This window comes from Moritella sp., assembly GCF_013215705.1.
Classification (GTDB): Bacteria; Pseudomonadota; Gammaproteobacteria; order Enterobacterales; family Moritellaceae; genus Moritella.
Genome location: NZ_JABSQR010000018.1, coordinates 1 through 56,035, shown reverse-complemented (window position 1 = coordinate 56,035; position 56,035 = coordinate 1). Strand labels below are relative to the sequence as shown.

Below are 56,035 nucleotides of genomic sequence, written 5' to 3'. Positions count from 1 at the left end.
TACCACGTTCTTCCGTGGCTTTATCAACACGTTTAGCAACAGTGCTTTGGATCTTCTGCATCTTTTGTTGGTGTTTATCTTGGCTATTTTCTTCCGTCATTGTGCATTCCTTTCATGCCTTGAACTGTTAACTTCAGTGTAAGGCTTTTATCATTAAATGGAAGTAGATAAGTTAAAAATCACCTTGAATTAGTTTTTGATAAATCTGGTCTTTTAAGGCGACACGGCGACTTTTTAATTCGCTAAAGTGACTGTCTGTGGTGGGTATATCACTGGCTTCGAGGCCGTAAATATGATGATCGAGTTTATGATATTCTTTGGCGAGGGCGGCAAATACGGGGTCATCGCTTTTTAATTGAGTGATGTCGATGGCGTGTTCTGGAAATTCATGGGTTAAAGGGTGTTTTTCATTCTGCATTATAATGACCATGTAGTGATGAACGGATCCTTTTAGTTTAGTCGAACCCGTTCATTGCGGTATTTAATGTTGAGTTTGCGCAACTTCTTGATAAACTTTTAAGTCGGTGTGTAATTCATCTTTAAGTGGACGCAGTTTACGCGTACGGATCTTATGGAATTGATACACAAATACCCCGATGTTAAATAAAATACTGAGGGTGCTAACAAGCCACATAGCATCAGTATTATGAGATGATTTAACCGCAAACATTGTGGTATCAACAAATGCAGGAAAGGTCATCACAAACATCATCCAGAAACCTAATGTGTGCGCACGATGTTGTAACCAGGCGCCTTTTTTGATGAAAAAGGCTGGAATGGTACAAGATAGTAGCAGGCATAACCCAGCATAGAATGCATGATCGGGTACACAGTTATACACATAAGCAAAATTCCATAAGTCATAAGCTATGATCCAGAACCAAAGCATATCTGGCCAAACCATATCCTTGTATTTGTCTTTGCTAATGTAGATACCAGCCCAACCACAGATCGTCACAATATTCAGGATCCCGGCGATGCCATTGAGGATATTCCACTCACCGCCAATAATCATCATTCCATCATGCATCCCTTCAAAAGAGAATGTTTGGAATTCACGTATGACAGCTTCAAAAATATTAAAACCTAAGATAAAAGCGGGAAAAAATAGTAGGTATTTATTGTTTACTGCGCCTTTAATGTAACGTAACGCCATGAAGCCAAGGCAACCAGCTAATGCTGAGTAGGCTTTAACCCAGGCAAACCAGCTACCTACAGTTGTACCTTCTGCGGCTGTTGTTGGCCAAACAAAAATCGTTAATAGTATGGGTAAGATCAAAAAGCAAAATCCTGCTGCCAGTTTACTGCGTCTAGATATCTCGTTTAGTAGGATTAATGCCAGTGTGACTGTAACCCCAGCTACTGCGCTGTACCAAGGGATTGATTCAAATAAAAACATATTTTTCTTCCTTTAAAAACATAAAATAATGAATTTGTTTCATATTCATTATTTTCGTTTTTACTATATTAAGTCAAAACATAAATATGATTCATGTTTACGTTTGTGTCTGGCGTCACGAAATGATGGTGGAAATATTATGTGTTACAATCTTGCAAGCATATCCCCATTTACTTTAATAAGAGTTCAGTTTGATGGATTTAAAACAAGCCACTAACCGTCGCAATCCACGCCAACATCGCAGTAAAGAACGTGTTGCGATTATTCTTGAGGCTGTAAAAGCTTTGATTGAAGAGAATGGCATCGCTAATCTTAAAATTAATGATATCGCCAAGCGTGCGAATACCTCGCCGAGCTCTATTTACCAATATTTTTCAGATAAAGAGACGATTATCCTGTCTTTGGCCGAGCATTTCATGGCAAAGATCCATGTTATTATTGATAAGCACATTCAGGAACTCCACTCTATCCAGGACCTCGCTCAGGTCTTAAATGATAATTTTGATGATATTTATTTATTACATAAAAATGAATCGGCATTACGCCAACTTTGGTTTGATGCGATTAATATAGAGCTGATCAACCTTGCTACGCTCGATAGTTATATTAAGGCAGATAAGATTTATCAACGTGTAGTGGAAGTGGCTACACCGATAAATTCGCAGGAGTTGAAACAATTTATCTTACTGATGAGTATTCAATTTAGCGCTGTTATGCGTTTATGCTTTGCTAATGATGCTGGAGGAACACCTGAACAGTTTAAAAAAATATACGTTGATACTGTGACTCTCGGGATCGCGAACTATCTTGAATAAAATTAAATAATTTTTATACTTGGTGAGCGCTGTATTCGTATGCGCAGAGAGATGAACGGATTCTTCAGTGTAGTCGAACCCATTCATTGCGGCATTTAATGCGTTGTTTGTTCTTGATGCCAATGATCGAGACGCGGGGTCAACATTATCGCCAGTAATACCAAGGATAAACCTCCCATCAATACGATCACCGCGTAAGGGGCTGTAAGATCAGTTTGTTGGATTAATCCGGCAAGCAATGCTGCACCGCTCATTTGGATGCAACCTAGCATTGCTGCAGCCGTACCCGCGCGTTCGCCAAATGCGGCCAATGCCATGCTTGTGGCTGGCCCTAGCAATAAAGCAAAACCAATACAAAGCAACATCATAGGTAACATAAAGCTAAAAGCCGCAGCCATTCCCGCTGTTGGTCCCCATTGTTGTACCGCCAATTGCAATGCTGCCGATGATAACAAGGCCAGCAGGGCTATGATCACCGTTGGGCGATTGCCAAAGCGTTTAATGACTAAAGGTGCAGCAAAACACGCGACAATATTAACGATGGCATTTAGGCCAAATAAAGCACTGAACTCTAATTCTGCGATGCCTAAGTGACGGATCAGCCAATCGGGTGCATAGGATACATAGGTCAAGATAGCAGCCATACCGACCATGCAAGCAATGGCGTAAAACATAAAGTGCGCATCGTGTAACACCGGTTTAAAGCGAGACCAGTGATACAGTGGCCCGGAAGTATCAGTATTCTCTGGTCGTGTTTCTGGCAGTTTGTTGATGATTAGCGCTAATATTATTAAGCCGTATAGCATCATAAAAATAAAAGTAGAGCGCCAACCAAATTGCAGCGCCAATAAGCCGCCTAGGGTAGGGGCAAGTGCTGGGACCACACAAATAACACCGTTTAGATAACTGTAATAATGCGCGCCTTTTTTAGAGTCAAAGCTGTCACGTACGGCACTAAATACCACGATAGATGTCGCACACGCGGCTATACCTTGAAGAACTCGGGCTATTTGTAACCAGTGAAATTCAATCGCGCCAGCGGCAAGGACACTACTCAAGCAATACAGCATCACACCGCCAATCGCGACAGGGCGACGGCCAAAACGGTCTGCCAGTGGTCCAATGAATATCTGACCAATACCCATGGCAAATAAGAACAATACTAATGTTGATTGCATTTCACTTGAGGACACCTGAAACTCGGTTGCCATGGTTGGCATTGAGGGCAGGTAGATATCGATGGCGAGGGGGCTTAACACCACCATGGCCATTAAAATAGGTAATATATTTCGGCGCATTGTTATTCTCAAATAAAAGCATGGATTAATGTGCGCCAGTTTACGTAATGCATGATATGAATGGAAGTGGTATAATTTCAATACTGAATTTCCTTTAAGGAATATCTTATGAATCTAGATAACCTTGCCAAAATAGATCTTAATTTATTGGTGATATTACAAATATTACTCGAAGAAGAAAGCGTTACCCGTGCCGCGAATCGCTTGCATTTGAGTCAATCGGCGTTAAGTAAAAGCCTTAATCGTTTACGGGATACCTTGGGTGATCCGTTATTCTTGCGTACCGCTCATGGCCTGAAACCTACGGCCCATGCGTTGCAATTAAAAGCCCAACTACCAACCCTATTACAGGGCTTATATCAGATAAGTCTACCGCCGAGTTTTACCCCCGCGACCAGCCATCGGCAGTTTTCGTTTGCGATGTTAGAAAGTGCGTACGAGACTTCGTTACCTTATTATATCGGGCCGATCTTATCGCAAGCACCTCAGCTTAATTTAGAAATTTACGGTTGGAATGAGAAATCATTATTAGACTTACAACAAGGGCAAATTGATTTTGGTATTACCGCCAGAGAATTACATCCAACGGCGGATTTTCGTTTAAATAATTTGCCTGATGGCATAGCCCATCAACGCTTATTTACTGATAACCAGGTGTGTCTAGTGCGTCGTGATCATCCCGTGTTCGCGACGCTGAATGTGGATAAGAGTACGGATGATAATGTTGAACCTTGGGATTTAGAGACTTATTTAGCGATGTCACATGTGCAAGTCCGGTGTGAAGGCAATGATTGGTGGTTGCTGGATTATCAATTAGCCGAATCAGGACAGCATCGTCATATCTGCGCGACGTTACCAGACTTTTACGGTGCAGCTAGTGTTTGCGCGAACAGTGATCTGGTATTGACCTTACCGTCGAGTTTTGTGCCCCAAGCGCAGAAATTATATGACTTGGTGCAGTTACCTTTGCCGATAGACTTTTCTTCACTGGTGTATGTGCTGTTATGGCATGAACGTAATAATGATGAACCCGGACATAAATGGGTAAGGGAAACCATATGTGAAAGTATTGAGAAGGCGAGGGTGATGTTATAATGTCGTGGCGATTTACCAGCTGGATATTTTGTAAAAAGACACAATAAAACAATTTGTTAGCATAATACTTTGTTTTATTGTTAAGCGTTTATTTACGGTTGCAGAATACGTGATTTCGCTTAGACTCCCTTATGTGATTTAACATTTATCTCACATCGTTTTTTGGATTAATTAGTTAACTGGAGGTACACATGAAACACTTAAATTTTGTTCAACTTGTTTGTGTATCTTTTGATCATACCTGTCCCATGATGGCCGTTCATCGCGCCTTCCTGACCAGTTCCGATCGAAAACCTAGCACCAATAACTAACTAATCCGTACCCCTTAAAGGCTGCGGAAAAATGGCAGCTTGATAGGGTTATAACCTCATTAATATCTCTCGATAGCCGAATCGTTTCACGCCATTTTTCCCAGTGTTTTTTATATACCAAAACTATATACTGGAGAATTATTATGCGTCATTCACTTTATTTACACCTTGCTGTTTTCTTTGTTCGTGCCGATATCCGTCGTGAAGAACGGGTGTGGGTAGCAAAAGTTCGTCGTGCTACCAGCGAGATCCCATTGGGTAATGCGTATCTGTTAAAAGATATTGGACTTAATGCCGATGGTCGTCCACTTTGTAGCTCAGAACCACGTGCTGTAACCGCTAAACGTCGAGTGCGTCATCTACGCCGCGCTTGCCGATTGAAAATAGCAACGTAATGATAGGGGCGAAGCAATATGGACTGCTTCGCCCCCGTTCTACTTCCTTATTTATCTTTTTCATCGCGGTTGTTTGCATTCTGGTATTAAAAATAATTATGCTTGTGATTACAACTAGCTAACGCAGCTGGACTGACACAAGGGAAATTAGCAACTAAACTATTAGCAACTAGGGTATAAACAAAATCTATACTCGATCACCATTTTAGTGTTCCTGAGACGTGTTCATGTGCGAGGCTTAAATTAATCCGTCTTGCTGTACGGCACATTTGGGAGGAGGATCCGTATGAGAGATAATTCTGCCATCGAAGCATACCGTAAAGACCATGGATTGGAACAACTCACTTACCACACGGTTGAAGAGATTCAATCTGGCCATTTTGATTTAGACAAGGCGCAAGCTTTTCTGGCCTTTCAAGCGCGTATCAATAACGAATTACTTAATCATAAGGTGATCACGGCTAATCCCTATACCCAGTGGTTTTGCGATGCGTCACTCAATGATGCACAGATTAAACAGTTGATCGTGCAATTCTCGGTTTTTTCCAATCAATTCCTCGTCGCGCAGCTGGAAAAAATGCTGAATGCCGAAACCCTTGAAGAGATGCGTGCCTCGAAAGAAATTTTAGCCAATGAAATTGGGGTTGTGTACAAAAATCCGAAGCGCAACCGTGCTACGCAATTGACCCCGGAGGAACGTGATTTTGGTGATATAGAAGGCAGTATTGATGGTGGCGCGTTCCATTTTAAAGCCGCGCATTTTGAACTGTTAAGTCAGTTAGCTGATTATTTTGGGATCGGCTTTAATCAGATTGGACGACGCCAGTTTGGTTCTGCCAAGACCTTGTTCTTTTGTGATGAATTAGTGCGGCTTTATGGCTCGGCAAGTTATGCCACGTCAACGGCAGCCTCTTATGCCGTTGAGAACTGGGCGGCGGCAGGGTTCTGGGATGAACTGGTCGCAGGATTTAATAATTATCGCCAAACGCGTGATTTGAAAGGATTACCGCTGACCTTTTTTACTTGGCATGCCAAACTCGAAGCTAATCATGCCAACCATACTCAGGAAGAACTCGAGGCTTATTATTTTAATAATGAGGTAGATGAAGAACACTTTATTGTCAGTGGTAACGAAATGCTTGATGGTGTCTATGCGTTTTGGCAAGGGCTTGATGAAGAAAGAAAACGTATTCATTAATATACGTAATTTAGTCATTTACATAAGTAGTTTAGTGATGACTCTGCGTCAGCCTACTTGTCTACATCCGGTTGCAGTTCTGGCGCTGCGTCGCTAAATGCAGGCAATTGAATACAGTGTTGATAGATACGGTTGATTGCAGGATAGGGGGTCATATCAAGTTTAAACCGCAGCGCGTTATAAACTTGGGGTATCAAATAGGCATCTGCGATGGTCAGTTGGTCGTCGTAACAATAGTGGGTACTGCCTTTGCTGGTGAGTTGTGCTTCAATGGCTGCAAAACCGCTGGTCAGCCAATGGTGATACCAGGTCATTTTTTCGGGTCCATCGCAGTCGAAAGACTCTTCGATATAATGTAATACCCGTAAGTTATTCAGTGGATGCATATCGCAGGCAATGATTTGCGTTAATGTACGTATATAAGCGCGCTGGGTTAAATTAATGGGCAATAAGGCCGGTTGCGGGAAAGCTTCTTCTAGATATTCAATAATCGCGCCTGACTGCGTGATTATTTGCGGTTTAGACTCTGGATCTACAACATCAAAGTTCGGTGCTGTGATATCAAGGCTTGGTACCAGACCTTGTGGATTAACATTAAGATATTCTACCGAGTGTTGCTCTCCGCCATTACGTATTAAATGTACGGGCACAATGGTATAACTGATCTGCTTTAAATTTAATACGATCCTAACGCGGTAAGCGGCAGTTGAACGGAAATAGCTATAAAGTTTCATCTTGCACTGCCACCATTTGTTCTATCGCGCCGAAAATGGATTGTCCGGTCTTATCCAGCATTTCAATTTTTATTTTGTCCCCATCTTGCAGAAAGGGCGTGCTGATCTCACCTGTGGCAATTTTTTCTAACATTCTTTTTTCTGCGATACAGGATGAACCAACCGTGCGATCACAATTAGACACAGTGCCGGAACCAATAATGGTGCCCGCTGTTAAGGTGCGGGTTTTGGCTGCGTGCGCAATTAAGCGTGGGAAATCAAATGTCATATCCGTGCCTGCGTCAGGTTTGCCAAATAAGGCGTCATTGAGATAACTGTATAGCGGTAAATGCAATTTAGCACCGTCCCAGGCATCGCCGAGTTCATCTGGGGTAACGGCAACCGGAGAGAAGGCGGTGGAGGGTTTACTGTGAAAGAAGCCAAAACCCTTGGCTAATTCATTGGGGATCAAATTACGTAATGATACGTCGTTGACTAAGGTCATTAATAAGATGGCCTGACTGGCCACGGCAGTAGTTACGCCCCGTTTTACATCACTGGTGATCACGGCTACCTCAGCCTCAAAATCCAGCCCCCAATCTGGGTCTAGCAGGGGGATATTGTCTTGGGGGCCTAAAAAACTGTCACCACCACCTTGGTACATTAATGGATCTGACCAAAACGACTCTGGCATTTTAGCGCCTCTGGCTTTACGTACTAACTCGACATGATTAACGTAAGCACTGCCGTCAGCCCATTGGTATGCTCTGGGCAGTGGCGACTCCAGTGGGCAATTTGAAAACTGAATGATATCGTCTAATGCCTGGTTATTTAATTGCGTATAATAAGCTTGTAACTGGGGTTCGACAGTCGGCCAATTTTCTAACGCCCATTGTAAGTTTTCCGCTATCGAGGCAACACACACTGCTGCTTGTAAGTCTTTACTGACGAGATATAAGCTGCCATCTCTAGCACCATTTCGTAATGTCGCTAATTTCATCTCAACCTCTTGCCACTGTGTTCGTTAAATGTTTTATCTGTTGTAGGTGTATTTTTAATCACGTCATTCTTTCCAGCTTTCGACATAACCGTGCCATTCCACATCTTGCATCAGGGAGCCAATATCCAGGCCATCGCGAGTATCAATCATCACTGCTACTTCATCTGTTGCTTTGCGCTGCGACTTACAACCGGCGCGATAGGCTTTAGGATGAGGGCCATGCGTAAAACCACAAGGGTGGAAGGTCAACATGCCGGGGTCAATATTGTCGCGACTAAAGAACTCGCCTTGGTGATAAAAGATAACCTCATCAAAGTCATCATTGTTGTGGTAAAAGGGCACTTTCAATGCGCCCGGATCGGTTTCCATTGGTCTGGGCACGAAAGTACACACCACAAATCGGCTGGTGACAAAAGTGGAATGCGCAGACGGTGGCAGGTGACAACGGTGGCTCATTAACGGGCGAATATCTTGCCAATTGATCCGGACTACCGACACATCGCCATGCCAGCCCACCACATCAAGCGGGTTGAAAGGGTACTCAATAATCGATAGTTCATTAAAACGTTTAAGCACCACTTGCCAGGGCTGTTCGTCTTGTTGTTGCAGGTAGGCGGTGTCTATTTCTGGGGTATCCAGTACCGCTTGATCAAATATGGCATGCTGGCCGACAATGGTTTTATCCGGTAAACCATAATAATCATTGGTGGCTTCGATCATCAATAATGTGATGGGTTCGGCAGGTTCTAAGCGCCATAAACAAGAACGTGGAATTAATACGTAATCGCCTTGTTTAACACTCAAATGACCGTAATCACAAAACAATTCGCCGTGACCTTGATGGATAAATAACAGATCATCCCCGTCAGCATTTCTGACCAAGGTTTGCATGTTTTCGTTACATCGCCAGAAGCGGATCTGACAATGGGCATTTTGTAACAGCAGTGGCGCATCCCAAGGCGATATTTGCGAGTAGGACAGTTTTAATAGGTTATATGCCCTTGGTCTGTGATTACCTGACCATGCACTCCAGCCTGTCGGTGGATGTTTATGATGCAGGTGTGTTGCGGGCCCATAGAAACCTTCCCGACTGACTTCTCGCTCAAATATACCTTGTTCAGGCAGATCTGCATGCGCCTGCCGAGAATAGGTGCCTTTGCGTAGTGGAAAGCTGATTCTACGGATCATAGTTATTCCTGTTAGCCACTGTGTTTATTTATATTTTGTCGAAAGTACACCGCGCGCAAGCTGGTCTCTTTCAATTGATTCGAATAAAGCTTGAAAATTACCTTCGCCAAATCCTTCATCGCCTTTACGTTGGATAATTTCGAAGAAAATAGGGCCGATTAAGGTCTTGGTGAAGATTTGCAGTAATAGGACTAATTTGCCCGATTCGATATGACCATCAATGAGAATACGATTTTTTCTAAGTTGCTCAATCGCTTCATGATGACCGGGCAAACGCTCTGTGATCATGTCGTAATAGGTGTCGGGTATATCCAAAAACTCGATACCGTTAGCCCTTAACGTCGAAACAGTTTGATAAATATCATCTGTGCCTAAGGCGATATGTTGGATCCCTTCGCCGTGGTACTCCTGCAAGAACTCTTCAATTTGTGATTTATTATCGCTGCTTTCATTTATGGGAATGCGCAGATTTCCGCACGGGCTGGTCATGGCGCGGCTGCGCAACCCGGTCATGGTGCCTTTAATATCAAAATAACGGATTTCTCGAAAGTTAAAGATGCGCTCATAAAATTCAGCCCACGGATCCATATGGCCACATTGCACATTGTGAGTCAGGTGGTCGATATAAGTGAGTCCTGCCGATTTAGATGCATCTTCAGTTTCGCCAGTTAATTGAAATTGTTCCTGATAAAGCCGTTTCCTCACATCATCATCGACTAAATACAGCAGGCTTTCGCCAATACCGTAAATAGCCGGTACACCGAACTCAAGAATTTTACGCTTACACGGTTTGGCTTCACGGTTTAACGCATGTTGATAGGCTTTATTCGCATCGGTGACTTTAAAACCCATGGCACAGGCAGAAGGACCATGTTGCTCTGCAAATTCAGAGGCGAAACCGCGACCTTCTGTGCTGACCAGAAAGTGGATTTCACCTTGTTTGAACCAAGTTAACGGGCGTGTTTTATGTTGGGCAAAAGGATAAAAACCTAGTTGCTGGAAAAGCGCGGCAAGTTGTTTTGGATCGGGAGACGAGAATTCGACAAATTCGAAGCCTTCGGTCCCAGCAGGATTACTAAACAGCTGTTTAGTATCATCATACGCGTGGTCCATTTTGACCTCCTTTGCAGACTCTCGAGTTGCAAAAAGCCTACAAATTTAAAAGGAACTTAGAAGCTAGTATGGACGATTTATGGTGGTTTTGCTTTAGTGAGGCCTCAAAAGAAAGTATTCGATTAAGGCCTCATTCTATTTATTGAATTGCTTAGGCGGTCGTTGGTGCTGTATTGGCTGTTACTTTCAATAATTTTGCTGTGTACAGGCTGGTCCAGATGAGACCTAAAATTTGTGAGGGTAAGATAGTAATAATAATATTGGGTGTGTCATTCAAATAATGTGAATAATAACTGACAAATAAGGTGAGTAATAATGGGGTAATAACTGACGCTGGAATCATAATAAATCGCGGTGTTCGTTTACTCGCACAGATCTGGTCCATAATAAACGTCATGAAAAACCCCAGCAAAGCACTACAGATAAACTGCACTGCTGCAGCTTGGGACGCAATTATAATTCCGTCGGTATAATTGGCATATAACGCCCAGCTGCCATATAACAATCCCGCGATAATACCGGTAACAACCGCTGCTTTGGTGATTCTGTTTTTAATTGCATTCATTTTAAAATCCTTTTATAAGCAAACAATCCATTTAAAATCCGTCTGTTAATAGAGTGCGTGATCAGTGATGTTATTTCTTTTTTGGAACCCATGCCCAAATGAATTCAGCATCAACGGGATTATTACCAGCACTATCTGTAATAACAACTTGTACAGATGTCTCACCTTTGGCTGTATTTTTTATCTCTGATATTTGAGCTTCGGTTAAACTTGCTGCCGCTTTTAAATTGCCGTCTGCGCGACGGGTATAATTAATATTCATCGACTTGAGTAACGGAATACGATCGTCAGGAACGTGCATGCCAACTAAAAATCCAGTTGCAGACTCGCCCAATAATGCCGTTGCTGCAGCATGAATACCACCAATATGATTTTGTACAATGTCGTTATTTTCGAGTGTTAGTACTGCATTGTTAACATCAAGTGATTCAACTTGAATACCGGCTCTACCAAAGTATTGAATGGTTTCACCAAACATTGACGATAGCTGTCGTGAACTTTTGTCTGCTGGTTGAGATGAAATTTTATTTACAATTGTGCTCAAATTGTTAGTCGTCATTAATTAGATTCCTTAATTTATATATCGTTATATCCGTATCAAAATATTAACTGCGCTGGTTAACTTTGTCGGGGGGGATTTAATGAAAATCAGTGGTTTAATCTAGTTTCAATTTAAAGGTAAATCAACTTCTACTGATTGTTTAGCCTATTTTGGTGTACCTATTTGGGGATGAGTTTGATTTGTTGGATTTAATTGTGAGGAATGTCTCAAATGAAATGAACTTGGTATGGATAAAACCGATATGCGTATTGCTATGAAGTGGTAACGCTCTACATTGCTCAATCCTTAATGAATGATCTTTAAAGTCGTGCAATATTTTCATGGCGGTTCAGGAATTGTATTGATGATTCAGTGATAAAATAATAAATACAACACTTAAGTTGTTTAGATGAGATTTAACAACTACGATGTTGTAAATGGCATGGTTTACAGCGTATAGGTTGTTTGAGGTTATAATGGATAAGATTGAAGAGATTACTAAGGTACTTAGCGATAGACGTAAAGAACTTGGCATGGAACAAGCCGATATGTATATGCGTATTGGCATGAAGCAGCAACAATATCAGCGAATTGAAGCGGGCAGTGATATTAAGCTTTCAACATTATTACGAGTACTGGAAGGGTTAGAACTCGAACTTTCTATTTCCCCAAAAGGTAAATCAAAGCCACTTCAGCAAATTAAAGTCGCAACGCCAGACACTGTTCAATCCTTAGAAGATGATACCGACGACCCCGATTTCTGGTTTGGTTCTGAGGGTAGAAAATGAGTAAACAGATGGACATGCTAAAAACTTTTCACTGTTTATTGATGCCAACGGTGCTTATCGACTAACTCCTTTTTACGATATTTTATCCAAACAGCTAAAGCAGTCGGTTTTTAAATCGATACGATGAGCGCTATTTTAAGGGCGGTCGCAGCCAGTATAGACCCCGTTATTGCCAAGGTTAGAGCGCAGTTGCCCGCAGACTTTCCTGTACATATTAGAGATGTAATATTGGACGGTTTAAAAGCCAGATCAAGTCGATGAAGTAAAGTGGACGAAAGTTAATAAGTAGAGATGAAATAAAACTTACCTGTTATAGCGTGTTAAATTGTTTTTAACGGTTGTAGCGTGTAAAAATTAAAAGGCGATAAAATGAAAGTAGGACGCAATGACCAATGCCCCTGTGGTAGTGGTAAAAAATACAAACGTTGCTGTATGGACGCAGCTGCAAAACAACATACAGAAGTCATCGATGACATCAGCCAAACCATGGCAATGAATCCGAACCTCAACATGGATGATTTGAACTTGGTGATCCAGCATAAAACGGCTGAGCGTAATAACCGCCCTAATGAGGATTTCTGTGGCCTCACGCCAACGCAAATAGCCAACTGGCTGTATGCACCGTTTAGCGAATTAAAGGACGTTAATATCACTACGCCTGAGGACTTGGCAACCAGTCCGGTAATGCAGTATTTGTCTTTGCTCTTAGAAGACGCAATGCAGCAAACAGGCTCGATAAAAGCCACTGAGAAAGGCAATCTTCCCACCAAATTGGTTAAGCAAGCCAGCGCGTTATTGCCAGAATTTGCAGTGGCTAAGTATCAGACTTTGCCGAGCATTAGCGAGTTTACTGGCAGTGACGAAGATAAATTTAATGCGCTGCATTATACCCGTGTATTAGCAGAACTAGCCGGGATCCTGCATTTAAAAGGCGGGCGTTTTCATGTGAAAAAAACGGCGCGAAAACAATATCAACAGCACGGTATTAGCGCGTTCTTCCTGCCCATGTTAGAGGCTGCTACTAGTCAATATAACTGGGGCTACATGGATGCATGGTCTTCTGATATTGATGTGCGTACGTTCTGGGTGTTTATGCTCTGGCGCCTGCAAATTCATGGTTCAATGGAAACATTAAGTGATGAAGTGTGCCGTGCTTTTCCCGACTTATTAAAGCCGCTGCCAAGGGCGGATCATCTTTCATCTCAGGAGCAGTTAGCTAGTATCATTGAGTCTCGTTTTATAACTCGATTTTTGCAATTCTGGGGTTTTGTCACGCTTGATCCTAGAATGTATGTCGATGGGGTCAAAGTGCCGCGAGATCTACAGATTCAGCCGTTACTAAAACAAAGCTTCGGGTTTGACGCATAGGGTTAATATTGGTGGTGATTGATTACGTTTATCGAGTTTGTGGGGAACCGGTGCTGAAGATAACAAATCGGTCACTAATTTATAGGGTGTTAATGTTACTTTTATGAAATCTAGAAACGAGTAACCCCTCGCGGTGCGCTGTTCTTACGGATAGCGGGAGGGGTATTGTCGGGTTAATTGTAGGCTCCCTTAGTTTTTTATCAAGTTCGTTTCAAATTCATTTTCAGTATAACTTGAACGCGTGGCTGATGTTAATTACAGAAATGTTTAATTAAAAGCAGTATGATGTATAACATTGAAATCGACAAATTTAATGGAAACGTATCACCTAATGCCAAATCTTATTTTAAACCAATTATCTGATATTGAGTTATTACAAGAAAGTTGCGAGGTTGAATGCAAGCTTGCTGGTGGCCGAGATGGCTGTGGTGCAGTCCCTGGTGACATGTGGGAAAGCTATAGTGCATTTGCCAATACCCGTGGCGGTGAGATATTACTTGGCATTAAAGAGAAGAAAGGGAAATTTACTCTCGAAGGCATTAAAAACCCTGCGCCTTTAGTTAAAAATATTTGGGATACGGTTAATAACACCAACAAGGTGAGCCATAACTTATTAAATGAAGTAGATGTTTCTGTTATTACGATAGCTGGAAAACAGCTTATTAGAATTTTAGTGCCCCGTGCACCAAGAGAAGTTCGTCCAATTTTTATTAACGGTAATCCACTCGCTGGATCTTATGTTAGACGCTATGAAGCCGATCAAAAGTGCTTGCCTGACACTGTAAGTCGTATGATAGCTGAACGTGAAGATATACGAGATAACCGCATTTTAGAAGGTTATGGCTTAGATGATATCGACGTCGAGTCATTGCGAATTTATCGGCAAATGTTTATCGACGCGAAACCACAGGGTCACCCATTTTTAGAACAGGATACTGCGGGTTTTCTACGAAGCATTAAAGCATGGAGAAAAGACCGAAAGACTCAACAAGAAGGCTTAACCTTAGCGGGTTTAGTCATGTTTGGTACTTGGGATGCTATTCAAGACGCCTTGCCTAATTACTTTGTTGATTACCAAGAAAAAGACGACAGCTCACACCGCTGGATTGATAGAGTATTTCCCGATGGTTCTTGGTCGGGTAATATTTTTGATTTCTATCGCAAGATTTTTCGTAAACTGACTGCTGATTTTAAAATAGGTTTTCAGTTAAAAGATGGGCAACGTATTGATGATACACCTGCACATGAGGCAATTCGTGAAGCTTTGGTTAATATGCTTGCGCACGCAGACTACACCAGTGATAGTCCATTATTTATAGAGAAACATCCCGACTTTATTGGATTTCGTAACCCCGGTTTAATGCGCGTTCCGGTTAAAGACGCGATTGCGGGAGGTGATAGCCTTTGCCGTAATCCTGCGATCCATCAAATGTTTCTTAACATTGGTTTAAGTGAGAAAGCAGGCTCGGGCATCCCTAAAATTTACAGTAATAGTCGCAGCCAGAATTGGCAAACACCGAACCTTTATGAAAAAGACTCACCAGAGCAAACTCTGTTAGAGTTGAGAATGGTGAATCTAGTCTCTGAAGAGATGCACTCTAATTTAATTGAACTCTTTGGATCTAGTTATAATGCACTTAGCGAGCTAAAGCGGTCGATTCTAATTACTGCAGCTACCGAGTCTTGGTTTAACCATGAGCGCATTTTCTCGTTAACATCAAAGCACACAAGAGATATCACTTTAGCCCTATCGCAACTTGTAAAAGGTGGCTATTTGGCATCAGGTGGTAACCACAAGGGAAAGGTTTACCACCTAAAAGGTGTTGATGTCCCGACACCAGATAATGATGCTGGAAAAGGCATTACCTTTGTTTCTTCGCCCGATCTTTCACAATTATCACTGTTTGGCGAAAATGAAGAGTTTGATAGCAAAAGCCCGGACCTAAACGTCGAAAGCCCGGACTTTGATAGCAAAAGCCCGGACCTAAATGTCGAAAATCCGGATTTTGATAGCAAAAGCCCGGACTTCAATATTGAAAGCCCGGACCTCAACGAAGAAAAGCAGCTATGGCAAGAACTACTTGAAATAGCGTCGCCAATTCGAAATGGATCATATCGAGCCAAACGTAACGATATCGAAAAAGTAATAATTCAATTATGCGAAAAATCGGATCAGAAGTACTTAGGGCTGGCTGATATAGCAAAGTTATTAGGCAGGAATACGGATACATTAAGAAAAAGTTACCTTAGTCCAATGTTAAAAAATCAGCAATTGACGTTGGCGTATCCAACTAAACCAAATCATCCAAATCAGGGCTATAAGATTAAGAAAGGAAGCTAATGATAACCAAAGAGCAACTAGGATTGTTGTACCTAGATTGGTTTTAGCTTAAAGGTTTCCGTTGAGTATGTTGTACATATTAGGGTGTAGCAACAAAAAAGCCTCGTAATCACGAGGCTTATCAGGTGGCTGCGTTCTATTGGAAACGTATCAAAACATCATTCTATATTCTGTAACTGCTCTCTCATTTGCTCAATTAAAACTTTAAGCTCTACCGCGGACTTAGTAATATCTGTACTAATCGATTTTGAACCTAAGGTATTTGATTCACGATTGAATTCTTGCATCATGAAATCAAGACGACGGCCACAAGCGCCACCTTTCTTCAAGATACTGTGCGTTTCTGTTACGTGGGCATTTAAGCGATCGATTTCTTCGGCTACATCTAACTTCTGCGCCATTAAAATAAGTTCTTGTTCAACGCGGGTTTCATCTAGTTCGATCTTCGCATCGGCGAATTTCTTTTGAATGCGTTCACGTTGCCATTCGATGATTTCTGGCATTTTACTGTGCACAAACGCCGCTTGTTCTGTGATGCCGGCTAAACGTTGTTCTAGCATGGCTTGCAGTTTTTCACCTTCAGATGCACGAGACTCTAAAAATTCAGTCAGGGTTTCGTTGAAAAAGCTTAATAGGTCAGTTGATAACTCGCCCATGTCTTTTTCTTCGGCTTCCATTACGCCAGGCCAGCGTAGAATATCAACCGGGTTCAGTTTGGCTTTACCGGCTTTTTTCGATACCCAGTTGGCACTTTCAATTAATTTTTCGGCTAACGCTTCATTGAGTTGTAATGCACCGCTGTTTGTTGAGCTGGCTTCAAAACGCATGCTACATTCTACTTTTCCGCGTTGTAATTGTTTACGGAAACGCTCACGTAGTACCGCTTCTAAACCACGAAATTGTTCTGGTAATCGGATGTACGTTTCCAGGTAACGTTGGTTAACCGAACGGATCTCCCATACAGCTGTACCCCAATCGCCTTTAAACTCTTTACGGGCATATGCCGTCATACTATGAATCATGTTAAATCCGTTAATTAAGTAAATTAAGCTAATTATACCTGTAGGTTATTACAACTTGCTATAGCGATAGTTTAGCTTAGCTCATATAATATTGGTTAATCATCCTTGAAGAGTCAAAATAATGCGTCCAAGTCAAAGAACATTAGGTCAAGTTCGACCTGTAACAATTACCCGTAACTTCACCGCGAATGCAGAAGGTTCTGTCTTAGTTGAGTTCGGTGGTACGAAAGTATTGTGTACTGCGACTGTTGAAAAGGGTGTACCACGTTTCTTAAAAGGCAAAGGCCAAGGTTGGGTGACAGCTGAATACGGCATGTTACCGCGCTCTACGCACAAACGTATGCATCGTGAAGCCGCACGTGGTCAACAAACGGGACGTACGATGGAAATTCAACGTCTGATCGCGCGTTCATTACGTGCTTGTATCGATCTTGAGTCATTAGGTGAGCACACAATTATCATCGATTGTGATGTTATTCAAGCTGACGGTGGCACGCGTACGGCTGCTATTACAGGCGCTTGTGTGGCATTGGCGGACGCGATTGAATTTCTGATCCGTAAAGGTAAATTAACTGTCAGCCCAATCAAATTTATGATCGCAGCTGTGTCTGTGGGTATCTATAAAGGTGAAGCTGTTTGCGATTTAGATTACGCAGAAGATTCTGACGCTGAAACAGACATGAACGTAGTGATGACTGAAACCGGTAAATTTATCGAAATTCAAGGTACTGCAGAAGGCGTGCCGTTTAGCCACGAAGAAATGTTAGACATGCTGGCGTTAGCGAAAGAGGGTATCGAGATGATCATTATCGAACAAAAGAAAGCACTCGGTGATAGTTTGATTAAAGCGTAAAGCTTGTTAGAATAGCGGCGCTTATCGTTAGCCGCTCACGCTAACAATATTAATTGCCTAATAATATGCCCCATATTATTAGGCTTTTTAGGTGAAATAGCGTTTAGCTAACTAATCATAATAGGGGAAAACGATGAAAGATTATCAACGCGAATTTATTGAGTTTGCTTTAGAAAAAGAAGTGCTTAAGTTTGGTGAATTCACTCTAAAGTCTGGTCGTACTAGCCCTTATTTCTTCAATGCCGGTTTGTTTAACACGGGTCGTGACTTGTCCCGTCTTGGTCGTTTCTATGCCGCTGCTTTAGTTGATTCTGGTATCGAATACGATGTGGTATTTGGTCCTGCCTACAAAGGTATCCCAATTGCGACGACAACTGTGGTGGCGCTGAACGATCATCATGATATTGATGCACCTTATTGCTTTAACCGTAAAGAGAAAAAAGACCACGGTGAAGGAGGTACATTAGTCGGCGCTGCGCTTGAAGGTCGTATTATGCTGGTTGATGACGTGATCACTGCAGGTACCGCAATCCGTGAATCAATGGACATCATCCAAGCACATAACGCGGAACTTTCGGGTGTGTTAATTGCGCTAGACCGCCAAGAAAAAGGCAACGGCGAGTTATCTGCAATCCAAGAAATCGAACGTGATTATGGTTGTAAAGTATTATCAATTGTGACGTTAGCTGATCTTGTTTCTTTCTTAGCGGATAAGCCGGAAATGCAACAGCATCTTGAAACTGTAAAAACATACCGTGAAAACTACGGTATCTAATCAGCATCTTTAACCGCACGGTTAGACGTTGTTGGTTAGACATGAGCTGTTATGAATATACAGCTGTATAAAAAATAAAAGGCTACCTCGGTAGCCTTTGTTGTTTTTACACTTCGCAATTGGAATTACACATTAATGTTGTCGTGATTAACGTTGTAACTATTAACTTTGTAATAGCTGCTTGTGTAAGAAGTCCCACTGCTGATCAAAATCGGTGGTTGGTTTTAACGCAAAGCGGGTACGTACATATTGATTAATACGCCCTTCTGCATACGCCAGTAATAAATTTGCCAACATACTTTCATCTAAATTAAAGCCAGTGCCGTCACGCATTTTCTTTTCACGTAGCACTTGTTTTAAATGGGTTTCAATCTTTGCGTACAGTGTGCTGATCTGCTGGCTAAGACGCTCGTGCTCACCTTGCAGTGCATCGCCAGTCATAATGCGGGTGATGCCGGGGTTACGCTCGGTAAAGACCAACAGCAGATGCAGGATGTGATGACAACGCGTAATGGTATCTTTCTCTTCATTTAATATTTGATTAATACCGGCTAATATTGAATCTTCGATAAAGGTAATTAAACCTTCAAACATACGCGCTTTGCTTGGGAAGTGACGATAGAGGGCTGCCTCTGACACGCCGACTTCTTTGGCAAGTTTAGCGGTCGTGATACGCTGACCTGGATGGGTCTCCAGCATATGTGCTAACGCTTGTAAAATCTGTTCTCGACGATTCTTTTTAGTGCTTGTTGACATCTTTTTCATCCTAGAATGGTGTTAACCGTTATTGCTTACCCGAATGGCCAAAGCCACCTTCGCCGCGTTCACTACTATCAAACTCTTCAACTATGGTGAGTTGTGCTTGGATCACTGGCACTATCATCATCTGAGCAATACGATCGCCCGGTTGAATACTGAAGCTATCTTGACCGCGATTCCAACATGAGATCATTAACTCACCTTGATAATCAGAATCAATTAAACCCACTAAGTTACCCAATACAATACCGTGTTTATGGCCTAAGCCTGAACGCGGTAAAATGGTTGCTGCCATGCTTGGGTCGGCAATATGAATGGCAATGCCCGTTGGGATCAAATGCGTTTCGCCGGGGTTAACCGTTAATGGTTGTGCCAGGCACGCACGCAGATCTAAACCTGCCGAACCCGGTGTTGCATAACTTGGTAATGGAAATTCGGTACCCACGCGTGGATTTAATATTTTAACTTCTATTTTTTTCATTGTTTGCTTCACTGAATATATCAATTGATGGCTCGACTGTGCCTTGCGTTAGCGCAACACACGGTAAACTTTTGAGTATAATTTTAATTATGGCTAGGTATTCGCATTGAACTGCGTGGCAATTAACTGCAATAATTGTGCTGCCACATCTTGTTTGCTCGCTAATGCAATTTGCGTCATGCCTTGTGGCCAGAATACGGTTAATGCGTTGTCTTCGGCATTAAATCCTTGGCCGGATTGTGACACGTCATTTGCGGCGATCATAGCAAGATTTTTACGTTGCATTTTGTCGCGTGCATAATGTTCAACATCTTGTGTTTCTGCAGCAAAACCGACAGTAAAAGGATAATTTTCGAGCGCTGCGACATTGGCAACGATATCGGGATTTTTGATCATGCGCACGATCATTTCGTCGTTATTGGTCTTTTTGATTTTTTGTTCGGCAATTGTTTCTGGGCGATAATCGGCTACCGCTGCACAAGCAATGAAAATGTCTTGTTGATGAATGTCAGACATAACGGCATCGTGCATATCCAGTGCACTGATCACTTTTACTATATTGCATTCGGCTGGTGCGGCTAGTGCCACTGGACCGCTTACGACGGTCACATTGGCGCCGAGTGAACGCGCGGCTTGGGCAAGGGCATAACCCATCTTACCGGAACTGTGATTACTGATGTAGCGCACCGGATCAATTGCCTCGCGGGTTGGTCCGGCGGTGATCATGACATTTTTACCCGCTAATAATTGCGGTTGTGCTTGTTGGATAAAGTAATCAACAACCGCGGTCACGAGTTCATCTGGATTCACCATTCTACCGGGACCTACATCGCCACAAGCTTGCGCGCCTGCGGCTGGGCCCCAAAGTGTTATTTGGCGTTGTTTGAGTGTGGCTAAGTTCGCTTGGGTTGCTGGCGCTTGATACATCACTTGATTCATCGCGGGTGCAATGGCAATCGGTGCTGGCGTCGCTAAGCATAATGTCGAGAGTAAATCATCGGCAATACCGGCGGTTAACTTGGCTATAAAATTAGCAGTGGCGGGCGCGATCAATACTAAGTCTGCCCATTTAGCTAATTCAATGTGGCCCATGCCGGCTTCGGCTGCAGGGTCGAGTAAACTATGTGAAACGGGGAATCCAGAGACTGCTTGCAGGGTAAGCGGGGTAATAAACTCTTGCGCCGATTGGGTCATTACAACACGGACTTCTGCGCCGCGTTCCGTTAATCGACGGGTTAATTCCGCACATTTATAAGCGGCTATGCCACCTGTAATTCCGAGCAAAATGCGTTTATTGGCAATAGCAGTCATTGTGTATTCCACGTTAAAATCTGAAAGGATATTCTAATAACGCAATAACAATACCATAATTAAATTCGCAGATGCTAAGGTTTGTTGTTAATTTTATATGCAGCATTATTAAATTCATAAATTTGAACTATTTCACTGTTTTATCATTAGCCGCCCCTTTTTTTCAGCTAATTACTAAGCTAACGGGATGTTATGTTAAATGGTGGGGAACAGATGAAATTAAAAGCGTTACCTAGGGATGAAATGCCACGCGAAAAATTGGTTAAATTAGGCGCAAGTTCATTATCGGATGCCGAATTGTTGGCGATATTCTTACGCACCGGCATCAAAGGCACCAATGTCGTTGCACTGGCGAGTAATATTCTCGCTGATTTTGGCACCTTGCGGGCGTTACTGGCGGCGAGTGAGCATGAATTCTGCCAAACTAAGGGACTGGGGGTGGCGAAATATGTGCAATTACAAGCCGTGGTGGAAATGTCACGCCGATTTTTAGCCGAAAAATTGGAACGGAGTAACGTGTTAACCAGCCCACAAGAAAGTCGCGATTACATCCGTGCTAAATTGCGCGATCAGCCTCATGAAGTATTCGCGGTATTATTTTTAGACAATAAGCACCGAGTTATTCGCTTTGAGGAGTTGTTTTATGGCACAATAGACAGTGCTAGTGTTTATCCGAGAGTGGTGGTTAAAAAAGCGTTGGAAAGAAACGCGGCGGCAGTCATTTTTGCCCATAATCATCCCTCTGGCATTGCTGAACCCAGCCATGCCGATCGTATGATCACAGATAAACTTATCTCAGCCTTACAATTAATTGATGTTAAAGTACTCGATCATTTTGTTATAGGCGACAGTGACATAGCAAGCTTTGCAGAGAGAGGGTGGGTGTGAAATTGCGATTTTCACTCATCATTGAAATATAAAAAGCTTGCTCTATGTTTTTATTTACTGTATAAAATGCGGCCTTTAGCACGCGTCTTGGGCGACGGCCAACAAGACGCTGTATATTTGCTCGAGCAAGAAAATATTTGGAGAAGACGACATGTCTAAAGTATGCCAAGTCACTGGTAAAAAACCAGCTGTTGGTAATAACGTTTCTCACGCAAAAAACCGCACTCGTCGCCGTTTTTTGCCAAACCTACATACACACCGTTTTTGGGTTGAGAGCGAAAACCGCTTTGTAAAATTACGCCTTACTTGTAAAGGTATGCGTATTATTGATAAAAAGGGTATCGATTCAGTTCTTGCTGAAATGCGTGCCCGTGGTGAGAAGGTTTAAGGAACTCTATTATGCGCGATAAAATTCGTTTGAATTCATCTGCTGGTACTGGTCACTTCTATACCACTACTAAGAACAAAAAAAACATGCCTGAGAAAATGGAGATCAAGAAATTTGATCCTGTAGTTCGCAAGCACGTTATGTACAAAGAAGGTAAAATCAAGTAATCCTTGGTTTTATGTACAAATATTTAAAACTCAGCTTTTGCTGGGTTTTTTTTTGCCTAAAATTCCTTATTCCTCGCTTGCCCAATCCGGCGTTTTCACGTAATTTGCATATACTTATTGAAAAATCAGCAAGAAAGGATTTGCGCGTGCAGTTATCACGACGAGGTTGGAATAACGTATTAATATTTGCAATATTGGCGATGATGCTGATATTTCAATATTCAGGAAAAAAAATAGGCGGTGGTGGTGATGCTGTTAGTTATTATCAAACTGCGCTACCCCAGAATGCGATCGTATTGTCGATGCAGTTTGATAATATTCAAATTCAACGTGTTGGTAGTCAGTTGGCGACTAAACCAGAACTGGGCTTATCACAGCCGCAATTGCAGCAAATTATTAAAGCGTGGGAAACGGCCACGTTTAAACCTGTGGCCGAGGGTGTTGTCATCGCGAATCTCGCTTATGGTATTAACATTTCCTTCGAATTGGCGAACTTAGCCGAGCCTGTTACGCTGATTTTATATCAAATTAATAACGGTTATTTGTTACAAAATTGGCAGCGTCAGTTATTGCACATCGATGAGTCTGAATTACAAGTGTTATTACCTCGCTAGTCACCTCGCTAATCGTTTTATATTGTTCTCTATTCTTTAATCGATCTCATTAGTTGATTTAGATTTTACCTATTGGATGTCACCATGCCTGAATTACCGGAAGTGGAAGTAAGCCGTCAAGGCATTGCCCCTTATCTCGAAAACGCCCAAATCACGCAGATAATTGTGCGTAATGGGCAATTACGTTGGCCGGTGCCAATGGCGTTGCAAGATGCGGTGGGCTGTACTGTGATAAGTGTGCGTCGCCGGGCTAAATATTTATTATTAGAGACGGAAAAAGGCACCATCATTATTCACTTGGGCATGTCTGGTAGTCTAAGAGTGCTTGATTCAAGCGTAGCAGTCGAAAAACATGATCATGTAGACATAGTGTTGAATTCAGGTAAATGTCTTCGCCTGAACGATCCTAGGCGTTTTGGTTCGGTATTGTGGCAAGTCGGTGATGTACTTGAACATAAGTTATTAGCCAGTTTAGGACCAGAGCCGTTAACCGATGATTTTACTGCGCAATGTTTGTTTGACCGTTCTCGATCACGCAAGATACCGGTTAAGTCATTCCTGATGGATAACCATATTGTGGTGGGCGTCGGTAATATTTATGCTAACGAAGCGTTATTCTCGGCGGGGATTAATCCGAAACGGGCGGCGGGTAATGTGTCTTTACAACGTTACCAGATACTTGTTGAGGAAGTGAAACTGGTATTGGCTAAAGCGATTGCGCAAGGCGGCACCACGTTGAAAGATTTTACCCAGACCGATGGTAAACCGGGTTATTTTGTACAGGAATTACAGGTATACGGCAAAGCAGGAAAACCGTGTCCCAAGTGTGGTGAGGAATTACAAGCGATGAAGATCGGCCAGCGCAACACGATTTATTGTAATCAATGCCAGCGCTAGCTTAAGCTTTACTTAACGGGCTGTATTTTCGGCAATTTTATCTAAAATGGCCTGGCACACGATGGGGTCGACAAACTGAGCCACATCACCGTTGTGAATCGCGACTTCTTTCACCAATGTTGAAGAGATAAATGAATTCTCTTCCGACGGTGTTAGGAACACGCTTTCTAAATCGGGGCTTAAACGACGGTTCATATTCGCCAGTTGGAATTCGTACTCAAAATCAGACACTGCTCGTAATCCACGGATCAGTACTGATGCGTTATATTCTTTTGCAAAATCAACTAACAAACCGCTAAATCCGACCACTTCCACATTGTCTAAATGTGCCGTCACGTCTTTGGCTAATTGCACGCGTTCCTCAAGGTCAAAGAAGGGTTTCTTGGTGGCGTTGAAGGCCACCCCAACAATCACGTGGTCAAACAATTTTGCTGCACGTTCGATTAAATCGGTATGACCATTGGTGACGGGATCAAATGTACCTGGGTAAATTACTTTTACTGTCATGATAGTTTCCAGTATCCTAATTTTTTTCTTAATTTCAGTTGGCGTAATAGGTTTAATGGCTTGGTTTTTAATGAGTCAAAAGTGAAGTTATCAACTGCATCTAATACTCTGGCACTTGAATTACCATCTGTATACGCATGAATATGTTTTATGTAATCATCAATGTGTCGCATGAGTTCATCTGGCTGTGTTAACGCTTCTGTTAACGCCGATTCAATTTGCTCTGGAGTGCTGACATTGATGAGGTGCTCTCCTTGCTGGTTACCTTTAAAGGTGACCACTGGTTTTCTTTGTAGTAAGAACATCAATAATACTGATGACGTATCACACAGCATCACATCGGCAGTTTGTAATATCGGAATGACGTTATCGGTCTCAATAAATTGTAAATTATCACTGCCTAATGCTTTATATTTTTCAACAATTTCGCGATCCATTTTAGGATGGAATTGTACTAACCAGCGCCACTTACCTGTTTTTGATAAGCGTGCGATCGTATCATAAACGTGAGGTGCGCAAGTTAAATTACGAGAAAATGTTGAGCATAACAATACAGTCTTACGATTATCGTTGAGAGCGTGATAAGGGTTATTGGCTGGTGCTAATGAAAATAGCGGGTCGACAGCTGGCCAGCCCGTATCTGTGATTTTAAAGGTTTGCTCTGATTTAGCCAATTTAGAAAATTGCTGAGTTACTTTATGCCCAAATGTACAATATAAGTCAAAACATCCTCGGATTTGATAATGATCTTCTTCACCTCGACGATTCAATTTTCCTGCATCAAAGCCATGGAAAATGCCAACTTTAATACCCGGTATGAAACTAGGTACAACGTTACCAGGTACAAATACAGCAAAAGGGTTGAAAGACTGTATTGCTTCTACTGTGATTAACTGTGCTTCATCCGCCGCTAAATAACTCGCGTTAACATTGGGTTCTAGATACCACTTTACAGCACCACCTCGACGTTGAATTTCGGCTTGTAAAGGTCTTAATATTGCGAAGCTGTAATTTTGGCTAATGTAAAAAAGATATTTTTTTGGCATGATCGCATAACTCGTATTCTGATTTTTATTTGTGAGTAACCTATAAGGTACAGCTGAATTCTATATAATTCTAATATAAATTGACTATTTAAAGCCATCTTTGTAAACGAGACTTTACTTGAGCAACCGAAATTTCATCCATTAAATTAGGACCTTTCGCTCGTTGTCCCCATTCACTGTTGGGTAAATGTTGGTGATAGACTTCGGCGACATCGTTAAGGTTATTGTAAGGGCCTGTACGGCCTGGATTGCTGTGCGCATATAATCCAATTACAGGTGTACCGACGGTGGTACTCATGTGTGCTGGGCCGGTATCTGGTGCTAATACCAGGTCGGCATGTTTTAAAATAGCGAGTAATTGTTTTAACGATGTGTGACCAACAAGGTTGTTAATCGGTGCCATCGCAATCTGAATTATATCTTTAGCAAGTTGTTTTTCGCTGTCAGTTGGGCCGCCACAGATAGATACTTGATAATTATTTTCATGCATATAATTGGCTATTTCAGCATAACCTTTGGTCGACCAATTACGTTCTGCTTTACTTGCTGATGGGCAAATAATAAAATTTTTCTTTTCGTGGCTTAACTGCGAATGCGCCCATAAATTATCTTGGGTTGAAAGCGGGATGTTCCATTGTGGTGGTGCGACTGGGACACCAATTGCTTCGGCAAATGCCATAAAGCCATCGAGTACATGCGGTTGTGATTGGGGTTTTATTTTATGATTGGTAAATAACCACTGGCCTTCTTTGGCTCTGGTTTGATCAAAACCCCAGCGCTGTGTAGCTTTAATGCATAAACTCGCGATGCTGGCTCTGAGTGCGACTTGCATATGCAGTAGTATATCAAACTGACGGTTATTTAATTTTTTACGCAGATCTGAATAACCCTTTAAACCGGTTTTTTTATCAAAAATAATGAATTCAACATTGTCGATGTCCCCAACTAACATGGCTTCAATTTTTCCGATAACCCAAGTGATCTTTGCTTTAGGGTATTGTCGCTGAATTGCTTGTACAACAGAAACAGCATGGCAAACATCACCAATTGCGGAAAAACGTAAAATACAGATACTCTGTGGAGGGGTCATATTCATCATTTCTAGTCGTTGAATGTAAAAGGCTATTATGCAAATCGTTTGAGGTAATGTAAAATTTATCGGTGAAGTATTTTTTGGAGAGCACATGTTAATACAGACACAAGGCAATCGAGTCTTATTTTTTCAGGACGAATTAAACGCTGAGATCACCCCAGAATATTTTGACGGGGCACATTGGCAACATAACAATGCGATAATTGGATCCGCGTTTGGTCGCGGTATTACCTGGTTTTTTAAAATAAATAATGATGAATTTGTACTACGCCATTATCACCGTGGAGGCCTTATTTCCAAGTTGATTAAAGATGCCTATGTTTATACTGGACTTAAAAATTCCCGAGCATATCAAGAGTTTGTTGTTACGCAGCAACTGGTAGATAAAAAATTACCCGCGCCAAAACCCGTTGCCGGTCAGATCATTAAGCAAGGGCTGTTTTATCAAGCTGATTTGATTACCGAGAAGATCTCTGGTGCCAAAGATTTAGTCGCTGTGTTAAAAGAGCGCGCGTTGAGTGATGTTGAGTATCAGCAGATTGGTATTATGATCAAACGCTTTCATGATGTTAATTTATGGCATGCTGATTTAAATACCCATAATATTATTCTCGATGGGCAAGGTAAGTGGTGGCTGATCGATTTTGATCGCTGCAAGTTTAAACCTGCTGCAGATAGCTGGAAACAAGCCAATCTAGCTCGGCTTAAACGTTCTTTTGTGAAAGAACAAACTAAAGATACGGCGTTCAAATGGCAGTTGTCTGACTGGGATTTGTTATTGGCTGGTTATCAACGTTGAGCGAATGTTCTAACAATAAAATATTACACTGTGTCATTTCGCACTAAATGTGCGAGTATTAAGAAATCTATTATAAATCAAAGTGGTCATTTTCATGAAAACCAGAGATAAGATCATTCATGCGGCTCTTGAGTTGTTCAATGAATGTGGAGAGCGGAATGTCACTACCAACCATATTGCCGCGCATTTAGGCATTAGCCCTGGCAATCTTTATTATCATTTTCGTAATAAAGAAGACATTATTGACTCAATTTTTGATCAGTATGTAAATTATTTAGCTGACAATTTTCAACCTCACAATGAAGGTGAAGTGACATTGGAAGTGATGATGCGTTATTTAGATTCAATGTTTGAAACGATGTGGCGTTTTCGCTTCTTGTATTACAGTTTACCGAGCTTGTTATCTCGAGACCCGAACTTACATAAGAAGTATTTAAAATTTCAAGAAATTTCTGCGCAGCGTGAAGTTGATCTGCTCTTTTCTTTACAAAAAAATAATGTGGTCAATATCCAAATGGAAGATCTGGACGAGTTGGCCAATTCTATTAAGGTTGTACTGGTTTCTTGGGTAAGTTATCGCACCACAATCAGTAAAGATGCAAAAGTATATAAGACTGATATTTATTGCGGTATTCTGAAGTCACTCTTTATGATGAAACCCTATTTCACTGAGCAAGCCCTTGTTGATTATAAGCATATGCGTGAATATTATTTACGCTTAGCCACGGCTGAAACAGTTGTCCCTGATATTAATGGTTAATTGTTTTAACGCGAGTCGATAGATGTACAATATGGTTTTTCTTATCGCTAATAATGTTGTCGATTAAGATAAACCATATTGATGATAGCCACTATTTGGTATTGGCGTGATTGATCGTTTGGTCGATGTAATAGGTTAGTGTTTGCATTATTTTGCTTAGTGCGCCTTTGTTCTTCTCCACGACATGCTTTGCTTGTTGACCCATCGTTACTGCAATCTCTGGTTGTGACATCAATTCATTTATCTTATTGGCCAATTCAAGCTCATCATTGACGACTGCAACGCCATTACAATCGAGTAATTGCGCCGTTACATCAGCAAAGTTAAAATAACTTGGACCGGTAATACAGGCTTTTGATAGTGCCGCAGGTTCTAATAAGTTATGTCCACCGACTTTATCACCAATTAAACTGCCACCCATAAAGCAGATATCACTGGCAGCGAGTAGGATCGGCATTTCACCCATGCTATCCCCTAAATAAACATCAATATTACTTAGGTCATCAGTTGCCTGACCTTGGCTTCGTCGCTGAGTTTTCGGGAACTTACTTAAGCACAGAGTCGCAACATCATCAAAGCGTTCTGGATGGCGAGGCACTAATATTAAAACCGCATTAATATGTTGCTGTTTTACTTTCTCAAATGCCGCAAGCACTATCTCATCTTCACCTTTATGTGTACTGGAGGCAATGACGACTGGACGTTGTTTGCCAAGTTGTTGGCGCAGTGATAAGCCGTTATTGATGATGCTCTCTGAGAATTGAATATCAAATTTAACGGTACCTGTGACAGAAAGTTGGGATTGGCTTAAGCCTAACGTTTTAAAACGACGCTGATCATTTTCATCCTGACATAATATATGGGTTAACTTTTGTAATGGTGCTGAAAACAATGACTGAAAACGCTGGTATTTTTGTTGCGATTTTTCAGACAAGCGCGCATTAACCACTATGGTCGGAATACCTTGGTCTTTACAGATCGTCAGCATGTTAGGCCATAACTCGGTTTCCATGATTAAACACAGTGCTGGATTCATACGCTTGATAAATTGTTTTACTGCACAAGGATAATCGGCAGGGAAGTATCTGTGTTCAATGTTGCCTGTTAAAGCCGCTACACGCTCTGCACCAGTACTTGTGGTCGTGGTGATAAGTAATGGTAGCGCTGGATATTGCTGTTGCAAGGCGTTGATAATTGGCGTTGCTGCAATCACTTCCCCAACTGACACCGCGTGGATCCAAATTGGTTGCTGTGCTTGGGCTAATTCAGGGGCGATACCGACAAATTCTTTCCAACGCTCACCAATGGGCGGTTTACCTTTCTTAGTTTTCAACAATAAAGAAAATATCAACGGTGAAGTTGCATAAAGTAGCGTGGTGTAGAGAGTTCGGCTAAGCATTCAATATTCCCTTCTGTATCAATATAAGCAATGTGATAATATCATCATAAACTAATAGTTCGTTCGTGAATCATTAAATTCAATCTTTAATGTGGACATCATCGAACGAAAAAAATTATATTTAAGGTGTAGCATGGATAGTTTTAAACATATTTCAATTAATGAGGTCCAACAATTAATCAGCAATAGTACAGGCGTTAAAATTGTCGATATTCGTGACCCTCAATCATTTACAGATGCACATATCGCAGATTCATTGCATCTTACTGATTCAGTGTTAGGTAACTTTATGCAACAAACTGACTTTGATAACCCTGTTGTTGTGGTTTGCTATCACGGTCGTAGTAGTCAAGGTGCAGCGCAATATTTAGTTGAACAAGGTTTTGAAGAGGTTTATAGCATGGACGGTGGGTTTGAAGCTTGGCGTCGAGAATGTGCATTTGTATCAAAATAGGTAAATAGTAATGATCGAGATTGGTGTAATTAATAATCCACGCATGGCGCAGGCTTTTGTGGATTATTTAGCGGTACAAAAAATTGAGGCAAAAGTTGCACAGACAGACGATGGTTTTGCAATTTGTTTACCTGCGATGACCCATGTTGACGTTGCATCGCAAGAACTTGATTTGTTTTTGGCTGATCCTTACCAAGATAAATACCAAGCGGCCTCTTGGGATGTTGCTGATACGCGTACCGCGAACTTCAGTTATGGCTCGGGTAATATGTTGGCTAACTTTTTGATGCATGCAGGTAAAGTGACGCTCACCGTTTTTGTCTTAAGTGTGATTGTCTTTGTGGCGATGTATTTTAGTATGTTGACACAAAATGAATTTATTTATGCTGCGCTGCATTTTCCTTTTGAGTTAAGTGCTAGTTCACTGAGTGAAGTTTGGCGTTTATTTACGCCTGCGCTCATACATTTTTCAGTCTTACACCTGGTATTTAATTTATTATGGTGGTGGTATCTTGGTGGTCAGATTGAAAACAAGCTAGGTAGTAAAAAGTTGTTACTGTTGTTTTTAGTTGCCGCGTTAATACCCAATATCGGTCAGTTTTTATTATCTGGTCCTAATTTTGGTGGTTTATCGGGTGTGGTTTATGCGCTGGTCGGTTATATTTGGTGGACTGGTTGGTTAGCGCCGACACAAGGTCTTAATTTACCTAAACCTTATGTTGGTTTTATGCTGGTTTGGCTGGTACTGGGGTTTTTCCCTATCTTTGGCCTTAATGTTGCGAATGCCGCACATGTACTTGGTTTAATGGTTGGTTGTGGCCAAGCATTTTTAGACCATAAATTTAAATCTTCTAATTAGAAATTATCGAGAGAACAATGGAAATCATTTTACCTGACTTTAACAATGCAAAAATATTAGTCGTTGGCGATGTCATGTTAGATCGTTATTGGACGGGCGATTCGAGTCGTATTTCTCCAGAGGCACCAGTGCCTATTGTTAAAGTGAATAATGTTGAAGATCGTCCTGGTGGTGCCGCTAACGTGGCGCTTAACCTTGCGGCGTTAGGCGCGAGTGCGAAACTTTTAGGCTTAACGGGTAATGATGAAGCTGCACAAGCGTTATGCGGTAAAATGAATGCTGTCGATGTTATTTGTGATTTTTTGCAATTAGATGATTACCCAACGATCACTAAATTACGGGTATTAAGCCGTGGCCAGCAAGTGATTCGATTAGATTTCGAAGAATCTGTGGCGGCGGTGGACACGCAACCGCTTGTTGCTAAAACTATCGCTAACTTAGCCGATTATTCCGTGATGATTGTGTCGGACTATAACAAAGGCGCTTTGGTTGAAGTGCAACAAATGATCCAGGCCGCAAAGCAACAAGGCGTTAAAGTTTTTGTTGATCCAAAAGGCTGTGATTTTGAAAAATACCGTGGGGCGACCTTATTAACGCCAAATTTATCGGAGTTTGAAGCGGTTGTTGGGCATTGTAAAAGTGAACAAGAACTGGTTGAAAAGGGCCGTCAGTTAATTGCACAATATGATTTTGGAGCATTACTGGTTACGCGTAGTGAAAAGGGCATGACGTTAATTCGTGCAGAGCAAGATGAGTTTCATTTACCTGCATTAGCACAAGAGGTGTATGACGTGACAGGTGCGGGTGATACGGTTATTTCGGTATTAGCTGCGGCTGTATCAGCGGGTTCATCACTCGAAGAAGCTTGCGCATTAGCAAACGCGGGGGCCAGTGTTGTGGTTGCGAAAATTGGTACTTCGACGGTAAGCCCGATTGAATTAGCTAACTCTGTCTACGGTTCTCATGAAAGCGGCTTTGGGGTATTAAGCGAAGAACAGCTAAAGATTGCGGTTAAATTGGCTAAGTTACGTGGCGAAAATATTGTCATGACTAATGGATGTTTTGATATTCTGCATGCGGGTCACGTGTCTTATTTAAATTCTGCGCGTAAATTAGGCCAACGTTTAATTTTGGCGGTTAATTCCGATGCTTCAGTGCGAGGGTTGAAAGGCTCTGGTCGTCCGATCAATACTTGTGACCGCCGTATGACGGTACTTGCTGCATTAGGTGCGGTGGATTGGGTCGTTGAATTTACTGAAGAAACACCAGAGCGCTTAATCTCTGAATTGCTACCTGATGTATTAGTTAAAGGTGGTGATTACAAAGTGGAAGAGATCGCAGGGCATAAACAGGTATTGGCGAATGGTGGCAAGGTTCGAATTTTACAATTTGAAGATGGTTGTTCTACGACTGCGATCATTAATGCGATTAAAGGTTAACGCTATTTCAGATAATGAGTGACTAGCTGATGTTGTGACGACGTCAATTGATAAAGGAGTAGGCCACGCGGCATACTCCTTTTTTATTACATTAATAAATATTTGGTAAATAATAGATTTTCAATAACGGCTTCGCCAGTCTCTTGTTTCAGTAAGCTGTTCACTTCATTTTGGATCTCTTTTCTGATCTCTTCTCGACCAGTCAGTGAACGTAAATGTTGAGGTGATTGTTGACCCAATAATGAAATTATTTTATCTCTGATCAAGGGTTCATGCATTTCAATAATGTCCAAACCGTTATTGTCAGCCAGCATAAATTCTACAGATACATTGATAAAACCAATCTTGTTCGTTTCACTGGTATAGTTAGTTATAATATCGGGTTCTAAACCGAAATAAATATACACAGGTTGGTGATCGTTAGCTGATACGGCGGTGGATAGTGAAGCTGTGACCATACTTAATAGCCAGAATAATTTATTCATTTACCGTATCCTTAGTAAAATGAGAGATGAAAAAACAAGGTTGTGACTCAGTATACTCATTTTCAATTAATTAATTACATAAATCAGCCAACAAGTTACGTCCTTGCTTACAATCTTGAGCTGAATAGCAGATAATTACGCCAGATCTTGTTGTTAAAAAAGTAATTTATACTATGCCTGAAAATATAAATAAGAAGCGAATAAGTTCGTTGTCGTTACCAAATTATCCGATTGGCTGTGAGTCTAAATGGTTATGGCCTACCATATTAGAAGATAAACTATCTGCGCGCCTTTATGATTGGTTAGTTGATACGGGTTCACTAACAGCAAGACTGAAACAATATTGTCAGGAATTTACTGTTGAAATATTAACGGAAGGCAATTATCCATTATCTGATGATGAAAAGATAAAATTAAACCTAGTTGAAAATGTCGGCTTTGTGCGTGAAGTGCTGTTAAAATTGGACGGTACCCCTTGGGTTTTTGCGCGTAGTGTGATGCCGCTTAATATGTTGACTGCGCCTGGTGGTGAACTAGAGCAATTAGGTAATCGGTCATTAGGTAGTGTGTTATTTAGTGCGCCAGATATGCAGCGCAGTGAAATTGAGATAGCCGAGTTTGATGCTCAGAGTAACGTTTATGGCTTATCTTGCCAGTTAACGTCAAGCCTGAAAACATCATTATTTGGTCGTCGCTCATGTTTCCTGCTCGGTGGGAAATCATTACTGGTATCCGAAGTGTTTTTACCTGATGCATTGGCATATAAATAAAAAAGGATGTGAAGTATATGTCGTTGATAACGGTGAAAATAAAAGATTACATCCAGCTTACTCGTGTGGATAAACCAATCGGTACCTTGCTTTTATTGTGGCCTACGTTGTGGGCACTGTGGATAGCGGCTGAAGGATTACCAAAATTAGATGTATTGCTGGTATTTACATTGGGCGTGATCTTAATGCGCTCGGCAGGTTGTGTTATCAATGATTTTGCCGATCGACGTGTTGATGCTCATGTAAAACGCACTGAGAATAGACCGATTGCCGCTGGACGTATATCGAGTCGTGCGGCATTGATATTTTTCTTTGTCTTGACCTTATTGGCATTTTTGCTCGTACTCACCATGAATAAATTGACGATAATATTATCGTTTGTGGCAGTGGGTCTTGCCGCGTGTTATCCGTTTATGAAGCGCTATACGCACTTGCCACAAGTGGTATTAGGGATGGCATTTGGTTGGGCTATTCCGATGGGATTTGCGGCGCAATTAGATACAGTTCCGAACTATGCATGGTTATTATTTGTCGCTAATATTTTATGGACCGTGGCGTATGACACCTTATATGCCATGGTTGATCGTGATGATGATTTAAAGATTGGTATTAAATCTACGGCGATATTATTTGCAGAAAATGACAAATTGATTGTTGGTTTATTACAGTTATCATCATTATTATGTCTTGGTATGCTTGGCTGGTTATTAGTATTACCTAGCGTGTATTTTATGGGGTTAACGATAGTCGCTGGTTTGTTTGTTTATCAACAGAAATTGATTGTTGAGCGTGACCGAGAATCTTGTTTTAAGGCGTTTTTACATAATAACTATGTTGGTATGGTTATGTTTGTGAGTCTGTTTTTAAGCTACTTGTAAGCGTTTAATGCACATGATACACAATAACAAAAAAGGAGCCGCAGCTCCTCTTTTTGTTATTGGCAATAAGCAATACAAAGATCGCGTTATATTAACGAAATACCCATCGTTTAGACTTCACTAGATTGCTGACTCAGCATCACATCCGATATTGTTTGTTTTACTTCGAGGGTTGTTAACCCTCGCACAACATTCGCGAGCGGACTGATCTTATCTGCTTTTACAGTACCAGCATCAGACAAGTAATGTAATTCTTGCAGTTTATTGATAAAGATAGCGAATACTTTTTTATCAAAGAACTCTGGTGCACTGACGCCATTAAGCGAGGATAAACGCTCTGCAATCATCTGGCTGCGATCTTCCAGTTTTGTTCTTTCAATCACTTGGTCATGCTCTAACACGGTGAGTACAATTGCATAACGTTGTAATGTTTCTTGAATACTGGCAGCAAGGAGTTTCAGTGACATTAAGCGTTCATTCACAGGGGTTATTACATTATCACAGTTATTAATTATCCCTTGTTCTTGCATTTCAGTTAATGTGTCAGAGATACACGTACTCAATTCATCTGCGGAATATTTCAAGAATAGCTCAGCTTGAATTAACGGGTACAGTTGGTAAACCTTCGCATTAATTTCTTCTATACTGGTTTGCGCTTTCTCTGTCACTATCGCAGCGATTAATGACGGCAGTGCAAACAGGTGTAGAATATTGTTACGGTAGAAAGTTAATAGCACTGCTTGTTCGTATGACATAGATAGCATTTGTCCTAAGCTATCTTCACGTACGGTGAATTTTTTCAGTGCGATTGCTTGATCCAGAATTTCTTCTGCACTGTTTTCCGGCAAGGTACTGAATTCGCTATACGGATTATTACGCAGTAGCTTTAAATAACTATCAATTTGTTTAACTAAAATTTCTCGGCTCAATGCCTTGTGTGGCGCGGCGTGTAAAATTAATGCGCAAATAGTTAAGGCGTTTACTGCTGCGGCACTGTTAATATTCACCATGACTTGATTGGCGAGTTCACGGGTTGTTTGGTTTAACCAAGCAGGTTGTTCTTCAACAGGCATATTTATGTCATCACGCCAGTTTTCCACGTGTTTATTTAAATATTGGTTAAGGTTGATTGGCTCACCAAAGTTAACAAATGCTTGGCCGTAATTTTTAAGTTTTTTGGCGATCCCAAATATTTGGAATACACTTTCTTTTTTCTTATTGGCTCCGGATAATTCTTTTACGTAGGTACTTACTTCCATCACGTGATCGTAGCCTAGATATACCGGGACTAATGTAATCGGTCGGCTTTGTTCTCTTAACATAGCTTGTAAGGTCATGTTAAGCATGCCGGTTTTTGGCGGTAATAAACGTCCGGTACGACTGCGACCACCCTCAGTAAAGAATTCAACAGAATAACCTTTTGAGAATAATAAGCTGAGGTATTCTCTGAAGATTGTTGCATAGAGTTTATTGCCCTTAAACGTGCGGCGTAAGAAGAATGCACCACCACGACGGAACATCGGCCCAGCAGGGAAGAAGTTAAGGTTAATGCCAGCGGCAATGTGTGGGGGGATCAAGCCTTCATTGTAAATAACATAAGAGATAAGCAAGTAATCCATGTGGCTGCGATGACAAGGCATGAAGACAATCTCATGACCATCGGCAGCCAGCTTACGCACTTGTTCGGCGTTGTTAACCTTGATACCACTGTAGATCTTATTCCATATCCAGCCCAGAAAATTACTGGTGTTTTTTACAAATTTATAAGAAAAGTCACTGACAATTTCATCGATATAACCATTAGCCCGTTTTTTCGCTTTTTGCGCTGAAATATTATGTTCTTCGATTTCAATTTGGATGGCTTTTTTAACTTCTGGATTACGTAGCAGTTGCTCAAATAGTTGATAACGATTCGGCAGTTTCGGTCCCGATGCGGCTAGTTTTTGACGACTAAAGTGGATCTTGGCGACACGAATTAATTTTTGTGCAAGTTTTTCATCACTACCATGCTGATCGGCCATGAAACGTAGTGATACGGGTTTATTAAAACGGACTAAGTTGTCTTTGCGATTAAGCCCAACAATGATGGTTTTACGTAAACGACTTGGAGAAATACTGTTGGCTAATGACAGTAGTGGTACTTGACCTTCTTTACCCGGTGCGCGTCCCCAAAATAATGAGACGGGCATTAACTGAATATCAAGAACTTTATCATCTTTGTGTAAGCGTAATAGCTGTTGAAATTCGCTAAAAAATACGTTTTTATCTTTTACTTGGCCAAACAGTGGCGCCGGATTATCTAAGCAAACATAGCTGGGAATGATGACGCCATTCACTTTAATTGGCGTAAGTGGGTCTGGTAAGCCTCGTTCTTTACAGGCCCGTTGTAATGCGACCAGATCTGTCATCGATTTAGTTTTCAAAACATAAACAATAGGACGCGTTAAATCTAACTTTAGTGCATCAACTGGGTTGTCTGGTACGTATTGAGATTTAACTAAGCCGTTAACGAAACTTCGACTTAACATTGACGGTGTTTGTTGCATAAGTGTTATCATTCTGTTGATTGAAGTGCGAGAGTGCTTACTCCAATAATATCAGATGTGTAGTCATAAATCTGTGTTTAAGCGTCGGCAAGTGATTAATTCATTATTATCCAGATATCCCCACTGCTGATATTGCAAACTTGATATTACTGTATATAATTACAAGAAACTGTATATAAAACCAGTTAGGGTTCATGATGAAAGCATTAACACAAAGACAAGCAGAAGTACTTGAATTAGTTAAACAACATATTAAAAATACCGGTATGCCACCGACTCGAGCTGAAATTGCGAAGGAACTTGGTTTTCGTTCACCTAATGCGGCTGAAGAACATTTAAAAGCATTAGCACGAAAAGGTCATATTGAAATTCTAGCTGGCACCTCACGTGGTATTCGTTTGTTGGTTAATGCTGAAGACGCCAACAATGATAAGGGTTTACCTTTAATCGGACAAGTTGCTGCCGGCGAACCAATTTTAGCGCAAGAGCATATTGAAGCACACTACAATGTCGATCCATCGATGTTCACGCCAAATGCAGATTTTTTATTGCGGGTACGCGGTGAGAGCATGCGTAACATTGGTATTATGGATGGTGATTTATTAGCGGTACATAAAACCAAAAATGTCAGTAAAGGCCAAGTTGTGGTTGCACGTGTTGATGATGAAGTCACCGTTAAACGTTTTGAGCAACAAGGCAATGAAATTTTACTGCATCCTGAAAATGATGAAATGAGCACAATACGTGTTGATTTAAATTTCCAAAGCTTTGACATTGAGGGGGTTGCTGTCGGTATTATTCGTAATACAGACTGGATGTAATCATACTTATCTCGACTACTTTGAGGGTAGATAGTTAATGTTCTCATGATTGACTATCTCTCTATCTATCTCTATCTATCTCTATCTTGTCTTCCCGATTATGCTGTAATTTATATAAAACTATTTCCAATCCTGTTCTCAGATCACAGTTCTCTGCATTGCCTGCTTATTTATAAAATCTTTTCCTATACTCAACACGAGTTATAAAATAATTAATGAATTTACTTTCTGATACGCTTGCGTATATACAGGATTAGTTTTATGGAACAAAGCCCTATCACCATGGAATTAGGTGAGAAAATCGATATCACCGCGATTGCTAGACTCAAGACAACACTTGCTCAGTTACCGATCAATGCGGAACCTCAACTTCTCGATGCGCGTCATGTTACTCATATTGACAGTGCTTCTTGCCAACTTTTTTATGCTTACGCTCAACATCTTGCGATACATAACACCACACTGGTGTTTCTATCGCCATCGGATAAATTTATGGCGGTGGTGAAAGCGTTAGGATTTGAAACCGACTTTAATTATGCATCAATGTAAGGATCTGTAATGAAACGAATATTAGCGGTAGATGATTCGGTATCCATTCGTGAAATGGTGCTGTTTACTTTAAAGCAGGCGGGTTACCAGGTTGACTCTGCCGTCGATGGTGTAGATGGGTTAGCAAAAGCTAAAACCGGAAACTTTGATCTTATTATTTCAGATATTAATATGCCACGGATGGACGGCATTAGCTTAATTCGTAAATTACGTAGTGAAAGTGCGTATAAGTTCACGCCAATTCTAATGTTAACGACTGAATCGGGTACAGATAAAAAAATGGCAGGTAAATCTGCAGGTGCAACTGGCTGGATTGTGAAGCCATTTAATCCAGAAAAACTCATTGCGACTGTCAAAAAAGTATTGAGGTAAGCATGGACATTGATCTTAAACAGTTTCAACAAGTGTTTATTGAAGAGTGTCTAGAAGGACTGGAGGTGATGGAAGCTGAACTGCTAAAGTTAAATCCTGGCTCGGTAGATAGCGAAGTCATAAATACCATTTTTAGAGTCGCTCACTCGATTAAGGGTGGCGCGGGCACATTCGGATTTCATCAATTAACGGAATTTACCCACGTAGCCGAAACCTTACTTGATGATTTACGCGCAGAAAAACTTCCCCTTATCGATGCTCATATTAACCTTTTTTTACAAACTGTAGATTGTTTAAGAGCGTGGATCCAACTGTTAGCGGATGATTCGGAATCAATTCCTGATGCGGCAGAAAGCTTAAAACAGCAATATAATCAATTCTTACAACTCGATGTTAATCAGGACGTATTATCTACGGGTGATGAGCTGCTAGCTAAGCCACCGGTGATGAAGGGACTTGGCGATGGTGATTGGTTGATTCACTTTGTTCCTGGGCAAGATATTTTAAAGCAAGGTAACGAGCCGCGTTTAATTTTTGCTGAGTTACAAGATATGGGTGAACTTAAGGTGATGCCTAAACTTGACAATATACCTTCGTGGAACAATTTATCACCTGAAGATATCTATGTAACTTGGGAGCTTGAATTAATCAGTCAGGTAAGTGAAGCGCAAATAAAAGAAGCCTTTGAGTGGGTCGAAGATGAATCAACCATTATCATTACAGCGCCAAGTACGCAATCTCAAGCAATAGCAAGTGAAGCATTGGCTACTGATAGTAAGATGTTAGCAGAGTCGAAACCTTCTCCAGTTGCAACAAACAAAATAACGAAGGCTAAATCGCCTGAAACGAATTCAATTCGCGTATCCATTGATAAAGTCGATGCTTTAATCAATATGGTTGGTGAACTTGTGATCACGCAAGCGATGTTGGAAGAACTCGGGCAAGATTTTTCTGTTGAAAAACTACCGGAATTGAAAAAAGGGCTGACTCAGCTCTCTCAACATACCCGAGAAATACAAGATAGTGTAATGAAAATTAGGATGTTACCGATCCAATTTGCCTTTAATCGGATTCCTCGAATGGTTCGAGATTTAACCGCTCAATTAGGTAAAAATGTCGTGCTTAGAATACACGGCGAAGAAACGGAGCTGGATAAGATCATGCTGGAAAAGCTTTCTGATCCCATTGTGCATCTTGTTCGTAACGCCTTAGACCATGGTATTGAAACCATTGACGAGCGGAAACTTGCAGGGAAAAGTGACGTCGCTTACCTTGATATTAATGCTTTCCATCAAGGTGGCGAGATTATTGTTGAGATCCGAGATGATGGCCGAGGGTTAAACAGAGATAAGATCCATGCCAAGGCTATTGAAAAAGGCATCGCGAATAAAGGTCAGCGTTATAGTGATAATCAAATCGATGAATTTATATTTTTGCCTGGTTTTTCAACCGTCGAAACGGTGAGTGATATCTCTGGGCGTGGGGTTGGTATGGATGTCGTAAAGCGCAACATTGAATCGCTCGGTGGTGATATTAAAATTGAATCCACGGCGGGGGAAGGCAGTTGTTTCTCGATCCGTTTACCGTTGACGCTCTCTATTATGGATGGCCAACTCGTCAAAATCGGCAGTAAAACGTATATATTACCGATCATGTCAATTATTGAATCGTTGCAGTTAAAAGATGGCATGGTAACCAAGTTGGCCGATGATACCGAAGTTTTTAAACTCCGAGATGAATTCATTCCTATTATTCGCTTATATAAAGTACTGAATCATGACACCAACCTTAAGCGTATTACCGATGGTTTATTAGTGGTTGTTGAAAATGGCAATCATAAATATGGCTTATTAGTTGACGATTTAGCGGCGCAACAACAGGTCGTTATAAAAAATCTAGAAGATAATTTTATGAAGGTAAGCTGTGTATCCGGCGCGACTATTTTAGGTAATGGCACGGTTGCATTAATTTTAGATATTGCTGATATTGTAAAGCGTGTGACCAATGAACGCCATCAACATCAACAGCAGCAAGGTCGGGGTGCACATGTTGCCGCTTAAAATAGGACGGAATAGATATGGATAATAATACGCTGACCGACATTGAAATGGGTGAACAATCCACGCAATTTCTGACTTTTATTATGGCAGAAGAAGAATATGGTGTGGAAATATTAGATGTACAAGAGATCCGTGGTTGGGAGGTATGTACAGAGATCCCCAATATGCCTGCTTATGTTAAAGGCGTTATTAATTTACGCGGCACGATTGTCCCGATAGTCGATTTACGCCAGAAATTTGGTTTAGAACATATTGAATACAGTGCCATCACTGTCGTGATCGTAGTAAAAGTGTTGGTCGATGACAAATCCAAGGTGATGGGACTTGTTGTTGATGCGGTTTCAGATGTACACACGATTGCACATAGTGAGATTAATTTACCGCCACAATTAGGTCCAGATAATGGCCCGAGTGTCATTCGTGGACTGGTCTCAATTAAAGATAAAATGGTGGTGTTATTAAGCTCAAGTTTATTGTTGGATTTAGAGCAATTTCAAGATATTGAAAATATGAATATGCATCATACACCGGCATCAATGATTGCCAATGGTTAGCCTCGTCACATCACGATTAAGTGGTGATATTATGGGTATGCTATCAAATAGCCTGATTATGCAGGATGCTGAATTTCAGTATCTATCGCAACTGGCTTTTAAACAATCAGGTATTGTGATCAATGGATCCAAGCGCGATATGCTTTATGGCCGAGTCATGAAAAGGATCCGTCATCTGAGATTAACTGACTTTTCAGCATACTGTGAGTTATTACAAGATAATTACACTGGTGAATTGAGCGAATTTATTAATGCGATCACGACGAATTTAACCGCTTTCTTTCGTGAAGCATATCATTTTGATTTTTTACAGAAAGTGGCGTTACCAGAATTTAAGTCCAATAACACAAATAAGAAACTAAGGATCTGGTCTGCGGGTTGTTCCACGGGACAGGAGCCATATTCAATTGCTATGAGTATTGAGAGTCAATTGCCTCATTGGGATGCAAAGATATTAGCAACAGATTTAGATAGTGATGTGTTACGTCGTGCGCACCAGGGTATTTATGCTGATCTTGTGGGTATTCCAATCGCTTATCGCACCCAGTATTGCTCTGATATGAATACCCATCAGCAGTATGTTATGGATGACAAAGTGAAACAGTTGATTTCGTTTAAACAGCTGAATTTACTAGAACCATGGCCAATGTCAGGTCTTTTTGATGCGATATTTTGCCGTAATGTTTTAATTTATTTTAATGATGAAACGAAGAAAAAACTGGTACAAAGGTTCTACTCATTACTTAAACCGAGTGGTTATCTTTTTATTGGCCATTCTGAAAGTCTGCAAAGTTATAACACCCATTTTAGTCTTGTCGGTCAAACGATTTATCAACGTTAATCTTGTTATTATTTTCATATATTAACGACACTATAAGGATCCTTTTATGCCGAAAATAAAAGTGCTTGTTGTCGATGACTCTGCATTAATGCGAAAAATATTAACCACTCTACTCAGTTCAGATCCGGGCATTGATGTCGTTGGTAGTGCTATTGACCCTTTTGATGCGCGCGAAAAAATTAAAAAATTACATCCCGATGTATTAACGCTTGATGTTGAAATGCCGGGAATGAACGGTTTATCTTTTTTAGATAATTTAATGCGCTTACGTCCTATGCCTGTTGTCATGGTCTCAACATTGACGTCACAAGGTGCGCCTGTGACATTAAAAGCACTGGAATTAGGGGCGTTTGATTTTATTGCCAAACCGACTGATAACACGACTCAATCATTGGGCCATTTTGGTGATGAACTTTGCACTAAAGTTAAATTAGCCTGCCGTGCAAATTTGCGTGTCATGCGAGAACCGCCGACAACTTTGCTTACAAGCCAAGACATACAAGCAGATAGGTTAATCGCTATTGGTGCATCAACGGGGGGAACTGAAGCGTTAAGAGCGTTATTAACCCCATTAGTACCGCCTTTTCCTCCGATTGTTGTGGCTCAGCATATTCCCAAACATTTTAGCGGGGCATTCGCCAAACGCCTAAATGATAATTGCAGCTTAACTGTGATTGAAGTAACAAGTGAAGAAGTCATTAAACCTAACCATGTGTATATAGCGCCCGGAGATTGCCACTTAAAAGTGCAGCGTGCAGGACGGCGTTATACTTGCCAATTAGACGATGGTCCAGCTGTAAATCGACACAAACCGTCTGTTGATGTGTTACTGGGATCTGTCGCTCAGACCTATGGTGATAAAGCCATCGGTGTGATGTTGACCGGAATGGGGAAGGATGGTGCCGGAGGATTATTGGCGATGCGTCAAGCCGGCGCCTTAACCATAGCACAAGATGAAGCATCATCTGTGGTCTGGGGGATGCCTGGTGCCGCAGTCAGACTTGGCGCTGCTATGGACGTATTAAGCTTACCGCTCATTGCGCCTAAGCTAGCCGCATTAGTGCAGAAGAAAACAGACAAAGTTAAAAGGGCTGCTTATGACACGATTTAGTTTATTTCAAGGTACTGCGCTATTGCCATTATTGCTCATGTTAGTTCTGCAAGAGTGGCTTGCTGCAGGTGCCGTTGTCGTGACATTAATATTTATGTTGATAGCGGTTGCTTCAGCTAAAAAACGGTTAGAGAAGCAAAGGTTAGAGGCGCAGGATCAAGAAGTACTTGAAAATAGCACATCGGTGAATACCAAAGCGATGTTGGTCAGTTTGCTACAGGAAGAGATCCCTCCACGTATCGATGAATTAAAAGATGATTTGAATAAAACACAGCAAATTAATAGCGAGTCATTTACCACCTTAAACAGATCTTTTTATCAGTTATTACGTATGTCAGCAGAGCAATCTGCATCTTTGCATAAAGTACTGCTCAGTATTTCTAAAGATAAAGCGTTAGCCTTATCAGGGGTGGAACATGATGATCCTGACGCTATGGATTTAAAAATATTCATTGAGTCAACGCACCAGTTTCTTAATATTTGTTCTGATTTAATGATAGAAACGACCGCGCAGAGTAACGAGGCGGTAAATAAGATCGCAGTGATGGAAAGCCAGATGAATAATATTAATGGGCTTGTTGATAATGCACAGAAAATCGCTAGTCAAACCAATTTACTTTCCTTGAACGCCGCCATTGAAGCCGCTCGGGCTGGTGAGATGGGACGTGGATTTGCCGTTGTAGCACAAGAAATTAGATTGTTATCTGATACTTCAAATAAATTTAATGAGCAGATCCGAGCACAAGTGACGCAAGCGATGACCACATTTGTCGAAGCGAAATTAATGGTTGAATCATTAGCGAAAGATAATGCTGAAAAATCGTCGCAGACCCAAGCGCGGTTACACCAAGAATTAATTAAATTTGCGCAGTTAGAAGCAAACTTAGAAATGAACTTAGATAACCTCATGAGTTTATCTGTAGATACCCAAGCATGTGTTAATGATTCAGTCAGAAGTCTGCAGGTTGAAGATATTATCAACCAATTATCGGAACATAATGTGTTGCAAGCGGAGAATATGAAACAAGTATTACTGGCGTGTAGTGAATTGCTCTCTGCAGAGAAACATGCCGAACAAGACACCTTTATTGATAAATTGAAAGCTGCCGCGGAACAGCTCAAGCAGCAGTCACTGCAAGTGCAAAACAAGACCATTAGTTCGGGGTCTATGGATGAAGGTGAAATTGAACTGTTTTAGACGATCCGGTTAATAATCCCTGTAAATAATAATATGGCTAATATTTTGTTTCATAATTGAAGTTAGATAGACTCTGGCATCTTTGCTTCCCTTATAAAGTTGAACTCGTCGATGTTGTTATCCCCGTCGCTACAAGATAAGACCATGTAATAAAATCTTATTGACTATACTGATATAGATTTAAGTCTTCCTGATAATACAGCACTGTTATCAAGCTCGTTATTAACGAAAAGCAAAGATGAAATTACCGCGATATTTTTGCTTTTTTTTCTATTGTTACACCTGGGTAAAAGTAATTTGTGTTTCAAGGGTATTATCATTTCTGTGCAAGTGAATATAATGAGCGCCATACAGTATGACTGGCCGAATACATAGATAGGTATTACGGCATATTAATTTTATCCCAATGGAGATGAACATGACTGACAAATTTATTAAATCTAAAGCCGCGATTGCTTGGGGCCCAAACCAACCACTATCCATCGAAGAAGTGGATGTAATGTTACCAAGAAAAGGTGAAGTGTTGGTTAAGGTTATCGCTTCTGGTGTCTGTCATACCGATGCATTCACCTTATCGGGTGATGATCCAGAAGGTATCTTCCCTGTCATTCTTGGTCACGAGGGGGGGGGTATAGTAGAACAAATTGGTGAAGGCGTTACTAGCGTGCAAGTTGGCGATCATGTTATTCCTTTATATACACCAGAATGTGGCGAATGTAAGTTCTGTAAATCAGGTAAAACTAACCTTTGCCAACAGATCCGTGAAACACAGGGTAAAGGTTTAATGCCTGATGGCACGACTCGTTTCTATAAAGACGGTCAACCAATCTTCCATTATATGGGTTGTTCAACATTCTCTGAATACACGGTATTACCAGAAATCTCGTTAGCGAAAGTGAACAAAGCTGCCCCGCTTGAAGAAGTATGTCTACTTGGTTGTGGTGTCACAACGGGGATGGGCGCGGTAATGAACACAGCTAAAGTTGAAGAAGGCGCAACTGTTGCTATCTTCGGTTTAGGTGGTATCGGTCTTTCTGCTGTTATCGGTGCGACTATGGCGAAAGCTAGTCGTATTATTGCTATCGATATTAACGAAAGTAAATTCGAATTAGCGAAGAAATTGGGTGCAACAGACTTCATCAATCCAAAAGATTATGACAAGCCAATTCAAGACGTTATTGTGGAACTAACAGACGGCGGTGTCGATTACTCGTTTGAATGTATTGGTAACGTTGACTTAATGCGCTCAGCATTAGAATGTTGCCATAAAGGTTGGGGCGAATCAGTCATTATCGGTGTAGCCGGTGCAGGCAAAGAGATCTCAACCCGTCCATTCCAACTAGTAACCGGCCGTGTATGGCGTGGTTCTGCATTCGGTGGTGTTAAAGGCCGTACCGAGTTACCTGATTACGTTGAGCGTTATCTACAGGGTGAGTTCAAATTAAGTGATTTCATTACCCATACCATGGGTCTTGAAGATATTAATGAAGCATTTGACTTAATGCACCGCGGTGAAAGTATTCGCAGCGTTATCCACTTCGATAAATAATTAAAATATGCCCCGCTATTGAGCATCTAAATAGCGGGGCGACGAGTAAAGGTTTGTCATGTCTATAGAAGTGGTTAGTAGTAATAAAATGTTTGGCGGTTGGCAGCATCAATATAATCATGCGTCGAGCGTATTAAATTGTCAGATGCGTTTTGCTGTGTATTTACCACCGCAAGCATCAAATATGCGTAAAGTTCCTGTGATGTATTGGTTGTCTGGCCTGACGTGTACGGATGAGAACTTTATGCAAAAAGCCGGCGCTCAGCGTATTGCTGCAGAACTGGGTATTGCGATCGTGGCACCGGATACGAGTCCGCGTGGTGAAGGTGTACCTGATGATGTTGACCAAGCGTATGATTTTGGTTTAGGTGCTGGATTCTATGTGAATGCTACACAAGCACCGTGGAATACGCATTATCAAATGTATGACTATGTGCTCAATGAATTACCAGCATTAATTGAAGCCAATTTCCCGGTGACACAAGAACGAGTGATCAGTGGTCATTCGATGGGTGGACACGGCGCGTTAGTGATGGCATTACGCAATCCAGAACGCTATCGTTCCGTGACTGCATTTAGTCCGATTAGTAATCCAATCAATTGTCCTTGGGGACAAAAAGCATTACAAAATTATCTCGGTAAAGATAAAGCAACGTGGCAACAATACGATGCGAGCTTACTGATGGCGAAAGCGGATAAATTTGTACCTGCGATGGTTGAGCAAGGCAAAGATGATTCATTCTTGGACGAGCAACTTAAGCCGAATATGCTGACCGCTGCGGCTGAGAAAAAGGGTTATCCTCTCACACTAGAAATGCATGATGGTTATGATCATAGTTACTATTTCATCGCCACATTTATTGAAAAACATATGCGTTTTCATGCGGCTAATTTAGCGAAATAAGTATTATAAATAATCTTATGATAAGGGTGATGGAGCTTGTATCTATCACCCTTTCTTTTTATTTTGAACCGGCAAAACCCAGCTGGCGCCAGCTTTCATAGATAAACACAGATACCGCGTTCGATAAATTCATACTGCGACTTTCTGGTAGCATCGGAATTCTTACCTTTTGCTCTTGTGGCAATGTATCTAGCACTTCTGGCGGTAGACCACGTGTTTCAGGTCCAAATAATAACACATCACCTGCTTGATATTGCGCTTCATGATGGTATTTCGTGCCTTTGGTGGTACAGGCAAAAATACGCGCATCCCCCACACAATCTAAAAATGCTTGATAATTAGCATGACGTTTTACGTCTGCAAATTCATGATAATCCAGTCCCGCACGTTTTACCCTTTTATCATCCCACTCAAAGCCAAGCGGCTCGATTAAATGCAATTTGAAACCAGAGTTGGCACAAAGGCGAATGATATTACCTGTATTAGGTGGGATCTCAGGTTCAAATAGTGCTATTTGTAACATAATAAAGTCTCAGTTCAGGGTTATATAACGTGGGTACTTTGCGTAGAATAGCAAATTTAACAACCTAATGGTAAAAGTGATGAAAAAGCGTAGTACTTTGATCGTAGCAGGCTTGATTATATTAAGCGCGATACCTTTTAGCTTAAATATTTTGATTAATATGTTCTTTGCAGATCTGGATACAGAAATGTATGAGAAGAAAAAAGCCCGGGTGGAACAGCGTCGACAAATAGAAAAAATGTTCCCTGAGTTAAATACTAAAGATCCATTACGTCCGCAATTCACTATTGATAACGTAGCAGAAGAGAAGCAATAAGCGACTTCTCTTCTGTATTTGTCAAGTATTGATGTAGATGTTAGCTGATTGGTATAGTGATAGTGATTTTCAAACCGTGAGTTTCTCTATTGCTTGCCACTATCTTACCATGATGTTGCCTGATCGCATTTTCTGTAATAGCCAGCCCCAAACCTGCACCGCCAGATTCACGGTCTCGGGCTTGTGATACGCGATAAAAAGGTTTGAAGATCTGCTCAATTTCGTCTTCTGGTACGCCTGGACCATCATCTGTGATCACAAACGTTATCTTATCGGTGTCGCTGCTGATAGCTAGATGAACCTGCTGGTTGGCATAGCGTAATGCGTTGCGAATGACGTTTTCTATGGCACTGCCGAAAAGTGCTGGAAAGCCTTTGATATCTAAATCCGGAATTAGTTGATGACTGAAACTTTTGTCTAATTGTTCCGCTTCGAAAATCGCATCATCGCAAATAGGCTGTAACAGTGAGTCCAGATTAAAGGATTCTTTGGTTGTGGCATTTAACTGGGTTTTCGATAAGTTTAATAATGCGGAGATCATTTCTTCTAAACGCTGCGATTCGTTATCAATACGCAAGATCTCTTTGGTCTCTCCATAATGGCGTTTAGATAATGCAACTGACATTTTTAACCGCGTTAAGGGCGATCTTAATTCATGGGAGATATCACTCAACAGGCGATGTTGTAGCGAGATATGCTCCCGAATAGAGAACATCATAGTACGTAAACTTCGTGCTAATTCACCAATTTCATCTTGTCTTTGCGTTGCTGGCACAACAGCATCTAAATTACCATCGGTGATCTCGGCTGCGGTTCGTTGTAACTTTTGTAATGGTTTCGAAATATGCCAGGCGAGTGACGCACATAATGGCATACTGACAAACATGGTAATGAAAAGTAATAGAAATGGTCTATCTAAGACATTTATTAACCATATATTGTGCTCAGCTGGTAACTGTTGTGCTGCATACAATTGGAATGGTTCACCGCGTAGTTTTATGGGGATCGGTCCGGTCATTAACCAGTTTTTATATTGTTTTACTTTCGGTTGTGGCGATTCTTCACTTTGCAAAATAAAGCGGCGAATAGCCTTAGAGGCTTTGCTACTTGAAATGATATCGCCATTCATACGGACTAAATAAAAATGTTTTGTTTGTGCTTCTTTAGGGGTTATTAACACTTGTAATGGGATGTTCGGATAGCGATCTGCTGAGCTGGCAATATTATGGGCAATGCTATTTAAAATGCTGACTGAGCGCGGGTCGAGTTGTCTCATGACACGGCTATCTAACGTCGGTAGTGCTATAACGACGGCAACAACGAGTAGTAGCATACACCAAAACCAAACAAAAATTTTAACGAATAATTGATTCAATTTGCGTCTAAGCACGTGTTAATAACCTTATTTCAAAAATGATAGAAGTGTAAGCAGGTCTGATTATGTATCTAACCACATATAACCACGGCCTCGAAGTGTGCGAATGCGCATTTTTTCATCTTTTCTTTCAGGTAACTTTTTACGTAAATTACTTAAATGCATATCAATACTACGGTCAAACGGCGTCAGTTTTTTCCCCAGTACTTGCTCGCTTAAATCGGCTTTGGTTAGGATCGTGCCTGGAGATGAGATGAGTGCTTCTAATAACATTAGTTCGGTGCTGGTTAAGTCAAGCAGAATGGTTTGACACCATGCCTCTTGGGTTCGGCTGTTTATTTCAATATCTAAGTGTGTCAGCAATTCTGTTTTTTTAGTTGTTGTTGGTGGTTCGATGCGACGTAATACAGCTCTAATTCGGGCTAATAATTCTCGTTCACTGAAGGGTTTTGGTAAATAATCATCGGCACCCATTTCTAAGCCAAGTACGCGGTCAATCTCATCACCTTTCGCTGTTAACATTAAGACTGGAATGTTGTTATCAACACGCAGTTTTTTTAATACTTCAAAACCGTTTAGTTTTGGCATCATGACATCTAAAAGGACCATATCATATTGATTGCCTCTGATTGCGGCTAAACCGGCTTCACCATCATGCACCATATCGACATCGAAATCTTCGAGACTCAAAAATTCGGCTAGCAGTTCGGCCAATTCTCTATCATCATCAATTAATAATAGTTTAGTCATATTAGGTACTCTGTTAAGTGTTCTTATGGTATAGGATACTGGGTTATGCAGTAAATAATTTGAAGATTTACTTTGTTTTACATTTTTTGGCGCAACCCAAAATTGGTGATGCCACGTCAGTTTAACTAAGATAGTATAATAAACAATGCTATCTGCCACTAAGGGGCGGAGATTGTGACCGCTACATGATGGCTTTATTTATGATGAGAAGTTAATTACGTAATATTTGTTACTATTATTTTAGATGAAGAGGCTAGTATAAAAGTCTTATTTATATCTATATGCCTTTGCTATCCATAATAACAACATAATATTTTATTATGCCTATTATCTTTGATTTTCAGCGGGTTTAGATGAATAACTTGACGTTGTTTTTCTACTGCCTCGGTTTATAATATACGCAAGAGAATGTAAAAGGTAAGCTTGTGATAGATTCTGATCATGAACAGTTAGTCAAACGTGCGAGTTATGCATCGGTCGCGACTGCTGTTATTTTATTATGCAGTAAATTATTTGTCTGGTTTGCGACGGGGTCATCGTCGATACTCGCGTCATTGACGGATTCTTTTTTAGATATTGGTGCATCCATTATTAATGTGTTTGCGATTAAATACGCATTAGTCCCCGCTGATGAAGGGCATCGTTTTGGCCACGGTAAAGCTGAATCTTTGGCAGGGTTGGTGCAATCAGCATTAATCGTTGGGTCTTCGATTCTATTGATGTTACACGGTATTAGCGCCTTATTAGACCCGCAGCCAATTGTACGTTCAGAACTTGGTATCGCAGTCTCGATTTTTGCATTATTACTTACTTTTTTATTAATACGTTATCAAACATTTGTAGTCACTAAAACTGGCAGTATTGCGATTAAAGCGGATTCACTCCATTACAAGTCAGATTTATGGCTTAATGCTGCGGTATTAATTGCACTTAGCTTATCTGCTTACGGCTTTTATTGGGTTGATGGTTTAGCCACAATCTTGATATCCTGTTACATATTATACAGTGCGTATGAGATCGGTATGGAATCAATTCAGACGCTTCTGGATCATGAATTAGCGGCTGAAGATATTACTAAAATAACGACTATTGTTACGAATACGGAAAATGTACTGGGATTACATGAGTTACGGACTAGGCAATCCGGTTATATGCGTTTTATTCAATTGCATATTGAACTTGATGACCACCTTACTTTATTCCAAGCGCACGCGATTGCTGATAATGTCGAAACTAATTTACTCCGTGAATTTGCGAATACGGAAGTGCTTATTCACCAAGACCCGATTTCAATTGTAAAGATGAAAAATGATTAATATAAACGTGAACTCTAAATGTTGTAGAGGAATGAACATGGAAGATAAACTTTCAATGTCTTGGCTTAAAATTAGAGGTGAGGCTAAATTATTAGTTGAACAGGAACCTATGCTCGCGAGCTTTTTCCATTCAACAATACTAAATCACGATAGTTTAAAATGCTCATTGAGTTTTCAATTAGCAAATAAGCTCGATAGCGCGACAATGCCTGCTATTTTATTACGTGAAGTGATTGAAGAAGCATTAAAAGCAGAACCGGATATCTTACATGCGGTTGCTGCTGATTTATGTGCAGTACAGGAACGAGATCCGGCGGTAGAATATTTCTCGACACCGCTCTTATATTTGAAAGGATTTTTGGCCCTGCAGTCGTATCGAATTGCGAACTGGCTCTGGAACCAAAAGCGCGAAGCATTAGCGATTTATTTACAAAACCAAATATCAGTGGTATTTGCTGTTGATATTCATCCTGCGGCGCGAATAGGCAAAGGTATTATGCTTGATCACGCAACCGGTATTGTGATTGGCGAAACGGCAATTATAGAAGATGATGTGTCAATTTTACAAAATGTGACGCTTGGTGGTACCGGTAAAGAAAGTGGCGATCGTCATCCCAAAATTAGAGCTGGTGTGATGATTGGTGCTGGCGCTAAAGTGCTGGGTAATATTGAAGTCGGCAGAGGAGCTAAAGTCGGTGCTGGTAGTGTGGTTCTCGAGTCGGTACCTGAACACACAACTGTCGCAGGTGTCCCGGCTAAAGTTGTTGGTAAACCTGATTCTGATATGCCTTCATTAGCGATGAATCAAACAATTTGATGCATAAATGGCAGGGCTCACAATCAAAAACTAAATTCTGCTTGGGCGTATCATAAATTAACTAATAAGACTTGTTGTCGGTTAATTAGCGTTGTATTCTTCTAGTTAAGGGATAAGCCCTCTCAGCACGATATTGAATTCTTAAATCATGGGTGAAAAAATGAATTTTGACGTATTAGATAAATTAGAAAGTAAAGTTCAAACAGCAGTTGATACCATTACCCTTTTACAAATGGAATTAGAAGAGCTAAAAGAAGAAAACAACCAACTATTAGCGAATAATTCTGAACTTAAAAGCCAGCAAGACGTGTGGCAAGATCGTTTACGTTCTTTGCTAGGCAGAATGGATGAAGTTCAAGAACTAGAAGAGCTAGAAGAAGTATAATTTGATTCAGAGGTATGGTTGAGAACGCCGATACCTCTGTTTCGATCTATTTATTCAATATCAAGTGGATCAGGGGATAATATAATACCTGTGCTGTCTGCATAAACATGATCTTCAGGTAAGAATGTCACGCCGCCAAAGTTAACCGCCACATCGAGTTCACCAGTACGATTATCGTCTGCACCAACTGGAATAGAAGCAAGACTTTGAATACCGATGTTGATGTTGTCTAATTGATCGACTTCTCTAATACTTCCGTAAACTATAATACCTTCCCATTCATTCTCAAATGCTGTCTGCGCAATATCAGAATCAATCAATGCTCTTCTTAGCGAACCACCACCGTCAATAAGTAACACCTTACCCAACCCTGGCTGTTGAACGGTTTCAGCGATCAGCCCTAAGCTTTCAAAGCATTTGATAGTGGTGATTTTACCGCCGAATGATGACTTACCACCGAAATTCATAAACATAGGTTCAACAACATCAATCATATCAGCGTAAATGTCGCATAGTTCAGAAGTATTGTATTCCATGAGCAGCACCTTTTAAGAAGGAAAGTTAGGTCATTAGCAATAAATCATAGCACTGTTAGCATATAAATTAAGCCTTTATTATCATTAGATAAATCAAAATTTGACTTGCTACATAAAATATACATCGATGTTTAGCAAATATCGTGTTAACCCCGAATAGAACGATGTGATGGTCTATTCTTTATGATAATAGAATAGATCATCGATGAGTGGGTCGTTATGACAATTATTAATGCATTAACTATCAATGTGGAAGATTATTTTCAAGCCCCAGCGTTTCAATGCAGCATTAAAGAAAGCGATTGGGGTTTATTCTCACCTCGTATTGAATATGCAGTCGATAGAGTTCTACTATTATTAAGTGAGCATCATGTAACTGCCACATTTTTTGTTTATGGATGGACGGTTACTCACTTTCCTTTGATGTTAAAGAAGATAGTGGAACAGGGGCATGAACTTGCCTATCGACATTACTGTCCACTTGATATGAAGTATCTTAATCAGCGTGACATTATCGAAAATTTTAACCGTTATAAAGATCAGTTATCACAAGTAACGGGTCGTGGTGTTGTCGGTTATCGGAGCAATATGCAACTATGCAGCGCAACTTTGGCATGGTTAGAAGAAGAATTAGTGCTAGCTGGGTATGAATATAGTAGCGCGAATGGTCCAAATAAGGTCAATAAATCGGAGGGTGTCATAAATTGTGTTGTGGATAATTTTCAGCATTTAAATGTATCGACGCATAAAGTGCTAACGAAACAGTATGAAATTATTAATACCAATAGTATCCGCCTCAGAAAATATGAATTAAGTCGTAAGCTTGTGGCGTGTTTTATAGAGGAGACTAGAACACCGGTGCTAGGTTGTATATCAACTTGGGTTATGGATAACCTGCAGCCTAATATTCGAGCCGATAGTTTATTCAAAAAATGGCTACATGGTTATCACATTCGTGAGACGCCCCTCATACTACATCAATTATTTTCTGAATATGACTGGCAAACCGTCAGCGATATATATCTACATAAAGTATTACAGTTAAACAGTATGAAAAAAAGGAAAGGGCGCTGTGTAAGTTAATAATAAGGATATTATGGAAATGAAAATTTTGCATGTGATAGAGAGTGGTGGTTTTTATGGTGCTGAAAGAGTTTTAATTGAATTGATGATAGGTATAAAGGAACTAGGTCATGAAGCTGCGTTGCTTAGTTTTGGCTATAAGGGACAAGAAGAAAAAGAGTTTGAAATCATTTGTCGTCAACATGGTATAGCTGTAAATTCTATTCGAGTGAATAAAGTGGAATCTTTTTGTATTATTGGTTACATAAAAGATTTTGTAGATAAAAATAATTTTGATGTTGTGCATTCTCACGGTTATAAATTCAACATACTGTTTGGCTTAATGTCGAAAAGGAACAATTTTAAATGTTTCTGTTCAACAGTACATGGTTATGTCTCTGCACCTAAATTTAGTAAAATGGCATTGTATCAATATCTAGATAAATACTCGTTAAAACGATTAAATAGGATTTTTCTTGTTAGTCAGCATATGACCAATATACCCAGTATCCAAGGATTAGAAGCGAATCAATATAGAGTTATTGAGAATGGTATCGGTGGTTACATGCCAACTTGTGAAATAGAAGAGCGCTTAGTCACTTTTCTTCATGATAAAACGACACGGTTAATGGCCGTTGGCCGTCTTGCTGTTGAAAAAAGTTTTGATACGCTTATCGATGCTTTACCTAAGTTAATTGAACGTGATCGGAATACTGCACTTGTTATATTTGGTGCGGGAAGTGAAGAACATCGATTACGAGAAAAAGTTAGGCTATTGGACTTAAATGAACATGTTCTATTGTTTGGCTTTGTAGAGTCACTATCGAGTTATTTTAACCTATTTGATGTTTTTGTAATGCCTTCTATTACAGAGGGCACTCCTATCGCCCTACTTGAGGCAATGCAAGCGAAAGTTCCTTGTGTTGTCACTAATGTGGGAGGTATGCCGCATATACTCGCGCATGGAGATGGAGGCTGGATTGTGCCGCCTAAAGATCCATTAGCATTACAAATTGCAATTTCAAAAAGTCTTGTCAAAAATCAAAGCCAGATTAAAACTACCTTTGCTTATGATCGTGTGATGCATGAATTCAATTATCTTCATATGAGTCGACAATATTTAAGTGAATACAAAAGTGTGCTTACGGCAGCGTCCCTCACAACGTAATTGATCTTTCCTGCCCTCTCGCCATACCGTAATTGTTTAATGATTATATTGCCGCAGGAAATGTTCCTGTCATTGATATCAATAAGTTGTTAACCAGCATAGGCGAGTGCAAGGCATTGCAAAGGCTGGAATGTAGTAGGTATTTAATGAATACAGTACCAAGTAGATGATTTATTGTACATAAAGAGGGGTTTTGAAACGTATCCTTTTTGTTTTGTACGTTTTTATCATCAATGATAGAAAGTACTTGCTTGGAACAACTAAATCTCTATAATGCGACCTCACTGACACGGCAACAGCCGCTAAGTAAAGGTGTTTAAGCGTTTCGAAAGTTACTTTTAAATATCCTGAAATAAAGTGTAATATATGCTTTACTTCAAATCTGGTTTGCGTATAATACGCAGCCTGACTACGGCGCAAGGCGTCAAGGTCAATGCTCTTTAACAATTTATTCAAGCAATCTGTGTGAGCACTTGCAGAGATATAATGACCAAATATTATATCAATGTA

The 56,035-nt window shown here is 40.8% G+C and carries 63 protein-coding genes (1 of these 63 cut by a window edge); 38 read left to right on the top strand and 25 right to left on the bottom strand.

From position 1 onward, the window contains the following. The 3 genes from cobO to HRT96_RS13245 form a co-directional block, all read right to left on the bottom strand. Positions 1–100, bottom strand: partial view of a cob(I)yrinic acid a,c-diamide adenosyltransferase gene (gene cobO, locus HRT96_RS13255; protein WP_293157430.1) — the 5' end (the start) only. The gene continues 509 nt to the left of window position 1, outside the view; the window shows 100 of its 609 coding nt (coding positions 1–100); it begins with the start codon at positions 98–100; its stop codon lies off the left edge, out of view. Between the two features lie 72 nt (positions 101–172). Next, complete coding sequence (locus tag HRT96_RS13250; RefSeq protein ID WP_293128851.1) at positions 173–418, bottom strand: DUF465 domain-containing protein; 246 nt, start codon at positions 416–418, stop codon at positions 173–175. A 63-nt stretch (positions 419–481) separates the two neighbouring features. Next, complete coding sequence (locus tag HRT96_RS13245) at positions 482–1,399, bottom strand: DUF5692 family protein (protein WP_293157427.1); 918 nt, start codon at positions 1,397–1,399, stop codon at positions 482–484. A 194-nt stretch (positions 1,400–1,593) separates the two neighbouring features. Between HRT96_RS13245 and HRT96_RS13240 the strand changes: the two genes are divergently transcribed. Next, entirely contained in the window at positions 1,594–2,214 is a 621-nt protein-coding gene (locus tag HRT96_RS13240; protein ID WP_293157424.1) for a TetR/AcrR family transcriptional regulator, read from the top strand. A gap of 95 nt (positions 2,215–2,309) precedes the next feature. Here HRT96_RS13240 and HRT96_RS13235 read toward each other — a convergent pair whose 3' ends face one another. Next, positions 2,310–3,512 (bottom strand): multidrug effflux MFS transporter, encoded by a 1,203-nt coding sequence (locus HRT96_RS13235; protein ID WP_293157421.1) that lies wholly within the window; start codon positions 3,510–3,512, stop codon positions 2,310–2,312. Positions 3,513–3,620: 108 nt separating this feature from the next. On the opposite strand from HRT96_RS13235, the gene HRT96_RS13230 reads away from it, so the two are divergent. The 3 genes from HRT96_RS13230 (at position 3,621) to HRT96_RS13220 (ending at position 6,511) form a co-directional block, all read left to right on the top strand. Then, positions 3,621–4,607, top strand: a complete 987-nt coding sequence (locus tag HRT96_RS13230; protein WP_293157418.1) for a LysR family transcriptional regulator — start codon at positions 3,621–3,623, stop codon at positions 4,605–4,607. Positions 4,608–5,061: 454 nt separating this feature from the next. After that, positions 5,062–5,313, top strand: coding sequence for a DUF1127 domain-containing protein (locus HRT96_RS13225; RefSeq protein ID WP_293157416.1), 252 nt, complete (start codon positions 5,062–5,064; stop codon positions 5,311–5,313). 286 nt (positions 5,314–5,599) lie between these two features. Beyond that, on the top strand, positions 5,600–6,511 hold the full coding sequence (locus tag HRT96_RS13220; protein WP_293157413.1) for a hypothetical protein: 912 nt from the start codon (positions 5,600–5,602) through the stop codon (positions 6,509–6,511). Positions 6,512–6,564: 53 nt separating this feature from the next. Here the strand turns inward: HRT96_RS13220 and maiA are convergent, their stop codons facing one another. From maiA to HRT96_RS13190, 6 genes are all read right to left on the bottom strand, one after another. Then, positions 6,565–7,245, bottom strand: coding sequence for a maleylacetoacetate isomerase (gene maiA / locus HRT96_RS13215; RefSeq protein ID WP_293157410.1), 681 nt, complete (start codon positions 7,243–7,245; stop codon positions 6,565–6,567). Then, complete coding sequence (locus HRT96_RS13210; protein WP_293157407.1) at positions 7,232–8,224, bottom strand: fumarylacetoacetate hydrolase family protein; 993 nt, start codon at positions 8,222–8,224, stop codon at positions 7,232–7,234. The genes maiA and HRT96_RS13210 overlap by 14 nt, the downstream gene beginning before the upstream one ends. A 63-nt stretch (positions 8,225–8,287) precedes the next feature. Next, on the bottom strand, positions 8,288–9,412 hold the full coding sequence (locus HRT96_RS13205) for a homogentisate 1,2-dioxygenase (protein ID WP_293157402.1): 1,125 nt from the start codon (positions 9,410–9,412) through the stop codon (positions 8,288–8,290). A 24-nt stretch (positions 9,413–9,436) separates the two neighbouring features. Further along, positions 9,437–10,525 (bottom strand): 4-hydroxyphenylpyruvate dioxygenase, encoded by a 1,089-nt coding sequence (hppD, locus tag HRT96_RS13200; RefSeq protein ID WP_293157399.1) that lies wholly within the window; start codon positions 10,523–10,525, stop codon positions 9,437–9,439. 151 nt (positions 10,526–10,676) lie between these two features. Then, on the bottom strand, positions 10,677–11,090 hold the full coding sequence (locus HRT96_RS13195) for a hypothetical protein (RefSeq protein WP_293157396.1): 414 nt from the start codon (positions 11,088–11,090) through the stop codon (positions 10,677–10,679). A gap of 70 nt (positions 11,091–11,160) precedes the next feature. After that, entirely contained in the window at positions 11,161–11,649 is a 489-nt protein-coding gene (locus HRT96_RS13190; protein WP_293157393.1) for a DUF4442 domain-containing protein, read from the bottom strand. Between the two features lie 458 nt (positions 11,650–12,107). Between HRT96_RS13190 and HRT96_RS13185 the strand changes: the two genes are divergently transcribed. The 4 genes from HRT96_RS13185 (at position 12,108) to HRT96_RS13170 (ending at position 16,128) form a co-directional block, all read left to right on the top strand. Then, entirely contained in the window at positions 12,108–12,419 is a 312-nt protein-coding gene (locus HRT96_RS13185) for a helix-turn-helix transcriptional regulator (protein WP_293157390.1), read from the top strand. A gap of 31 nt (positions 12,420–12,450) precedes the next feature. Further along, a complete protein-coding gene (locus HRT96_RS13180) occupies positions 12,451–12,546 on the top strand; it encodes a hypothetical protein (RefSeq protein WP_366051785.1) in 96 nt (31 codons plus the stop codon). Positions 12,547–12,788: 242 nt separating this feature from the next. Next, entirely contained in the window at positions 12,789–13,787 is a 999-nt protein-coding gene (locus tag HRT96_RS13175; protein ID WP_293157387.1) for an SEC-C metal-binding domain-containing protein, read from the top strand. A gap of 331 nt (positions 13,788–14,118) precedes the next feature. Then, positions 14,119–16,128: an RNA-binding domain-containing protein gene (locus HRT96_RS13170; protein WP_293157384.1), complete on the top strand. Its 2,010-nt coding sequence runs from the start codon at positions 14,119–14,121 to the stop codon at positions 16,126–16,128. Between the two features lie 158 nt (positions 16,129–16,286). Here the strand turns inward: HRT96_RS13170 and HRT96_RS13165 are convergent, their stop codons facing one another. Then, on the bottom strand, positions 16,287–17,150 hold the full coding sequence (locus HRT96_RS13165; protein ID WP_293157381.1) for a YicC/YloC family endoribonuclease: 864 nt from the start codon (positions 17,148–17,150) through the stop codon (positions 16,287–16,289). A 121-nt stretch (positions 17,151–17,271) separates the two neighbouring features. On the opposite strand from HRT96_RS13165, the gene rph reads away from it, so the two are divergent. After that, positions 17,272–18,003 carry a ribonuclease PH gene (gene rph, locus HRT96_RS13160; RefSeq protein WP_293147749.1) on the top strand — a complete coding sequence of 244 codons (732 nt, stop codon included), beginning with the start codon at positions 17,272–17,274 and terminating at the stop codon, positions 18,001–18,003. Between the two features lie 133 nt (positions 18,004–18,136). After that, positions 18,137–18,778, top strand: a complete 642-nt coding sequence (pyrE, locus tag HRT96_RS13155) for an orotate phosphoribosyltransferase (protein ID WP_293157378.1) — start codon at positions 18,137–18,139, stop codon at positions 18,776–18,778. 162 nt (positions 18,779–18,940) lie between these two features. On the opposite strand, the gene slmA is transcribed toward pyrE, so the two are convergent. The 3 genes from slmA to coaBC all read right to left on the bottom strand — a co-directional run bounded on the left by slmA (position 18,941) and on the right by coaBC (position 21,329). Next, positions 18,941–19,534, bottom strand: a complete 594-nt coding sequence (slmA, locus tag HRT96_RS13150) for a nucleoid occlusion factor SlmA (RefSeq protein ID WP_293128818.1) — start codon at positions 19,532–19,534, stop codon at positions 18,941–18,943. A gap of 28 nt (positions 19,535–19,562) precedes the next feature. Next, complete coding sequence (gene dut / locus HRT96_RS13145; protein WP_293128816.1) at positions 19,563–20,018, bottom strand: dUTP diphosphatase; 456 nt, start codon at positions 20,016–20,018, stop codon at positions 19,563–19,565. Between the two features lie 93 nt (positions 20,019–20,111). After that, on the bottom strand, positions 20,112–21,329 hold the full coding sequence (gene coaBC, locus HRT96_RS13140) for a bifunctional phosphopantothenoylcysteine decarboxylase/phosphopantothenate--cysteine ligase CoaBC (protein WP_293157376.1): 1,218 nt from the start codon (positions 21,327–21,329) through the stop codon (positions 20,112–20,114). 213 nt (positions 21,330–21,542) lie between these two features. Here coaBC and radC point away from each other — a divergent pair, with 213 nt between their 5' ends. The 5 genes from radC to mutM all read left to right on the top strand — a co-directional run bounded on the left by radC (position 21,543) and on the right by mutM (position 24,283). Then, entirely contained in the window at positions 21,543–22,217 is a 675-nt protein-coding gene (gene radC, locus HRT96_RS13135) for a DNA repair protein RadC (RefSeq protein WP_293157374.1), read from the top strand. Positions 22,218–22,368: 151 nt separating this feature from the next. Next, the gene (rpmB, locus tag HRT96_RS13130) at positions 22,369–22,605 is read left to right on the top strand and encodes a 50S ribosomal protein L28 (RefSeq protein WP_006030956.1); all 237 of its coding nucleotides are present in this window, start codon (positions 22,369–22,371) and stop codon (positions 22,603–22,605) included. 11 nt (positions 22,606–22,616) lie between these two features. Further along, positions 22,617–22,772, top strand: a complete 156-nt coding sequence (gene rpmG / locus HRT96_RS13125) for a 50S ribosomal protein L33 (protein ID WP_006030957.1) — start codon at positions 22,617–22,619, stop codon at positions 22,770–22,772. Positions 22,773–22,918: 146 nt separating this feature from the next. Then, positions 22,919–23,386 (top strand): hypothetical protein, encoded by a 468-nt coding sequence (locus tag HRT96_RS13120; RefSeq protein WP_293157372.1) that lies wholly within the window; start codon positions 22,919–22,921, stop codon positions 23,384–23,386. Between the two features lie 84 nt (positions 23,387–23,470). Further along, positions 23,471–24,283 (top strand): bifunctional DNA-formamidopyrimidine glycosylase/DNA-(apurinic or apyrimidinic site) lyase, encoded by an 813-nt coding sequence (gene mutM, locus HRT96_RS13115; RefSeq protein ID WP_293157369.1) that lies wholly within the window; start codon positions 23,471–23,473, stop codon positions 24,281–24,283. Positions 24,284–24,295: 12 nt separating this feature from the next. Here the strand turns inward: mutM and coaD are convergent, their stop codons facing one another. The 3 genes from coaD to HRT96_RS13100 form a co-directional block, all read right to left on the bottom strand. After that, entirely contained in the window at positions 24,296–24,790 is a 495-nt protein-coding gene (gene coaD, locus HRT96_RS13110) for a pantetheine-phosphate adenylyltransferase (RefSeq protein ID WP_293128806.1), read from the bottom strand. Further along, positions 24,787–25,836 (bottom strand): UDP-N-acetylglucosamine 2-epimerase, encoded by a 1,050-nt coding sequence (locus HRT96_RS13105; RefSeq protein WP_293157366.1) that lies wholly within the window; start codon positions 25,834–25,836, stop codon positions 24,787–24,789. The genes coaD and HRT96_RS13105 overlap by 4 nt, the downstream gene beginning before the upstream one ends. An 88-nt stretch (positions 25,837–25,924) precedes the next feature. Further along, positions 25,925–26,932 (bottom strand): glycosyltransferase family 9 protein, encoded by a 1,008-nt coding sequence (locus tag HRT96_RS13100; RefSeq protein ID WP_293157582.1) that lies wholly within the window; start codon positions 26,930–26,932, stop codon positions 25,925–25,927. An 88-nt stretch (positions 26,933–27,020) separates the two neighbouring features. Here HRT96_RS13100 and HRT96_RS13095 point away from each other — a divergent pair, with 88 nt between their 5' ends. Together HRT96_RS13095 and HRT96_RS13090 are read left to right on the top strand one after the other, a co-directional pair. Next, the gene (locus HRT96_RS13095) at positions 27,021–27,728 is read left to right on the top strand and encodes a 3-deoxy-D-manno-octulosonic acid kinase (protein WP_293157363.1); all 708 of its coding nucleotides are present in this window, start codon (positions 27,021–27,023) and stop codon (positions 27,726–27,728) included. Positions 27,729–27,822: 94 nt separating this feature from the next. After that, positions 27,823–28,488, top strand: coding sequence for a TetR/AcrR family transcriptional regulator (locus tag HRT96_RS13090; RefSeq protein WP_293157360.1), 666 nt, complete (start codon positions 27,823–27,825; stop codon positions 28,486–28,488). A gap of 91 nt (positions 28,489–28,579) precedes the next feature. Here HRT96_RS13090 and waaA read toward each other — a convergent pair whose 3' ends face one another. After that, on the bottom strand, positions 28,580–29,887 hold the full coding sequence (gene waaA, locus HRT96_RS13085; protein ID WP_293157357.1) for a lipid IV(A) 3-deoxy-D-manno-octulosonic acid transferase: 1,308 nt from the start codon (positions 29,885–29,887) through the stop codon (positions 28,580–28,582). Between the two features lie 133 nt (positions 29,888–30,020). Here waaA and glpE point away from each other — a divergent pair, with 133 nt between their 5' ends. The 3 genes from glpE to hldE are packed head-to-tail and all read left to right on the top strand — an operon-like array spanning position 30,021 to position 32,639. Next, complete coding sequence (glpE, locus tag HRT96_RS13080; protein ID WP_293157354.1) at positions 30,021–30,341, top strand: thiosulfate sulfurtransferase GlpE; 321 nt, start codon at positions 30,021–30,023, stop codon at positions 30,339–30,341. A gap of 10 nt (positions 30,342–30,351) precedes the next feature. Further along, a complete protein-coding gene (gene glpG / locus HRT96_RS13075; RefSeq protein WP_293157351.1) occupies positions 30,352–31,200 on the top strand; it encodes a rhomboid family intramembrane serine protease GlpG in 849 nt (282 codons plus the stop codon). 17 nt (positions 31,201–31,217) lie between these two features. Then, the gene (gene hldE / locus HRT96_RS13070) at positions 31,218–32,639 is read left to right on the top strand and encodes a bifunctional D-glycero-beta-D-manno-heptose-7-phosphate kinase/D-glycero-beta-D-manno-heptose 1-phosphate adenylyltransferase HldE (RefSeq protein WP_293157348.1); all 1,422 of its coding nucleotides are present in this window, start codon (positions 31,218–31,220) and stop codon (positions 32,637–32,639) included. Between the two features lie 86 nt (positions 32,640–32,725). Here hldE and HRT96_RS13065 read toward each other — a convergent pair whose 3' ends face one another. Beyond that, positions 32,726–33,124, bottom strand: coding sequence for a flagellar basal body-associated FliL family protein (locus tag HRT96_RS13065; RefSeq protein WP_293157345.1), 399 nt, complete (start codon positions 33,122–33,124; stop codon positions 32,726–32,728). Positions 33,125–33,297: 173 nt separating this feature from the next. On the opposite strand from HRT96_RS13065, the gene HRT96_RS13060 reads away from it, so the two are divergent. Together HRT96_RS13060 and ubiA are read left to right on the top strand one after the other, a co-directional pair. Next, on the top strand, positions 33,298–33,894 hold the full coding sequence (locus HRT96_RS13060; protein ID WP_293157342.1) for a chorismate lyase: 597 nt from the start codon (positions 33,298–33,300) through the stop codon (positions 33,892–33,894). A gap of 17 nt (positions 33,895–33,911) precedes the next feature. Beyond that, positions 33,912–34,772: a 4-hydroxybenzoate octaprenyltransferase gene (gene ubiA, locus HRT96_RS13055; protein WP_293157339.1), complete on the top strand. Its 861-nt coding sequence runs from the start codon at positions 33,912–33,914 to the stop codon at positions 34,770–34,772. Positions 34,773–34,882: 110 nt separating this feature from the next. On the opposite strand, the gene plsB is transcribed toward ubiA, so the two are convergent. Next, positions 34,883–37,318: a glycerol-3-phosphate 1-O-acyltransferase PlsB gene (plsB, locus tag HRT96_RS13050; RefSeq protein WP_293157336.1), complete on the bottom strand. Its 2,436-nt coding sequence runs from the start codon at positions 37,316–37,318 to the stop codon at positions 34,883–34,885. 197 nt (positions 37,319–37,515) lie between these two features. Between plsB and lexA the strand changes: the two genes are divergently transcribed. The 10 genes from lexA to fghA all read left to right on the top strand — a co-directional run bounded on the left by lexA (position 37,516) and on the right by fghA (position 47,277). Next, entirely contained in the window at positions 37,516–38,139 is a 624-nt protein-coding gene (lexA, locus tag HRT96_RS13045; protein WP_293128784.1) for a transcriptional repressor LexA, read from the top strand. A 261-nt stretch (positions 38,140–38,400) separates the two neighbouring features. Continuing rightward, positions 38,401–38,688: an STAS domain-containing protein gene (locus HRT96_RS13040; protein ID WP_293157333.1), complete on the top strand. Its 288-nt coding sequence runs from the start codon at positions 38,401–38,403 to the stop codon at positions 38,686–38,688. Between the two features lie 9 nt (positions 38,689–38,697). Next, positions 38,698–39,060, top strand: a complete 363-nt coding sequence (locus tag HRT96_RS13035; RefSeq protein ID WP_293157330.1) for a response regulator — start codon at positions 38,698–38,700, stop codon at positions 39,058–39,060. Positions 39,061–39,062: 2 nt separating this feature from the next. Beyond that, the gene (locus HRT96_RS13030; RefSeq protein WP_293157327.1) at positions 39,063–41,120 is read left to right on the top strand and encodes a chemotaxis protein CheA; all 2,058 of its coding nucleotides are present in this window, start codon (positions 39,063–39,065) and stop codon (positions 41,118–41,120) included. A gap of 17 nt (positions 41,121–41,137) precedes the next feature. Continuing rightward, positions 41,138–41,674, top strand: a complete 537-nt coding sequence (locus HRT96_RS13025; protein ID WP_293157324.1) for a chemotaxis protein CheW — start codon at positions 41,138–41,140, stop codon at positions 41,672–41,674. Next, positions 41,667–42,515 (top strand): protein-glutamate O-methyltransferase CheR, encoded by an 849-nt coding sequence (locus tag HRT96_RS13020; protein ID WP_293157321.1) that lies wholly within the window; start codon positions 41,667–41,669, stop codon positions 42,513–42,515. The genes HRT96_RS13025 and HRT96_RS13020 overlap by 8 nt, the downstream gene beginning before the upstream one ends. A gap of 46 nt (positions 42,516–42,561) precedes the next feature. Next, positions 42,562–43,626 (top strand): chemotaxis response regulator protein-glutamate methylesterase, encoded by a 1,065-nt coding sequence (locus HRT96_RS13015; protein ID WP_293157318.1) that lies wholly within the window; start codon positions 42,562–42,564, stop codon positions 43,624–43,626. Next, positions 43,613–44,824 (top strand): methyl-accepting chemotaxis protein, encoded by a 1,212-nt coding sequence (locus HRT96_RS13010; RefSeq protein ID WP_293157315.1) that lies wholly within the window; start codon positions 43,613–43,615, stop codon positions 44,822–44,824. The genes HRT96_RS13015 and HRT96_RS13010 overlap by 14 nt, the downstream gene beginning before the upstream one ends. 418 nt (positions 44,825–45,242) lie before the next feature. Next, entirely contained in the window at positions 45,243–46,373 is a 1,131-nt protein-coding gene (locus HRT96_RS13005; protein WP_293128768.1) for an S-(hydroxymethyl)glutathione dehydrogenase/class III alcohol dehydrogenase, read from the top strand. A gap of 58 nt (positions 46,374–46,431) precedes the next feature. Further along, positions 46,432–47,277 (top strand): S-formylglutathione hydrolase, encoded by an 846-nt coding sequence (fghA, locus tag HRT96_RS13000; protein WP_293157312.1) that lies wholly within the window; start codon positions 46,432–46,434, stop codon positions 47,275–47,277. A gap of 58 nt (positions 47,278–47,335) precedes the next feature. On the opposite strand, the gene trmL is transcribed toward fghA, so the two are convergent. After that, complete coding sequence (trmL, locus tag HRT96_RS12995; RefSeq protein WP_006030983.1) at positions 47,336–47,800, bottom strand: tRNA (uridine(34)/cytosine(34)/5-carboxymethylaminomethyluridine(34)-2'-O)-methyltransferase TrmL; 465 nt, start codon at positions 47,798–47,800, stop codon at positions 47,336–47,338. 79 nt (positions 47,801–47,879) lie between these two features. On the opposite strand from trmL, the gene HRT96_RS12990 reads away from it, so the two are divergent. Continuing rightward, entirely contained in the window at positions 47,880–48,116 is a 237-nt protein-coding gene (locus HRT96_RS12990) for a hypothetical protein (protein WP_043993996.1), read from the top strand. Positions 48,117–48,156: 40 nt separating this feature from the next. On the opposite strand, the gene HRT96_RS12985 is transcribed toward HRT96_RS12990, so the two are convergent. Both HRT96_RS12985 and HRT96_RS12980 read right to left on the bottom strand, forming a co-directional pair. Next, entirely contained in the window at positions 48,157–49,449 is a 1,293-nt protein-coding gene (locus HRT96_RS12985) for an ATP-binding protein (protein ID WP_293157305.1), read from the bottom strand. 105 nt (positions 49,450–49,554) lie between these two features. Further along, a complete protein-coding gene (locus HRT96_RS12980; RefSeq protein ID WP_293157302.1) occupies positions 49,555–50,241 on the bottom strand; it encodes a response regulator in 687 nt (228 codons plus the stop codon). Between the two features lie 425 nt (positions 50,242–50,666). Here HRT96_RS12980 and HRT96_RS12975 point away from each other — a divergent pair, with 425 nt between their 5' ends. From HRT96_RS12975 to zapB, 3 genes are all read left to right on the top strand, one after another. Next, positions 50,667–51,557, top strand: a complete 891-nt coding sequence (locus tag HRT96_RS12975) for a cation diffusion facilitator family transporter (protein WP_293157299.1) — start codon at positions 50,667–50,669, stop codon at positions 51,555–51,557. Between the two features lie 37 nt (positions 51,558–51,594). Then, positions 51,595–52,374: a serine O-acetyltransferase gene (gene cysE, locus HRT96_RS12970; protein ID WP_293157296.1), complete on the top strand. Its 780-nt coding sequence runs from the start codon at positions 51,595–51,597 to the stop codon at positions 52,372–52,374. A gap of 148 nt (positions 52,375–52,522) precedes the next feature. Next, on the top strand, positions 52,523–52,759 hold the full coding sequence (zapB, locus tag HRT96_RS12965) for a cell division protein ZapB (protein WP_366051733.1): 237 nt from the start codon (positions 52,523–52,525) through the stop codon (positions 52,757–52,759). 50 nt (positions 52,760–52,809) lie between these two features. On the opposite strand, the gene rraA is transcribed toward zapB, so the two are convergent. Next, positions 52,810–53,295: a ribonuclease E activity regulator RraA gene (gene rraA / locus HRT96_RS12960; protein ID WP_293138169.1), complete on the bottom strand. Its 486-nt coding sequence runs from the start codon at positions 53,293–53,295 to the stop codon at positions 52,810–52,812. Between the two features lie 219 nt (positions 53,296–53,514). Here rraA and HRT96_RS12955 point away from each other — a divergent pair, with 219 nt between their 5' ends. Beyond that, positions 53,515–54,378, top strand: coding sequence for a polysaccharide deacetylase family protein (locus tag HRT96_RS12955; protein ID WP_293157293.1), 864 nt, complete (start codon positions 53,515–53,517; stop codon positions 54,376–54,378). 13 nt (positions 54,379–54,391) lie between these two features. Continuing rightward, positions 54,392–55,525 carry a glycosyltransferase gene (locus HRT96_RS12950; RefSeq protein WP_293157290.1) on the top strand — a complete coding sequence of 378 codons (1,134 nt, stop codon included), beginning with the start codon at positions 54,392–54,394 and terminating at the stop codon, positions 55,523–55,525. 171 nt (positions 55,526–55,696) lie between these two features. Here HRT96_RS12950 and HRT96_RS12945 read toward each other — a convergent pair. Next, positions 55,697–56,035: hypothetical protein (locus tag HRT96_RS12945; protein WP_293157287.1), on the bottom strand; the 339-nt coding region annotated here is incomplete at its 5' end.

Excerpts from the sequence above, each read along its gene's own strand:
- HRT96_RS13250 (WP_293128851.1), bottom strand. The coding sequence starts at position 418 with ATGCAGAATGAAAAACACCCTTTAACCCATGAATTTCCAGAACACGCC.
- HRT96_RS13245 (WP_293157427.1), bottom strand. The coding sequence starts at position 1,399 with ATGTTTTTATTTGAATCAATCCCTTGGTACAGCGCAGTAGCTGGGGTT.
- HRT96_RS13240 (WP_293157424.1), top strand. The coding sequence starts at position 1,594 with ATGGATTTAAAACAAGCCACTAACCGTCGCAATCCACGCCAACATCGC.
- HRT96_RS13235 (WP_293157421.1), bottom strand. The coding sequence starts at position 3,512 with ATGCGCCGAAATATATTACCTATTTTAATGGCCATGGTGGTGTTAAGC.
- HRT96_RS13230 (WP_293157418.1), top strand. The coding sequence starts at position 3,621 with ATGAATCTAGATAACCTTGCCAAAATAGATCTTAATTTATTGGTGATA.
- HRT96_RS13225 (WP_293157416.1), top strand. The coding sequence starts at position 5,062 with ATGCGTCATTCACTTTATTTACACCTTGCTGTTTTCTTTGTTCGTGCC.
- HRT96_RS13220 (WP_293157413.1), top strand. The coding sequence starts at position 5,600 with ATGAGAGATAATTCTGCCATCGAAGCATACCGTAAAGACCATGGATTG.
- maiA (WP_293157410.1), bottom strand. The coding sequence starts at position 7,245 with ATGAAACTTTATAGCTATTTCCGTTCAACTGCCGCTTACCGCGTTAGG.
- HRT96_RS13210 (WP_293157407.1), bottom strand. The coding sequence starts at position 8,224 with ATGAAATTAGCGACATTACGAAATGGTGCTAGAGATGGCAGCTTATAT.
- HRT96_RS13205 (WP_293157402.1), bottom strand. The coding sequence starts at position 9,412 with ATGATCCGTAGAATCAGCTTTCCACTACGCAAAGGCACCTATTCTCGG.
- hppD (WP_293157399.1), bottom strand. The coding sequence starts at position 10,525 with ATGGACCACGCGTATGATGATACTAAACAGCTGTTTAGTAATCCTGCT.
- HRT96_RS13195 (WP_293157396.1), bottom strand. The coding sequence starts at position 11,090 with ATGAATGCAATTAAAAACAGAATCACCAAAGCAGCGGTTGTTACCGGT.
- HRT96_RS13190 (WP_293157393.1), bottom strand. The coding sequence starts at position 11,649 with ATGACGACTAACAATTTGAGCACAATTGTAAATAAAATTTCATCTCAA.
- HRT96_RS13185 (WP_293157390.1), top strand. The coding sequence starts at position 12,108 with ATGGATAAGATTGAAGAGATTACTAAGGTACTTAGCGATAGACGTAAA.
- HRT96_RS13175 (WP_293157387.1), top strand. The coding sequence starts at position 12,789 with ATGAAAGTAGGACGCAATGACCAATGCCCCTGTGGTAGTGGTAAAAAA.
- HRT96_RS13170 (WP_293157384.1), top strand. The coding sequence starts at position 14,119 with ATGCCAAATCTTATTTTAAACCAATTATCTGATATTGAGTTATTACAA.
- HRT96_RS13165 (WP_293157381.1), bottom strand. The coding sequence starts at position 17,150 with ATGATTCATAGTATGACGGCATATGCCCGTAAAGAGTTTAAAGGCGAT.
- rph (WP_293147749.1), top strand. The coding sequence starts at position 17,272 with ATGCGTCCAAGTCAAAGAACATTAGGTCAAGTTCGACCTGTAACAATT.
- pyrE (WP_293157378.1), top strand. The coding sequence starts at position 18,137 with ATGAAAGATTATCAACGCGAATTTATTGAGTTTGCTTTAGAAAAAGAA.
- slmA (WP_293128818.1), bottom strand. The coding sequence starts at position 19,534 with ATGTCAACAAGCACTAAAAAGAATCGTCGAGAACAGATTTTACAAGCG.
- dut (WP_293128816.1), bottom strand. The coding sequence starts at position 20,018 with ATGAAAAAAATAGAAGTTAAAATATTAAATCCACGCGTGGGTACCGAA.
- coaBC (WP_293157376.1), bottom strand. The coding sequence starts at position 21,329 with ATGACTGCTATTGCCAATAAACGCATTTTGCTCGGAATTACAGGTGGC.
- radC (WP_293157374.1), top strand. The coding sequence starts at position 21,543 with ATGAAATTAAAAGCGTTACCTAGGGATGAAATGCCACGCGAAAAATTG.
- rpmB (WP_006030956.1), top strand. The coding sequence starts at position 22,369 with ATGTCTAAAGTATGCCAAGTCACTGGTAAAAAACCAGCTGTTGGTAAT.
- rpmG (WP_006030957.1), top strand. The coding sequence starts at position 22,617 with ATGCGCGATAAAATTCGTTTGAATTCATCTGCTGGTACTGGTCACTTC.
- mutM (WP_293157369.1), top strand. The coding sequence starts at position 23,471 with ATGCCTGAATTACCGGAAGTGGAAGTAAGCCGTCAAGGCATTGCCCCT.
- coaD (WP_293128806.1), bottom strand. The coding sequence starts at position 24,790 with ATGACAGTAAAAGTAATTTACCCAGGTACATTTGATCCCGTCACCAAT.
- HRT96_RS13105 (WP_293157366.1), bottom strand. The coding sequence starts at position 25,836 with ATGCCAAAAAAATATCTTTTTTACATTAGCCAAAATTACAGCTTCGCA.
- HRT96_RS13100 (WP_293157582.1), bottom strand. The coding sequence starts at position 26,932 with ATGAATATGACCCCTCCACAGAGTATCTGTATTTTACGTTTTTCCGCA.
- HRT96_RS13095 (WP_293157363.1), top strand. The coding sequence starts at position 27,021 with ATGTTAATACAGACACAAGGCAATCGAGTCTTATTTTTTCAGGACGAA.
- HRT96_RS13090 (WP_293157360.1), top strand. The coding sequence starts at position 27,823 with ATGAAAACCAGAGATAAGATCATTCATGCGGCTCTTGAGTTGTTCAAT.
- waaA (WP_293157357.1), bottom strand. The coding sequence starts at position 29,887 with ATGCTTAGCCGAACTCTCTACACCACGCTACTTTATGCAACTTCACCG.
- glpE (WP_293157354.1), top strand. The coding sequence starts at position 30,021 with ATGGATAGTTTTAAACATATTTCAATTAATGAGGTCCAACAATTAATC.
- glpG (WP_293157351.1), top strand. The coding sequence starts at position 30,352 with ATGATCGAGATTGGTGTAATTAATAATCCACGCATGGCGCAGGCTTTT.
- hldE (WP_293157348.1), top strand. The coding sequence starts at position 31,218 with ATGGAAATCATTTTACCTGACTTTAACAATGCAAAAATATTAGTCGTT.
- HRT96_RS13065 (WP_293157345.1), bottom strand. The coding sequence starts at position 33,124 with ATGAATAAATTATTCTGGCTATTAAGTATGGTCACAGCTTCACTATCC.
- HRT96_RS13060 (WP_293157342.1), top strand. The coding sequence starts at position 33,298 with ATGCCTGAAAATATAAATAAGAAGCGAATAAGTTCGTTGTCGTTACCA.
- ubiA (WP_293157339.1), top strand. The coding sequence starts at position 33,912 with ATGTCGTTGATAACGGTGAAAATAAAAGATTACATCCAGCTTACTCGT.
- plsB (WP_293157336.1), bottom strand. The coding sequence starts at position 37,318 with ATGCAACAAACACCGTCAATGTTAAGTCGAAGTTTCGTTAACGGCTTA.
- lexA (WP_293128784.1), top strand. The coding sequence starts at position 37,516 with ATGAAAGCATTAACACAAAGACAAGCAGAAGTACTTGAATTAGTTAAA.
- HRT96_RS13040 (WP_293157333.1), top strand. The coding sequence starts at position 38,401 with ATGGAACAAAGCCCTATCACCATGGAATTAGGTGAGAAAATCGATATC.
- HRT96_RS13035 (WP_293157330.1), top strand. The coding sequence starts at position 38,698 with ATGAAACGAATATTAGCGGTAGATGATTCGGTATCCATTCGTGAAATG.
- HRT96_RS13030 (WP_293157327.1), top strand. The coding sequence starts at position 39,063 with ATGGACATTGATCTTAAACAGTTTCAACAAGTGTTTATTGAAGAGTGT.
- HRT96_RS13025 (WP_293157324.1), top strand. The coding sequence starts at position 41,138 with ATGGATAATAATACGCTGACCGACATTGAAATGGGTGAACAATCCACG.
- HRT96_RS13020 (WP_293157321.1), top strand. The coding sequence starts at position 41,667 with ATGGTTAGCCTCGTCACATCACGATTAAGTGGTGATATTATGGGTATG.
- HRT96_RS13015 (WP_293157318.1), top strand. The coding sequence starts at position 42,562 with ATGCCGAAAATAAAAGTGCTTGTTGTCGATGACTCTGCATTAATGCGA.
- HRT96_RS13010 (WP_293157315.1), top strand. The coding sequence starts at position 43,613 with ATGACACGATTTAGTTTATTTCAAGGTACTGCGCTATTGCCATTATTG.
- HRT96_RS13005 (WP_293128768.1), top strand. The coding sequence starts at position 45,243 with ATGACTGACAAATTTATTAAATCTAAAGCCGCGATTGCTTGGGGCCCA.
- fghA (WP_293157312.1), top strand. The coding sequence starts at position 46,432 with ATGTCTATAGAAGTGGTTAGTAGTAATAAAATGTTTGGCGGTTGGCAG.
- trmL (WP_006030983.1), bottom strand. The coding sequence starts at position 47,800 with ATGTTACAAATAGCACTATTTGAACCTGAGATCCCACCTAATACAGGT.
- HRT96_RS12990 (WP_043993996.1), top strand. The coding sequence starts at position 47,880 with ATGAAAAAGCGTAGTACTTTGATCGTAGCAGGCTTGATTATATTAAGC.
- HRT96_RS12985 (WP_293157305.1), bottom strand. The coding sequence starts at position 49,449 with ATGCTACTACTCGTTGTTGCCGTCGTTATAGCACTACCGACGTTAGAT.
- HRT96_RS12980 (WP_293157302.1), bottom strand. The coding sequence starts at position 50,241 with ATGACTAAACTATTATTAATTGATGATGATAGAGAATTGGCCGAACTG.
- cysE (WP_293157296.1), top strand. The coding sequence starts at position 51,595 with ATGGAAGATAAACTTTCAATGTCTTGGCTTAAAATTAGAGGTGAGGCT.
- zapB (WP_366051733.1), top strand. The coding sequence starts at position 52,523 with ATGGGTGAAAAAATGAATTTTGACGTATTAGATAAATTAGAAAGTAAA.
- rraA (WP_293138169.1), bottom strand. The coding sequence starts at position 53,295 with ATGGAATACAATACTTCTGAACTATGCGACATTTACGCTGATATGATT.
- HRT96_RS12955 (WP_293157293.1), top strand. The coding sequence starts at position 53,515 with ATGACAATTATTAATGCATTAACTATCAATGTGGAAGATTATTTTCAA.
- HRT96_RS12950 (WP_293157290.1), top strand. The coding sequence starts at position 54,392 with ATGGAAATGAAAATTTTGCATGTGATAGAGAGTGGTGGTTTTTATGGT.